Origin of the sequence: Larkinella punicea (genome assembly GCF_003334855.1) — a bacterium.
GTDB classification, from domain to species: domain Bacteria; phylum Bacteroidota; class Bacteroidia; order Cytophagales; family Spirosomataceae; genus Larkinella; species Larkinella punicea.
The window spans coordinates 286,865-338,757 of record NZ_QOWE01000005.1 but is presented as its reverse complement, the minus strand read 5'-3'; the positions used below and the strand labels follow the sequence as shown (position 1 = coordinate 338,757).

Below are 51,893 nucleotides of genomic sequence, written 5' to 3'. Positions count from 1 at the left end.
GTTGCGCCAGAAATTGTGGTTACCGGCCTGTACGCTGGCCATGCGGCTCAAAACCGACACGGTTTTTCAGCGCTTGTACATTCGGTTACGACAGGCGGGTAAATCCTTCAAGGAAGCCATCATTGCCCTCATGCATAAATGGATCCGGGTGGCCTTAGCCGTCTTACAATCGGGGAAGCCGTTTGATTCTCGACTAAACCTGCCAACCGAAGAAAATTTGGTTTCAAACTTGTAAAATTTGACAGTTCATAGGCACGCAACTGCTAAGACTGGTTGCGTGCCTAAAGGCACGCGGGAGGGACCAGGTGATTCCTTTTGCTATCGCACCGGCGACCCGGAAACATCAGTCCGCTACGCGTCCAATAATCTTATAGTACGCGCGCGTTGTTAGTAGTACTTTTAATAACCGCCAATAGTTCATTTATGGCATTCACGGCGTTACAGTTTTCCATTTATCACATTTTTGTGTAATTCCGCCGTAACCTACTTATTTTGCGTATATTCATAGAGCGATTAGTCAATCCAGAAGATGAGCAAACTGAATAAACCCGAAAAAATACTATCAACCGCGTTGAAACTCTTCGTTGTCTACGGTTTTCACGGCACGCCCACGAGCAAAATTGCCAGCGAAGCCGGGGTTTCGAACGGAACGCTTTTCCATTATTTCAAGACGAAAGACGAGCTGGTGGTGGCTTTGTATACGGCCATCAAGGGAGAACTGAATCAGTATTTGGCGGAAAAAGTCAACGAAACCGGTGACGTGAAAGAGAAATTCAGGAACCTGTTTCGGTACTCTCTGGAGTGGGCGTTGGAAAACAGGGATGCTTTTTACTTCATCCAGCAATTTCATTTTTCACCGCATCTGGGCCTGGTTCCGGACGAGGAGATTCGGAAGCAATCCGAAATGCACAGGACGCTTTTTCAGGATGCCCGTGACGGGAAGGTGCTGAAACCGTTGCCTCTGGACCTGCTCATTATACTTTCGGTAAATCAGATTAACGGACTCTTTCAGTACCTGACTGCCCAAACCGTACCCATTGAAAACCAGCAGCAACGGATCAATGACGTTTTTGAACTTACGTGGACGATGATCGCAAACCCCGAAAAACCATGAAAACGAACGGAATTAGAGCCATTATTACCGGTACGACCGGCATGGTAGGAGAGGGCGTTTTGCACGAATGCCTGCTGCGTCCGGAGGTGGAAGCGGTATTGATAATCAACCGAAAACCGTCCGGGCTTTCCCATCCCAAGTTGACGGAAATCATTCATGCTGATTTTTATGACCTCTCGACGATTGAAAACCGTCTGGCTGGTTATAACGCATGTTTTTTCTGTCTGGGCGTCTCATCGGTCGGCATGAGCGAACCGGAGTATTACAAAGTAACCCACACGCTCACGCTGAACGTGGCGACGACCCTGAGCAAACTGAACCCGGACATGACGTTTTGTTACATTTCGGGAGCGGGTACGGACAGCACGGAGAAAGGCCGTTCGATGTGGGCCAGGGTCAAAGGGAAAACCGAGAATGATTTGCTGAAACTGCCTTTTAAACAGGTGTTTAACATTCGTCCGGGTTTTATCAAACCGACCAAAGGACTGAAAAATACACTGAAAATGTACCGGTATATTCTCTGGCTGTTTCCCATTGGCCGGGCGCTCTATCCCGGCGGTTTTTGCACCTTGCAGGAGTTGGGCCTGGCTATGATCCATACGGTCAGCAAAGGCTACGAAAAGCAGATTCTGGAAGGAAAAGATATTATTGAACTGGCAAAACGGTAAGGCGAAGTCAGCTTTCTTTTGACTTCAATCCATTCATTTTCAGGAAGTAAACTGACGAACCAGTTCCAGTTGGAAAACCGTGGGCTGGCCTTCGCCCGAGGTGACGGACACCCGGCCCTGATGGAGCCGGACGATGCGTTCCACCAGCGACAGCCCGACGCCGTTGCCCCTGACTTCGGCAGTTTGACGACTCCGGTAGAAAGGTTCGAAAATATACGGCAAATCATCGGCAGGAATGGGTGTGCCGTTGTTCTGCACGCTGATCACAACGGCGGTTTCGGTGAATCGGACGTGGATCACGGCTTTGCCATCGCTGGAAAACTTGCAGGCATTTTCGGTCAGATTTTTCAGGGCCGTTCGCAGCAGGGCGGTATTGCCCGGCACGGCCAACTGGTTGAAATCGTCCGGTAATTCGTCAAAACGAACCGTTACGTCGTAGTGGGAATGGATGCCGCTGACTTCCTCCCGAATGTCCCAGACCACTTCGTCCAGGCGCACCGAATCCGTTAGCAAGCCGACCGCCGACGCCTGGTTGACCTGCGAAAGCTGCAACAATTCCCGCGTCAGGGTCGACAGGTCGCCCACATCGTCCAGTACCGACCGGATGGTTTCTTCATACACCGCCGATTCCCGGCGGTTGAGCAACGCCACTTCCAGTTGGGAGCTGATCTGGGTCAGCGGATTTTTCAATTCGTGCGAGACATTGGCCACAAACATCCGTTGCAGCCGGAACGATTCGTCGATGCGGTCGAGCAGGCGGTTGATGGTGGTCGACAGGCGGCTGATTTCATCATTGTCCGTGCTGACCGGCAGCCGTTCCTGCAAGGTATTCGGAAAAATGTGGTTCAGTTGTTGTTCCATGCGCTTCATGGGTCGGAGCGCGTCGCCCGCGTAGAGCCAGCCCGAAAAGGCGACAATCCCGACAATGCCGCCGAACAATCCGACCAAAACGACCAGCATCTGGCGCAGAAACTGGTCGCCATAGCGGTTTTCGGCGCTGGCCAGCACCACATACTGGCCCGAGGTGGTGGCGTAGCGAACGCCGGTTACATAAGCCGCTCCCTGCCGGAATTTCTTGTTTTTTTTCGCCCGAATGGCGTCCAGCACCTGGGTCGATACGGCCAGCGGAACCTGCTCATTGGTGATGAAAACCGGACTGTTCCGTCCGTCATATACGGCTATTTTCTGCGCCGGAAGCTGGTCTTTCCGCAGTCGGGTAAACTGAATCAGAAGTTGGGGACCCATCTGCTGCCGAATGAGCAATTCGCCAATGGTGTCGGCTTTTCGGTCGAGCCGCCGGTAGAAATCTGAGGAGATAAAGTACCAGCAAAACGCGTAGAGGCAGGCAAAAGCGAGGGCCAGAATGGCCGAAACCAGGCCCGTAAAACGGAGTGTCAGGCGGGTGCGGATGGTCATAAAACACTACCGCAGTAAGGCTGGAATGTCGACCAGCCAGGCAATCAGCAGCGTCAACACAAACAGGCTCACCATCAGGATCATCAGCCAGTCGGGCTGTCGTGGTTCGCGGTTGTTCGATCCGGAGGGAGGTGAACTGTCTCGGTGTCCCATCAAAGGGCTCGAATCCGTTCCGTAGATGTGGCTGTATCGCAAGTTAGAAGTCATATCGCGTGCTGGGAAAACACTTCTTAACGACAAAACTGGAGCGAAGATCTTAAGCAGGATTAAATAACTGCTTAGAATTTCCTTAGAAAACGGTTCGCCCCCCGCGAACCTATTCTTCTTTTAACACATAACCCATACCAAACTGTGTATGAATGAGTTTTTTAGGAAAATCTTTGTCGATTTTCTTGCGTAAATAATTGATATACACCTCCACGACGTTCGTTCCTGCATCAAAATTCAAATCCCAGACCCGTTCGGCAATATCGACTTTCGACATCACCCGCCCCTGGTTGCGCAACAGGTATTCGAGCAGGGCAAACTCCCGGGCGGTCAGGTCGATCACTTGACCATCGCGACGAACGGTTTTGGCATCCAGGTTCATTTCAATGCCCGAAAACCGGAGCGTCTGGGCCGTCATGGCGACCTGCGTGCTGCGTTTGGTCAGAGATCGGACCCGCGCGAGCAGCTCCGCAAACTGAAACGGTTTGGTCAGATACTGATCCGTTCCGGCATCGAAACCCATCACTTTGTCACTGCTTTCGCCCAGGGCCGTCAGCAGCAGAATGGGGGTCGTAACACCCTGCGCCCGCAACTGCCGAATCAGTTCGAAACCGTTCAAGCCCGGAATGATGACGTCGGTGATGATGACGGCGTACGAATTCTTCAGGGCCAACCGCTTGGCAATCAGGCCGTCGTAGGCAATGTCTACTTCAAACTGCGTTTCCTCCAGACCCTGCCGAATGGCATTCAGGGTTTTGGGCTCATCTTCAACCACTAGAATTTTCATATACAAAAGACCAGGTTCTGACTACCTAACCATCGCTGAATCGGATTGTTATCGTACCCCTTTCATTTCATTGACCGCGCTAGAAGGGAACCGGCATCCGCTTCCGGCTTACTAAGCAGATTCTAAGCAGTTCTTAAACTCGTTCTAAGAACGCACCGGTTATTTTACGGGCAGAGGTCAAAAAAATGACGATACAAACCCGATCCTGTTCGACCTGAATACCGGTTTTATCGTTCAAAGCGTTTTTAGGTTTGTCTATAATTCCCGGATAGCCACTGGAAAGGAGTTCAGTGGCTATTTTTTGTCCGCTTTACTGGAGCAGACACATTACGAGCAGCCAATACTTAAAAAAAGAAATCTGACTTTTAAGCGAGGTCAACGCCTTGTAGAGCAAATTGGCCACGGATTGGCGGTTGATTTCCATCAATTCAGCGATCTGCTCATTTTCCAGGCCTTTGTAAAACTTCAGAAAAACCACTTCCTGCTGCCGTTTTGGAAGGGTATCGATGGCCTGACGAACTTTGCGCTGGTTTTCCGAATCGGCCTCATTTTTCTCAATAGCGGTTTCAATGGTTTCCCAGTCAGACAGTTGGCTGATTTCCTGCAAGGATGGAGCCGAAGCCGCGTTTTTATTGCGCCGGAATTCCTGTAAAAGCTGATTGCGGAGCGATTTGAACAGATAAATCGCCACATACTGAATCGTGAGCGACTGGCGTTTCTCCCAGATCGTAATAAAGATTTCCTGAATCGAATCCTTAATAAACTCGCGATCCTCCGTGAAATTGGCCGCATAACTGAACAATGCCCGGTATTGCGACTCGGCCAATTGGCAAAAAGCCGCCTTGTCTCCGGCCTTCGAACGCTGCCAGAGTTCCAGTAAATAGTCGTTTTCCTCGATTATGCGCTGTCGGTGGTCCAACATACCTTGTGCAATTCAAAGGTAAAATAACAGCATTAATCGTTAATACATAAATAAAAAATGGACGATTTGTGATTTATACAAGTAAAAACCGTTTAAATGAAAGGTTGTCAGAATAAAATTGTGTAACCCTGACAGCGGTCGAAGACCCTGTCAGGGTTACACAATTTTATTCTGACAACCGCTGGCAGGGTTTACTGCTGAAACAAAATACTCGTGAACTTCAGAATCGCGTCGTTGGGTTTGGTGCGTTTGATGGCAAAAAAGTACACATCGTGTTTGCCCGTTACCGGTTTGTTGATCGAACCGGTAACTTCTTTGTTCGTGTTCCAGGCCCCGGTCGGCTGGTAGGCCGTCGTGCTGATCACCGGCCCGGCCTGCGAGTCGATCCGCACCTGAATTTCGCCCGGCTGATCCAGCGACGCATACTCGTAGGTGAACTGTTTAATGTGGGTTAAGTCAATGTTTTTCAGGAGAAGATACGCCTTGTGGCCACCCTGCGACAGATTGACGCCAAACCGGGGGAAGCCCACCTGGGCATCGGTATACACCGCCCGAACTTTCGCATTCCGCAGCGTAACGGCGTCGGTTCCGGTCAGCGGACCAACCACTTGCCCACCCTTATCCGTATACGAAGCCAGCAGCGTGTATTGTCCCCGTAGCTCCTCTTTCTGGTGATCGGCCAATGTCAGTGAACCTTGCAGCGGCACGGTTTTCTGCGCCCTCGGCTTGTCGGTCAGCGAGAAAATATAACGCACCATTTCCTGCGCATCGGTTACCGAAATCTGCGGATGAGCGCTCATGACGTGCACGGTTCCCCAGTTGCCGCCACCGCCGTTGATGATCTTGGTCGCCAGTTGTTCCAATGCTCCGGTTTGGGTTTTATACTTTTGCGCCACCGCCAGCAACGACGGCCCCACCGACACTTTATCAATCGTGTGGCAGGCTTTGCAATCACTGGCATCCATCAGCATTTTGCCCGGCGGGTTGCTCACCAGCACGGAGGTCGGCGATTTGGGCGCATTCGGATCGGCCGTGCTGGGCTGCGGATTATAGGCATATAGCACCTTAACGCGCTTCGGATCGATTTTTCCATCTTCCTGATCCTGCACTTTCACCGTATACGCAAACGGTTTGCCTTCCCAGAAAAAGGATTGGTTGTCGGTGCTGGCAATGGTTACCGCTGGTTTTGAATTACCAACTTTAACGATAACCGTATCCCGGCCCACCAATCCGGCCCGGTCGGTGACTTTCAGAATGGCTTTGTAAATACCCGGTTTGGCGTAGGTGTAGGTCGCATTTGGCGTGGTAGCACCCACTTTTTTGCCATCGAACAGCCATTCGTATGTCACCTCATCATCATCATCCAGATCGCGCGAACCCCGGCTCACGAAGGCCACCCGCAACGGAGCCGCCCCGGCAGCTTCGCGCAGAATCGGGAAATTCCGGCGTTCGGACGTTAGGAAAACCGTGCGGTCGAGGTGGTTTTCCACCGCCGTATCCTGCACGCTCGCCTGGGCCAGCGGAGGGCGGTTTCCGGTGTTGTATTCGATCTTTACCAGACGCGCATCTTCGTTATCAGCCCCGTAAACCGAACCGTATTCCAGCATGTACATCACACCATCCGGCCCGAAATCCAGATCGATGGGGCGTCGGAAATCGCCGTTGGATGCCATAAAGGACTCACTGCGCACGTAGTTTTCGTTTTCATCGAAGCTAAGCGCCAGCACCCAGTTGCGCATCCAGTCGAAAACAAACAGCTTGTCGTCGTAATACGCGGGGAATTTATTGGCAGACTTTGACTTCGTATCGAAGGTGTAAAATTTGCCCGCCATCGCGCTGCGACCGCCGAGGCCCAACTCCGGAAATTCGGTCGAAGCGGCATACGGATACCAGATGATCGGGGGCGTTGCGGGCGGTAGCTGGTTCAACCCGGTATTGTTGGGCGAGTTGTTGATGGGAGCCGCCGGATCGAATTTCGGACCAGCGGTTTTGGTCGCAAAGTCCCACTTGACATACGGATAATTGTTGCCGACAAAATACGGCCAGCCGTAATAACCGGCTTTTTTCGCCTGATTGAATTCGTCGTAGCCGCGCGGTCCCTGCGCACCTTCCTTGCCCGCATCGGGGCCAATTTCGCCCCAGTACAATACCGACGTTTTCGGATTGACCGCAATGCGGTACGGATTTCGGCAGCCCATCGTATAAATCTCCGGTCGGGTTTTAGCGGTTCCTTTCGGGAACAAATTGCCATCCGGAATCGTGTAGCTGCCATCGGGTTGGGGATGAATCCGCAACACCTTTCCCTTCAGATCGTTCGTGTTGGCCGCCGACCGCTGGGCGTCCAGGCTGTAAAATTCCTTGCCGGGCCGTTCGTCCATCGGCGAATAGCCGTCGGACGGAAACGGGCTTGAACTGTCGCCGGTCGATAGATACAGGTTGCCATCTTTGTCCCAGGCCAGCGAGCCGCCGTGGTGCGAACCGCTGTTTTTCTCCACCGGTACCGTCAGCAGAATCTTCTCCGACTTCAGATCAAGGGTATTGTTTGCGTTGACTGTAAAGCGGGAAAGCTGAAAATTGATCGGTTCTTCGGTCTGCCCGGCGGGGGTATAATAGACGTAAATGTGCCCATTTTTGGCAAAATTCGGGTCAACCGTCACCCCGATGAGTCCGGTTCCGCCCACGTAGGTAATCGGAAACTTGTGAACCAGTGCGTTTTTCCGCGTTTTTGGGTCATAAACCGACAGGTTTCCCTGAATTTCGGAGAAAAACACGCGCCCGTCGGGGGCAACCGCCAGTTCCATCGGCGAAGCCAGGTCATTGACCAGAATGGTTTTCACAAAGCGGTTTTGCTCCGGCGTCACCTTGGCGTATGATTTTTTGTAGTCGAGCGGTTTGGCCTCGCCGATGGCGTATTGGATGCCGCCCAACAGGTGTTTGAGAAACAGCGGTTCGGTGTAACTTTCGTCGGTGTGGCCATTTCCGGTATAAAAAGCCCGCCCGCCATCAAATTCATGGTACCAGCTAATCGGATGATTGGCCCCGTTGGTGCCGCCCTCGTACGAGTTTTCATCCAGGTTCGCCAGCACGTTGATGCCCGAATAAAACGAGCGGTAGTTATACCATTCATCGGTGCGATCCCAATGGTCCGGTAAGGTCGTTGTGGAGACATGTTTCTTGTCGGTAACATCGACGGTCGCTTTGCGGACGTTGGAATTGTGGGGGTGGCTGGCAAAATGCGCGCCCATCAGCTTGCCGTACCAGGGCCAGTCGTATTCCGTATCGGCGGCCGCATGAATCCCGACGTAGCCACCACCGGCCTGGATGTAGCGTTCAAAAGCCGCCTGCTGTTCGCCGTTCAGGACGTTGCCCGTGGTGTTGTTGAAGATCACCGTGGCGTATTTTTTCAGATTTTCGTCCGTAAACACGGCGGCATTTTTCGTGGTATCCACGAGAAAATTATGCTCCTTTCCCAGTTTCTGAATGGCTGCAATCCCGAACGGAATGGAGGTGTGTTTCCAGCCTTTGGTTTTGGAAAATACCAGCACATGAACCGGGTCGGCAACCCGGACAGTCAGGCTCGAATGCAGTAAAAAAACGAGGCCGATGATGACAAAGGAACTGATTCTCATTAGTATTGACATAACGCAGGGCTTAGGAGGTTGTTTTTTTCGCGCAAACCCATGCGGCCGGTCTCCTGGGTTTGCAAACTATAAAGCAGATTTGTCGAACAATCTGCTTTATAGTTCTAAAAAATAGTGTTATTATTCCTGCTGCGCATCAAAAATTGCCATGCTACAACTCAACAGCGTTCACCACATCGCCATCATTTGCTCGGATTACGAGCGGTCGAAGCATTTTTATACGGAGATATTGGGACTGGAAATCATCCGGGAAGTGTACCGAGCCGAACGCGATTCGTATAAACTGGATCTGGAACTGAACGGCCAGTACATCATCGAACTGTTCTCGTTTCCGAATCCGCCCGCGCGCCCATCCCGGCCCGAAGCCCTGGGGTTGCGGCATCTGGCCTTTGCGGTGTCGGATGTAGCAGCCGCCAAAAAGGAGTTGGAAACCGCCGGTATCGACGTAGAACCCATCCGGATCGACGCGCATACCGGGCGACGTTTTACGTTTTTCAGTGATCCGGACGGGTTGCCGTTGGAGTTTTATGAAGAAGATTGACTACCCTGTCAGCGGTCGGAGACCCTGACAGGGTGATAACAATGCTCATAGCTCTCGATCAGCCGGTAGCTTTTGTGATCGGTTTTGAGCCAGTTTCGGGCGGGCGTTTGCTGGATCAATTCCTGCATACACGGGTATTTGGCAAAGGCCACTTCCAGATTATGGCGGTTCAGCGACAACACCGGCTCGTCGGGCGTGACGCTGAAAAAATAATGTTCCGTGGCCCCTTCCCCAAAGTCTGACTGGCGGTAGAGCGTCAGTGTCTTTTCCTGCACCACCTCGTAGGTGTTTCCAAGATACAGCCGATACAGGGTTCCGTCCGTCTGCTTATACCCCCAAAGCTGTTCCGTCGCTACGGTTTTTTTCTGACCCGAATCCGTCGTTACCTGCACGTTGTACGGGTGCCAGTGAACCTTCACCGTCCGCAGATCCGGGTTCTGAACCTGATAGCCGCCCCGGTCGTTGCGATACACCAGTTGGTAATGCGTCCGGTGGCGAGTACAACCCTGGACAAACAGCAAAACCGCCCCCAGCAAAATCCAGTATCGCATCATTTGTGAGAAGTGTTTAAGGCCTGACCATCACGAATTTCTTCCGACGCCACCCGGACCACCGGTTCACCGGCTTTGAGACTGCCAAACACTTCAACCAGGCTGTCGAGCGTGTTGCCTTTCTCGACCGAGATCCACTCGGCTTTGTGGTTATTGACGCGAATCACGAACGTTTTTTCGCTGGAACTGACCACGGCGGTTTTCGGCACAAACAGCGTGGGAGCCGTCCGTTCCATCGGCATCTTCACCTCGGCATACATCCCGGATTTCAGTTGGTTGGCTTTGTTGTCAAAGTCAAACTCCGCCAGCATCGACCGGTTGGCTTCCACCAGGCTCTGGGCGCTCCGGGCCAGTTTGGCGTTAAATTGCTGTTCGGGAATGGCGTTGACCGTAAACATAACCGCACTTTTGGCGGCCAACTGATTCGCAAACGTTTCCGGAATCGCTACCGTTAACCGCAACGTCCGGCTGTCTTCCAGCACAAACAACGGTTTGGCATTGCTGTCACCCGCGCCAACCAGTGCTCCGGCACTTACATTCCGTTCAGTGATCACACCGTCGAATGGTGCCGTGATAGTCAGGTACTGCCGCAGTTCTTTCTTGGTCTGGTAATTGGAGCGACCCACCTGAATATTTCCGGTGGCAACGGCCACCGTCGCGCTGTCGGCCAGCATCTTCGCCTGCGCCTGATCGAGTTCGTGCAGCGAAACCGCTCCTTCGACCTTGCTGGTTTGCAGCAAGCGGTTGTAGGTCAGCCGACTGGCGCGGAACCGGGCGGTTTGTTCCTGCAAGGCGGCTTCCTGAGCCTGGAGTTGCGCCTGCGCGGTGCTCAGTTCCGACAACACTTCCGGCGCGTCGAGTACGGCCAGCACCTGACCTTTCCGAACCGGCGAACCGCGATCCACGCGCACATCGCGGATGAATCCTTTCACTTTGGCGTACAGGCTGACGCGGTTCCAGGGTTTCAGTTCACCCGGCAGAGTGATCGCTTTACTGGGACGCATCGTTTGCACATCAGCGATGGCAACCTGTTGTACGTCAGGTGCTTTAACGGTTTTCTTTTCTTCACTGGCAGCCGATGTACAGGCCGCCATTCCGGCAGCAGCGACGACGGGCCAAACAAGTTTTAACAGCGGTTTCATACGATGCTATGCAGGGGTTGATTGTAAAATTTGCTTTCCGGATCTTCCGGATCGAGGGAGACCGACTGGACGGAAGCTTTGGTCTGAAACTGGGTGAAAACACACGGCAGGATCAGCAGAGCCGCCAGCGTGGAGGCAATCAAACCGCCGATGACGGCCTGACCGAGCGGAGCAATCTGGTCACCGCCCTCGCCCATTCCGGACGCCATCGGCACCATTCCGGCAATCATGGCAATGCTGGTCATCAGAATCGGGCGAATCCGGCTGTTGGCCGCCAGCACGACGGCTTTGCGGGTGTCGCCTATTTCCAGCCGTAAATTCTCGGCATTGGTGACCATCAGAATGGCGTTTGCCACCGACACGCCCACGGACATAATCAGGCCCATGTACGATTGCAGGTTGAGCGTGGCTCCGCAGGCCAGCAGCATCAAAAGTGCACCAGCCACCACGGCCGGAATAGCCGCCAGAATCACCAGCGAGAGCTTGAACGACTGATAGTTAGCCGCCAGCAGTAAGAAAATAATGACAATGGCGACCAGCAGCCCGGTTTGTAAACTGCTCAGCGTGTCCGTCAGCAGGCTGGTTTGCCCACCCAGTTCGACCAGGACACCCCGGGGCGGTTCACCCGCATCTTTGATGGCTTTTTCAACGGCTTTTTGCGCTGAACCGAGGTCTTTGTTTTGCAAATTGGCCGTGATCGTCACCAGGCGGTTGGGTCCGGCGCGGTCGTATTCGCCGGGTGCGGTTCCTTCCGAAAACGTCGCGACGTCCGACAGCAGCGGGTGCATTTCGCCACTTTTCAGCGGAATGTTTCCGATGTCGCTGGCGCTGCTCATTTTGTATTCCGGAATCTGCACCTGCACCTGGTAGGCCAGTCCTTTCGACTCATCGAGCCAGAGGTTTTTGTCCGTGAAGCGGCTGGACGAGGTGGCCGCGACCATCGACCGGGCGACTTGCGTGGACGTCACGCCCAGTTGACCGGCCCGTTCGCGGTTCAGCGTCACGTTCAAAACCGGGTAGGCGAGGGGTTGCGCAATCTGCACATCGCGCAAAAAGTCTATTTTCGTCATTTCCGCCCGAATCTTGTTGGCAAACCGCCCGGCTTCGCTCAGGTCCTTGGCCGCGACGGTCACCTCAATCGGAGTCGATGCGCCCTGACTCATGATTTTTTCGGTCAACTCAATCGGCTCGAAGGAAATGTTGGCCGTCGGCAAGGCTTTGGCGATGCGCTCCCGAAGTTCTTCCTTCAGGTTATCCATCTTCACGGGATGTTCTTCCTTCAACGACACTTGCAAAACCGCTTCGTGGGGACCGCTGTTGAATACGAAAATGTTGGAAGTGCCGTAACTCGACGGAACTGTGCCGACGTAGGCCGACGAAATTTCAACATTGTCCTGCCCGACGGCTTCTTTAATAATATCCAGCACTTTCAGCGTAGCGGTTTCGGTGCGTTCCACCCGCGTTCCGTCGGGAATTCGCAGGCGCATCTGAAACTGGTGGCTGTTGCCGTGTGGCAGAATATCGGTTCCGATCACCATAAAACACACGACGATAATGGCCAGACTACCCACCAGATAACCGCCTACCACCAGGCCCCGGCGGTTCAGGATTTTTTCGAGCCAGGTCGAATACCGTTGTTTGAATTTGTCGAAACCGGTGGCATTTTTGACCGGATGCGCAGCTTCATCCAGTATCGTGTGCCGCTCGTCGGCATCGAGTGCCAGTGTGGCCCTTTCGTGTTTGGCCCTTTCGTGGGCCGGATGGCTTTTCAGCAACCAGTTGGCCAGAACCGGTACGAACGTTTGCGACAATAAAAACGAGGCAATCATGGCAAAACCGACCGACAACGACAGCGGCAAAAACATGGAACGCGGAACGCCACTCATCACAAAAGCCGGGGCAAAAACCGCCAGAATCGCCAGCAGAATCAGGAATTCCGGGAAAACGATTTCTTTACAGGCATCCCAGATCGCAACGGCTTTGGGCCGACCCATTTCGAGATGCTGGTGAATGTTTTCAATCGTTACGGTGGCCTGGTCGACCAGAATCCCGATGGCCAGCGCCAGCCCTGAGAGCGTCATGATGTTGATGGTTTGCCCGCAGAGATTCAGCATGATCACCGCCGACAGAATGGAGATCGGGATCGTGACCACCACGATGATCACACTGCGCCAGTCGCGGAGGAAAAGCAACACCATCAAACCGGTCAAAACCGCCCCCAGAATCCCTTCCGTCACCAGACTTTTCAGGGCGTTGGTGACATAAACCGACTGGTCAAATTCGTAGGAAATCTTCACATCTTCCGGCACAGCGGCCCGCAGTTCCGGCAGAGCCTTCCGAATGTTGTTCACGACGTCGAGCGTGGAGGCATCCGATTTTTTCACCACCGGAATATACACCGCCCGGCGACCGTTGACCAGCGCGTAACTCACCGTCACGTCGGCCCCATCTTCCACCGTGGCGATGTCGCGCACAAAAACCGTCGGTCCCGAACCCACCCGGATCGGAATATTGAGAAAATCCTCCGGCTTTTTGACCAGTGAGTTAACCGGCGTCATCAGCGTTTTTTCGCCAATGCGAATGTTCCCGGCTGGAGACGGCTGGTTGTTCGTCACAATCGATTTGATCACTTCCTCCGGCGTGAGCTGATAACTCCGCACGAGGGCCGGATTCACCTTCACGATCACCGTCCGCTGGTTTCCCCCGAAGGGCGGAGGACTGGAAACGCCCGGAATCCGCGAGAACATCGGTCGCACCCGCGACGACGCATAATCCTGAATTTCGTTGAGCGAGCGGCTCGGGCTTTCAAAAACCAGTTGCCCCACCGGTACCGAACTGGCGTCGAACCGCACCACCTGGGGCGGCACGGTTCCTTCCGGCATGTAGGCTTTGGCGCGCGACACGTTGTTGGCCACCTCGGCAGCCGCCTGGGCCATGTCGGTGCCCGGATAAAACGACAATTTGATCAGCGACAGACCCTGAATGGTTTTTACGTCGATGTCGCGAATCCCGGATACGTACAGAAAGTGATCCTGATAACGGGTGGCAATAAAACCGTCCATCTGGTCGGGGGCCATTCCGCCGTAGGGCTGCACCACATAAATCGTCGGCAGATCCAGATTCGGGAAAATATCGACGGGGATGGTAAACAGCGACATCACCGAAAAAAACAGGAGGCCGAGCACCAGCACCACCACCGAAATGGGTTTCCGCAACGCGGAACGAATGAGTTGATACATGGGAAATGGGTTTAAGGTTTAAAGTTTGAGGTTTAACGTTAGCTCCCTGAATACCAAATTGTTCGTGGTTGTTTTGGCCTTAAACGTTAAACTTCAAACCTTAAACCTATTACTTCAATTGATTCATAAACAGCGAGATGTCTCCTTCGGCCGCGGCTTTCAGGAGCAGGTAGCGCCAGACGTTGCTGGTGGCGATGTAGCCATCGGTTTCGGCCCGGTTGAGGGTTACGAAGCTTTGCAGGAGCGTGGGCAAATCGGCCAGTCCGTTCTGGTAGCGGGCTTTGGCCTGGTTATAGGCTTGTTGGGCGGCACGCAATTGGACGGGGGCCTGACGTGCCTGTTCCAGTCCGAGCGTCAGTTGCGTTTCGGCTTCCCGGTTTTGCCGGGTGATGCGCAGTTGCTGGTCGTTGTAGAGTTGCCGGAAGCGTTCGACCTGAAATTGTTCACTGCGGGCATCGTGTTTGAGCCGCAACGTGTTGGTGAGATTCCAGCGGGCCACCACGCCGACCAGGTAGTTGGAAGCCTGATAACCCAGTCCCCGGTTGAAATCCATGGCGAACGTTTCATCGGCATTGGAGAATCCTGAACCCCGCGCCCAACCGGCCCCGACGAGCGAGATCGACGGCAGCATGGAACGCTGGAGCGCCACGGTTCGCGCGGACGAAAAGTTGATTTGGGACTGAAAAAACCGCAAAACCGGGTTTTTCGGAGAAATGGAATCCGATTGAAACGTGGTTTGTGGCAGGGTGGTATAAAACCGCATGCTGTCGATGCGAAGACCGGTCTGTACCTGACCGATGAGTTCCGACAACCGCAGCCGTTGCACCTGTTCGCGTTGCTGACTTTCCAGCAGGATTAGCCGCGCCCGAACCGCTTCGGCGGTGGCCAGCGAACTATCGACGCCAGCCCGCATCCCCGAACGAACGCCCGCATCGACCACGTTTTTGAAGGTTTCCGCCCGCTCGACGTTGCTGCGCTGGACATCGACCAGCTTCTGATTGACCAGGAGCGTGAGATACGCGTCGATAATCCGGATCTGGTGCTGAAACAGCTCGTTGTCGTAATCGGTTTGCGAACGGTTGAGATCGGCTTCGGCGGCTTTCACGCTGGCTTTTACGCGACCGAAGTTGACAATCCGCCAGTCGATGACGGCGCTGACAAAGCTGCCGGTGGTGCCCCGGTAAATGTTGTCGGGCCGAATACCGCCGGAAGTCGAAATGGACGTGCCTTCGTTGGGGAAAAACGAACCATTCAGCGCGTTGCTGGTCGCATACGTATACTGATCCTGCACGATGACGCTGGGCACAAAGTCCGTTCGGCTGGCCTGAACCCGCTTTTCGGCGCTTTGGATTTCGGCCTGTTTGGATTTGAGAAACGGGTAGGCCTGCGTTCCATGCTCCAGGGCCTGCGACAGCGTCAGGGTTTGTGCCTGAACCATACTTTGGCTAAACAGGAACGTTGCGGTTGTAGCCGTTAGTAAACAGATGCGCGATCGGCGGAACCTAAAATTTGCGTGTTTCATTGGCAACTCATTTTCCGGCCTTGGTGACAAAACCGTGGTAAGTGCCTGCAAAACAAAGGGGCAATTCTGGAAACATTTGGGAAGTTGGAGCGTAGAGAAAAGTTGTTTCGCAGAGTTTAGCGGAGGAAATCAGAGTTGATCAGAGAAATCCTCTGCGTAACTCTGATTTCCTCCGCTAAACTCTGCGTAATAACTTCTTCCCTCCAGAATGTTTCCAACATTGCCCGCTACTTTTGGTGTTTAGGTATTGGATGAACCCGGAGAAGGATGAAAGTATTGGTGGTAGAAGATGAAAAAGGCCTGGCCGAAAGCATCACCGACTATATGAACAAAGAGGGGTATCTTTGCGAAACGGCGGGGACTTTCCGGGAAGCCGACGAGCGGATTTATCTGTATCAGTACGATTGTGTGATCGTGGATCTGACGCTGCCCGACGGCGACGGTTTTCAACTGATTCAGACGTTGAAAAAACTGCTGGCCACCACCGGCGTGATCATCATTTCGGCCCGCAACGCGCTGGAAGACAAGATTCGGGGGCTGGAAATTGGCTCGGATGACTACCTGACCAAACCGTTCCATCTGTCGGAACTGAACGCCCGGGTGAAGTCGCTGATTCGCCGGCGGAATTTTGGCGGACACACCGAAATCCGCTTCCGGGAAATTCGGGTGAATCCGTCGTCGCGGAAGGTGTATGTGAACGGCCAATTGGCGGTTTTGTCCCGGAAAGAATACGATCTGCTGCTGTATTTTTTGTCGAACATCGACGTTGTGCTGACCAAAGTTTCCATCGCCGAGCATTTGTGGGGCGACAACATCGACTCCGCCGATTCACTGGATATGGTATATTCTCACATCAAAAACCTGCGTCGGAAACTGCTCGAAAAAGGCGGTTCGGATTATGTCAGTTCGGTTTACGGGATCGGCTACAAATTTGGGGAACCGTGAAACTGCTCGCTAAAACCAACCGCATTTACCTGGCTTTCTCGCTGGCCATTTATCTTTTCGCCGGACTGGCCTTCTATCAGGTCGTCCGGATTCTGATTTACAACGAGGTCGAAACCCGGCTGAAGGTTGAAAAGCGGGATTTTGAAGCCTATCTGAAACAGCACAAAGCCTGGTCGGATACAACCTATTTTGTTGAAAACAAGATCGATGTCGTTCCGGTTGGGCGGCAAACCCGGCTTTCGGAAACGTTTATCGACACGCTGATCCAAAACCGCTACGACCAGGAGCTGATGCCGTTCCGGCAACTTACGTTTTACGTGCCGATCAAGGGCGTGATGCACCGGGTCTCGATTCGAAAATCGCTGATTCAATCCTACCAGCTCATTGAAGTCATCACGGTGACGATGGCGGCCTGTCTGGGATTGCTGCTGCTCGGCACGTTCTGGTTTCAGGGGAAACTGTCGGGGCGGCTCTGGCTGCCGTTCTACGAAAGTTTGTCCCGCATCAAACGCTTCAATCTGGCGAGTGCAACGCCCCTGCAACTCGACAAACCAGAGATCAATGAGTTTCGGGAATTGAACGAGGTGCTGCGCAAGATGGGCGACAAAATGCAGCAGGATTACCGCAGCCTGAAGGAATTTACCGAAAATGCCTCCCACGAAATCCAGACGCCCCTCGCGCTGATCAACGCCAAAGTGGAGCAACTCATCCAGTCGGAAAAACTAACGGAAACGCAAACCCGCTGGATCGAGGAAATTTACCAGGCCTCCCGGCGCATGGCCCGGCTGAACCAGGGATTGCTCTTGCTGGCAAAAATTGATAATCAGCAGTTTACCGACAATCAGGCCGTTGATCTGGCGGCTTTGCTGGCCGAAAAGCTGGGCGCAATGGACGAAGTGTTGCACCACAAACGGATTGCGGTCAAGATCGGGAATTTGGTGCCGTTTGCGATTCAACTGCCCCCGGCGCTGGCCGACAGTCTGGTGACGAATCTGGTCAACAATGCCATCAAGCACAACCACGCAGAAGGGCGCGTTGAACTGCGGTCCGACGGAAAAAATCTGTCGCTGGGCAATACCGGCCATGCGCTGGTTTCGAATCCCGAACGCTTGTTCGAACGCTTCAAAAAAGAAGGCTCCGGCCCGGATTCCGTGGGGTTAGGGCTGGCCATCATCAAAGAAATCTGCGATACGTACGGTTTGGAGGTGCAATATGACGAAAACAACGGCTGGCACCGGTTTGGCATTTCCCGGAAAGTGAACGAAGAGTAACCCTGACAGCGGTTTCGGTTTATGCAGAAGGGTTATGCATTGCCTGACTCTTCAATTCTATTCACATCCCAAAAACCGTTGATACCGTACTTTGGCATCCGACAAGGCCTGTTGCTGCGCGTCGGTCAGGGTGGTGAACAGGCTGGTTTCGATCAAAACCGCATCTTTCTTCAACGTCCGTTTCCAGGTGCCGACCACCCGCCCGTCGATCACGATAACCGGACTGAAAATACCGTTGCCGGCTTTGGCGATCTGCGCCGGGTCCAAACCGCCGAGCGGGGCGCTTCGGTCTTTGTAGGCGACGAGATATTCGTCGTAAACCGGTAACAGACAGGCGTTTGTGGTGTGTTCATGGAGAGCAGGCAGAGACGCGAGCATCCAGTACGTTTGACCAGCCACCACCTCGGACACAAAACCGGATTTGATCAGATCCATCCCGGCTCTGGCGTCGGTCAGCGTCAGGCCCGACCACCAGCTAAAATCCGCCAGGGTCGCCGGGCCGTGGCTGGTAAAATACCGCCGGGTCCATTCCGCCAGCGCTTCATCGCGCAGCCGAGGTTTCGTGGGCGGCACCCAGTCGTCCAGCAGCGTGAACGTAAACTCCTTGCCGCGCCGGATGCCGTGGCAAAGCAGCCGGTCGTAGGACGCCCGCGCCAGCAGCATACTCAGGCGGTTTTCATGAGCCGGAATGCCCGCCTGTTCCAGGGCGGTTTTTAATTCGGGGCGCGTCAGTTGTTGGCCGCCCGACAACGCTTTCGTGAAAACCGTTTTACTCTTTGCAATAACCGGTTCGCTGAGTTCAAGCTGGCGGAAATGACTGGCGTAGAGGGTTTGCAAACGGGGCTGGTTCAGTTCCAGAATCCAGCGAATATCGGCAGCCGCTACCCAATGCAGGGTGCCCCGCATTGGCCAGGTGCGCAGGATGATCCGGTCGGCAATCGCCTGCTCGATGTCGGCGTCGGTGCTGCCGGGCAGGCGGTTGCCAAGGCCCCATTTGCCGGCCGCATAATCCTGTCCCTGAACGGCCCCAAACCAGGCTACCAGGTCGCCTGGGGTTGTCAGCGATGGTTGCATGAGGTGCTGCTGAGAAAGGCGGTATTGAACGATGTCCGAATGGGTCATGGCATGAAGATGAAAGAAAATGATGGCATTTGCCTTGATTGGGTTGGGTGACGCACCGATCAAAAGTACAACCGACGGGTGACAGCCCTGTGTCAGCAGCAAAAATCGGGCGTTTGCATTTTTGAAAAATTTCCCCGCTTATTTTTTCACAGGTGTTGATAACTTTGCACTTATGCCATCCCAACTCATTCAGCAACAAGAACCCGCGTCAGCCCTGTCGGGAATCGATCTCGACGCTTACTTTCAGCGCATCGGCTACACCGGCGACCGCACGCCCACGCTCGAAACGCTGCGGACTATCCAACGTCTGCACACCGAAACCATTCCGTTCGAAAACCTCAATCCGTTGCTGGGTCTGCCGGTTTTGCTGGACAGCGATTCGCTTCAGCAAAAAATGGTGCAGCGTGGGCGGGGCGGGTATTGTTTTGAACAAAACCGGCTGTTAAGCTTTGTTTTGCAAGCGCTGGGTTTTCGGGTTCGGGGGTTGGCCGCGCGCGTTCTCTGGAACGTTCCGGAAGGTGAAGTCAAAGCCATCACGCACATGCTGCTGCAGGTGGAGGTGGGGCCGGAATCATACCTGGTAGATGTGGGCTTTGGCGGTTTGTCGCCCACCGGCCCCGTGCAACTCGTGCTGAATACCGTGCAGGCGACCCCTCATGAACCGTTCCGATTGATCGAGTCAACTGGTGAACTGGAAGTACAGGCGGAAGTCCGGAACGAGTGGCGGTCGTTGTATCGCTTTACGTTGCGGGAATTTCTGTTGCCCGATTATGAAATGTTTAGCTTTTACCTGTGTACGCATCCCAACTCGTATTTTCTCCGCAGCCTGGCCGTTGCCCGAACGACGGCCGACCGGCGGTATGGCCTGCGCGATACGGTTTTGACGACGCATCGTTTGGGGGGCGAATCGGAGCAGCGGCAACTCCGCAGCGTGGCCGAATTCCGCACTGTACTCGAAGAAATTTTTTGGCTGACGCTGCCCAATACGCCAAACCTTGACGCAACTTTGCAGCGAATTATCGACGCATCATCTGCGGATAAATAACTATTTTGTGGTTACCCGGTTTCGTATTGTAAAGGGGGAGCGGCTGTCACTTTTCAGAACAGACTGCCCGGTTTGATTTTTGATAGAACGAAATAAATTGCCGAGATTGGGCGCTTACTTTATCATCCTATCCCATGAATATTAGCAGCGTATTTCAAAACAACGAAAAGTGGATCGCCGAGAAACTGGCCGGCGACGAAGATTATTTCACCAAGTTGTCGCAGGGGCAACAGCCGGAATTTCTCTACATTGGCTGTTCCGACAGCCGGGTTACTGCCGAAGACCTGATGGGGGTTAAGCCGGGGGAAGTGTTCGTTCACCGAAACATTGCGAACCTGGTCAATAACGTCGATTTGAATGTCATGTCGGTACTGAATTATGCCGTCCGGCATTTAAAAGTCAACCATGTGGTCGTGTGTGGACACTACAATTGCGGGGGCGTGAAAGCGGCCATGGAACCGGTCGATTTGGGAATTTTGAACCCGTGGTTGCGCAACATCCGCGATGTATACCGCTACCACAAGGACGAACTGAATGCCATTGAGGACGTTAAAGCCCGTTACGACCGGCTCGTGGAACTGAATGTGGAAGAACAGTGTGTCAACCTGATCAAAACCGCGGCCATTCAGGAAGCCTTCCGCGAACGGGGCGTTAAGGTACACGGCTGGGTGTTCGATGTTCGCACCGGAAAATTAATCGATCTGAAGATTAATTTTGAAGAAAAAATGAGAAGCATCATGGAGATTTATAACCTCTATGAGCCGGTTTCACTGGTGAAATAAGTCGTTAACCGAGCCGCCTGATGGATGATTACGTGTCGATCGGGCGGCTCAGTTGCTATATAGAGTATTTATTCCGGCGATCCGTGGGGAATCAGCCGGAAGCGATACCGGAGCGCAAGGTGTTCCAGGGCACCATCGGGCAAAGGATCTTCCTGTTTTTCGGACGGAATCAGCCAGGCCGACCAATCCGTCGATGCCTGCGGTCGTTTGGGCAGATTAAGCGGAAAATCGACCGGCGTATTGTGAACGAATACCCGCATGTGCCATTTTTTTAGACTGATCGGGGTGGTTTCCCACGGTAAAATCACAAAATTTTCCTCTTGCCGTATCCGGTCGGGATGCGGGTTGTCCAGGTCCTGCCCGATGAATTGAGGAATCAGAATCGAGTCAATGGCCGCGCCCTTGAGAAAAGATTGCGTGGCACGCAGTTCCACCTCCACCACCGCCCGGTGATCGGGGTATTCCAGCCGGTATTCCTGCTGATCCGACCAGTTCAGGTACAATACGAACCAGCCGATGAGCGCAATACCGTCGAAGACCTGGAGATACCGGATGTAATTTTCGGCCAGGAAATACCGCGCCAGAAACCACACTACGAAGAAGCCGACGAATGCCGCCAGAAAACCGCCCCAGGTTGCCAGGTAGGCTACTCCCAGCCGGGCATCCGGGCCGACAGCATCGCTGTTGAGGGCCACGGTCACTTCGGAAAACAAAAAATAAAACAAGGGAGCCGCACACAGGCTGGCGACGAACAAGGTAAAAAATCGTTCCATGATGGATCGAAATAACGAACCGATAACGCACTATTTAAGCGATAATTGACACTGAGCGGGGTTTGGTGAATAGGGCAACATGAAAAATCAATAGATAACAGAACTGTTTTCTGCGAATACAATTTCACGCACGGTTTTTGATGGAATAGTACAATTGTCAGACATGGTTATAATTTGTTGAGAAATAGTTATTTTACAAAAAAATAACGCAGCGGGCTTTGTATGAAAGTAATATGTGCTGTTCTGTTGCTATTCCTCTTGCAGGTTCAGCCATTTAACGCCCGGGCCGTTCCGATACGGTTCAAACACCTTACCACCAACGAAGGGTTATCTCAGAACAATGTAACCTGTATTTTACAAGACAAGCGCGGTTTTATGTGGTTTGGCACGCAGGACGGTCTAAACCGGTTTGATGGCTATACCTTCACCGTATATCGGAATGACCCCAAAAAAGCGAACAGCCTGAGTCATAATTTTATCCGGGCACTCTACGAAGACCACAAAGGCCGCCTGTGGGTCGGCACGGAAGACGGCGGTTTGAATCTCTTTAACCGCGAAACCGACAACTTTGTCAGCTTTCAGCGGACGGCCGACAAGCTCAACAGCCTGAGTCACAATCAGGTGATCTCGATTGCGGAAGACCGTCAGGGAATGCTATGGGTCGGCACCTACGGTGGCGGTTTGAACCGTTTCGACCCTACCCGGCAATCCTTCACCCATTTCACCCACGATGCTGCCAAACCACGGAGTCTGCGGAATGATTTTATCTACGATATGCTGGTCGATGCGAAAGGACGGCTCTGGGCGGCAACCGGCGGGGGAGGACTGGACCTGTTCGATGCGACGACGCAAACTTTCCGGCACTTCGTCAACAACCCCGCCGATTCGGGTTCGCTGAGCAACGATAACGTCACCGCCCTCCTGCAGGATTCGCAAAACCGGATCTGGGTGGCCACCGAAGGCGGTGGCTTGAACCTGCTGAATGCCGATCAGCACACGTTTACCCGGTTTCAAAACAGCAAAACCGATGTCAACACCATTGGCCATAACGACGTCATTTCGCTGGAAGAAGGTAATACGGGGAGTCTGTGGATAGGCACCCGGAACGGCGGCATTAGCATTCTGAGCAAAGATCTCGCTACGGTTACCCGCCATCCCTTCAGCGAAACCAACAGCGAAGGCTTGAACAACGGCTCGATTTATGCCATCTGCCGGGATCGAAAAGGGGATATGTGGATCGGTACCTACAGCGGAGGAATCAATTTTTACGACCGTGAACCCCGAAAATTTGAACGCTATGAAAAAGACCGCTACAACCCCAATAGTCTGAGTAACAACAATGTGTTGTCTGTTCTGGAAGATGCCGAAGGGAACCTCTGGATGGGGACGGACGGTGGGGGGCTGAATCGCCTGAACCGCAAAACGAATCAGTTTTCCCGGTTTATGCACCGCCCCGATCGTCCGCGCAGCATCGGCAGCAACTTCGTGATGTGCGTTTTTGAAGACCGTGAACACAGGATTTGGGCGGGTAGTTACAAGGGCGGACTGAGCCGGTGGGAAAAGGAACCGGGTGAGTTTGTCAATTTTCCGAGGAGTGACGGCCCGGACGGCATCAGCCACGAAAGTATCTGCGCTATTACCGAAGACCATGAAGGCAATCTGTGGCTCGGGACGCTCGGCGCCGGAGTGAGTCGTTACGATAAGAAAACCGGTTTATTTACGCACTACCGGCCTGATCCGGCCCAACCCGGCACCCTGAGCCATGCGGTTATTCGGGCGTTGTATTGCGACCGGGGCGGTACGGTCTGGGTCGGCACGGAAGGTGGTGGGCTAAACCGGTTCGATCGCCGGAGCAACACCTTTACGAATTACCGGTATAACCGAAATGTGCCCGGAAGTCTGAGCAATAATCTGGTCAACAGCATCTACGAAGATGCGGGCGGCACGGTATGGGTGGGCACCGACAGCGGGCTCAATAAATTCAATGCCAAAACCCAAACGTTTACGGTATACCGTCAGCCGGAGGGGTTGCCGAATGATGTGATCCAGGGGCTGGCAGAAGACCGTCGGAAAAACCTCTGGATCAGCACCAATCAGGGGCTTACCCGGTTTAATCCACAGACCGGCACCTTCCGGAATTACGGCATCAGCGATGGCTTGCAGGGCAACTCGTTCAACCGGAGGGCGGTTTTTAAGGGGCGGCTGGGTGAGCTTTTCTTTGGCGGAACCAACGGTCTGAACGCGTTTGATCCCGATAGCTTGCGCGACAATTCGGCGATTCCACCGGTTTTTATCACCCATTTCCAGCTTTTTAATCAACCCGTTGCCATTGGGGCTCCGGATTCGCTGCTTCGAAAAAGCATCGATGAAAACACCCTCATTACGCTGGCCTACTGGCAGTCGATGTTTTCAGTGACCTTTGCGGCTTTGAATTACAGCCTGCCCGAAAAAAACCAGTATGCGTATCAACTGGAAGGATTTGACCGGGGCTGGATTTACGCCGGTCATGCCCGGATGGCAACCTACACCAACCTGGACCCCGGCGATTACGTTTTCCGGGTGAGGGCGTCCAACAACGACGGCGTCTGGAATGAGCGGGGAACCTCGCTCCGGATCGTCATTACCCCGCCCTACTGGGAAACCTGGTGGTTTCGAACCGGCCTGGTGCTGGCCTTGCTGCTGGGTGCCTATGGCTTGTATCGGTATCGGGTAAATGCCATTGAAAACCAGAAAAACGAGCTGGAAAAAGAAGTGGGCGAACGAACCGCCGAAGTGTTGTACCAATCGGAAGAAATCCAGACCCAATCAGAACATTTGCAGGTTCTTGTCGAAGAAATCCACGAACAACGGTTGCAGGAAAAACACGCGCGGGAAGAAGCCGAAAAAGCCAACCAGGCCAAGAGCGTCTTTCTGGCCACGATGAGCCACGAAATCCGGACGCCCATGAACGGCGTGCTGGGAATGACCTATTTATTGCAGGAAACGGAATTGTCGGAAGAGCAGCACGAATACGTCGACACCATTCACCAGTGCGGAACCAACCTGCTGGGCGTGATCAACGACATTCTTGATTTTTCCAAGATCGAATCCGGGAGTCTGGAACTGGAACTCCAGGACGTCGATTTGCGGCATTGTGTGGAAGACGTCCTCGATCTGTTTGCCAGCAAAGCCGCCGAACTGGAACTGGATCTGGTGTATGAAATCGACCATCCGGTTCCGAACCAGATCATTGGCGACAGCCTGCGCCTGCGTCAGATTCTGATCAACCTCGTGGGCAACGCCATCAAATTCACCGAGCGGGGCGAAGTGTTTGTCAGCATTGGTTTGCAACGGCGGATTAGCGATGAAGAACTGGAACTGGTTTTTCGGGTTCGGGATACGGGTATCGGCATTCCGGAAGACAAACTGCAACGGCTGTTCAAAGCCTTTTCGCAAGTCGATTCGTCCATGACCCGGCGGTATGGCGGCACGGGCCTCGGGCTGGCCATCAGCGAGCGGCTGGTCAAACTCATGGGCGGGGAAATTACGGTCGACAGTAAGATCGGGATGGGAACGACGTTCACGTTCACGATTCAATGTCAGATCAGCCAGCAGGCCCAGCGGCAATATATTTTCTTCAATACCGGCGAAAACGATGGGAAACGGGTTTTGCTCGTCGATGACAACCCCACGAATCTGACCATTCTGAAGGCCCACCTTGAGCAGTGGAAAATCGTGGTGGTAGCGGCTTCGTCGGGCAAGCAGGCCCTGGCAATCATGAACCAGGAAGCGCCTTTTCAACTGGTTATTACGGATATGCAAATGCCGGAAATGAACGGGGTACAACTGGCGCGGGCCATTCGCGGGCGAAACCTGACCCTGCCGATCATTCTGCTGAGTTCCATTGGTGAAGAAAGCCGCAAATCGTATCCGGAGCTTTTTTCGGCGGTTTTGACCAAGCCCGTTAAGCAGCAGCAGCTTTTTGATGTGGTTCAGAAGCAACTCAAGCAATCGGTAGAACCCCGGGCGGTTGCCGCCAAAGCCGTCCACCACGCGCTGTCGGATCAGTTTTCCAAAGACTATCCCCTGCAGATTCTGGTCGCGGAAGATTACCCGGCCAATCAGAAACTGGCACTCAACATTCTGAGTAAACTGGGCTATCAGGCACATTTGGCCCAAAACGGTGCCGAAGTGCTGGATCTGGTGAAACGGCGGTTTTACGACGTCATTCTGATGGATGTGCAGATGCCGGAAGTAAACGGCCTGGAAGCCACCATCCGCATCCGCCAGCAGCCAGGCCGCCAACCGACCATCATTGCGATGACGGCCAACGCCATGGCCGACGACCGTGAAGCGTGTTTGCACGCGGGGATGGACGATTACATCGCCAAACCGATTGTGATTGAAGAACTGAAAAATGCCCTCCAACAAGCCGCGATTCTGCGGCAAACCGAACCCTGACAGCGGTTTTACGTCTTCCGCTTCTTCTTCTTGGCGGATGGAAACAGCACGTTGTTCAGAATCAGGCGGTAACCGGGCGAATTGGGGTGTAAGTTCAGGTCGGTAGCCATTCGCCAGCCTCCGCCCCGCGTGCCTTCGGGGTCGTGGCCCCCGTAAAACGTCCATTGGCCGATGCCGACTTCGCCGTAGATGTAGCGGTCGGAGGAAGGGCTGGTGCCCATCACCAGCACATTGGGCTTGACGGTGCTTTTGCGAAAAGCCGTGGTCTGGCCGTGGAATTCCTTGATGTTCGATTCGTGGTTCTGAACGAGCATGGCGGGAATCATGTCCCATTTCGCCGAGAAATTGAACAGGTTGAAATAGCCCGATGGCTGATCCCAGCCACCGCCAAACCGCCCCGCCGAGCTGTTGATATCGGAGAACGCCATGCCGCCGTAGCCGTTGTCGAGTTCGAGGGTGAAGTTCTGGAAGGCGACGGTTTTTTCAAAATCCAGTTTCGACTGCGCTTTGGGGTCAATGCCGTCGCCGTCGTAGGTGCTGCTCACAATGTCGACGCCCTCGGCCGCCAGCGCAATGTCGAACGTTTCGGCGCCCGAACACATGGCAAACATATAGCCGCCCCCGGCGCAGAAATCGCGGATTTTCTTGGCAACGGCCAGTTTCATCTGGGACACTTTCGGGTAATTGAATTTCCTGGCAATGTCTTCCTGCGCCTTGACATCTTCTGCCGACATCCGGCGCGTGTTGCGGCCATACTGACCCGTAAAATCTTCGTGGTGCAGGTGAATCCAGTCGTATTTGGCCAGATCGCCCTTCAGAATTTCTTCGTCATACACCACTTCAAACGGAATTTCGGCGTATTTGAGCACCAGTAAAACCGCATCCGTATTTTCAAATTCGGACGGGCTGACCTTGATCGGCGAATAGACCACGATCCGGGCGGCCGACACCAGCTTGACCGACGCCATGTTCAGGTCCGGGTTGGAAATTTGTTGTTGAATGGTGTTGGCATCGGCATCTGATATGATCTCGAAAGAAATGCCCCGAACCCGGCACTCGGTTTCGACGGTCGGGCTGTGTTTGATCATAAAACTCCCGCCCCGGTAGTTCAGCAGCCAGTCGACTTCCAGCCCGGCTTTCAGAACAAAGTAGGCAATCCCGTATGACTTTAAGTGGTTTTTCTGGCGATCGTCCATCGGAATCAGGATGGAATTGGCGCGGCTGGCAATCGACAGCATGACCAGCAGGAGTGTGAGATATCGTTTCATAACGGAATTCGGTCCATGAAAATAGTAAACACAAAAAACTCCCTGTAATTCAGTTACCTAAGTTACTTTAAGTTTGTTCAAAAACGGTGGTTGGACTAAAATTTATGACGGAAATCTATCGAGTGAAACCCCGGTGGTCAAGGCAGCCGTTGGATACCGGCGTTACTTATTAACCCAAACCAACTCAGTGTTGATTTTCGATGGCGTTCGCCGGTTGGTATTCCCATCTTCGGGGCATGAAAATCATTACCACGACCAACTGGATTTTTATCGGCATCTACGGAGCACTGGTCATTTTTACTCTGATGACTGTAAACCGCTCGGGCAATGATGCTGCCGGGCGGGGCATGGAATCGGGCCTGGCAATTTTTGCCACGCTGGTGCTGGCCGGTCTCATCGTTCTCAATCTGTTGCCGTATCGTTTTGCGAAGATCACCGCGCTGATCGTTCTGTCATTGCCTGCGGTTTTCGGCCTGTACAACGGCATTAGTAATTATTTTGAATTACAAAAACAGCGTAGAAATGCCGTGGCTGTGGAAAACGGCTCGTTCTACTTTCCGGATGTGGAGCGGCAGCAAATTGCGGCTGCCGTGGCGGTTGGTGATGTGGAGCAACTGAAAACGCTGTTGCAAAAGACCCCACGCCAGATCAATCAAAGCGGCTACCAATCCACGACGCTGCTCGATTTTGCGGCCATGACGGCGGTCAGGAGCCAGAACCCGCAACGGATCCTGCAATGCATGGAACTGCTGATGGAACACGGTGCCACTCTTCAGGGGCCAGACTCGTTGCATCTGCCCACCCAGTTTCTCGTTTGCGAAACCGGTTCACCCGCTCTTCTGGAGTGGTTTCTCGCCAAAGGGGCTGATCCCAACGAAAGGCCGCACGACGGAAGTCCGCTTCTTTTTAAAGTGATGGATCTGGATGTCGAGCGACTGGAGAAAGTAAAGGTATTGCTCGATCACGGAGCCGATCCGAATGCGCCCGCCGGTAGCAATGAATACACGATCAGGCCGTTTACGTCGCCCCTGATGTATGCCGCGCAGCGACAGTCCTGGGCCATTTGCCAGCTTCTGCTGGAACGCGGAGCCGACCCGGATTACCGTACTCCGGAAGACGAAGATCTGAAAACCGTGCTGGCTAAGTTCGAAGAACCGTATACAGATCGGAAAAGTCTGCCGGCAGACTACCAGGCTTTCAAGACGTTCCTGACCATAAAGGCGGCCAAAAAATCTTAATGAAGGGTGTATGAAAGTCATTGCCATACTGAACTGGATTCTGATCGGTTTATACGGGAGTTGGGTATTGTATATGCTGCTGAACCCGAGCCGATCGGGAGGGGATGCGGCCACCCGGGGGCTGGACACGGCATTGGCCTATGTCGTCGCTTTCGTCCTGGTGGTATTTTTTGGGCTTAACCTCCTGCCGTATACGATCCCGAAGGTCATCATACTCATTCTTATGCTGGCACCGGGACTCCTCCTTTTGTCCCGTTTAGCCAACCAATACCTCGATTCACGGACACAGGGCCAGGTTGAAGTGGCCCGGGCCAACGGTTCAATCTTCTTCAACGACAAACCCCGCCGGGACGTTGCGGCCGCCATCGGTGCCGCCGACACCACCCGGCTTCGGCAGTTGCTGCAACAGCCGGTTCCGCACCTGGACGAACCCGGTCATTACGGGACAACCCTCCTTGATTTTGCGGGCGAGAGAGCCGCCACCAGCCAGAACATCACGCAAATGATGGCGTGTTTGAAGCTGTTGATCGACCACGGGGCCACCATCCAGGGGGCTGATCCGCAGCACGTACCGACGCATTTCAGAGTCTGTAAACACGGCCCGGCGGTTTTGCTCAAGTGGTTTTTGAACAAAGGTGCCGATCCCAACTTTCGGCCTGCGGGCGGTAATCCGATATTGATTGAAGTGATGCGGTATGGCGACGACCCACTGGAAAAAGTCAGGCTCCTGCTCGACCGGGGTGCCGATCCCAACGCGGTGATGGCGGATGATGAAACGACGTACGACGCGAATTATTCACCCCTGATGTATGCGGCCCGGGAGCAGATGTGGGACATTTGCCAACTGTTGCTGAAGCAGGGGGCCAACCCGGCTTATCGGACACCGAAGGGCGATGATTTGAAGAAAATAATGGCCCAACACGCGGAATTGTACGCCGATGTGGACGATACCCCGCCAGCGTATACGGTTTTTAAAAAGCTGCTGGAAAGTCATACGCAACCCAGACCAGAGTGAAGAATATCAACCCATTATCCACCCGAAAGTCATGATAAAAGGACTGATTCTGAGCGTTCTCGTGGTGCTGGCAGTAGCCGGTTATCGCGTTGATACGATGCCCGAAAAAAATGGTTATCAATCCGTTGCGGTTTCGGCGGTTGCCAGCGATTCGGCTGCGGCCGCAAGGGCGGTCGTGAAATTGCTGGACTGGTATAAAAACCACATCGACTCGGTGAGCCGCATTATTTTGGTCGATCAGAAACCGGGGAAACCGTATGCAGTCAATTTTAAAAACGGTGAGAAATACCTGGCTTACCTCCAAAGCAGCCACCTGCTGACGAATACGTTTCTGAACGAATGGCGGATTTATTTTCGGCAACGGCAACAGGGGTTTCAGTTAACCCAACAAACCGAAGGCCCGCCGACCGGTTTTGAATACGATCTGGTGCTGCTCAGTCAGGAGGTAGATCTGCAATTGAAATCCCTGAATAAACTGAAAATCACCAACGTGACCGTCCGGAAAGACCGCGCCAGTGTGGCGTTCGACCTGCTGGCCAGTTATGAATGCAAACTGGTGCGCACCAACGGCGTCTGGCTGATTAACGAGATTTTGAATTTGAGTGCGGAGTAAACGGCCCTTCACAGGAACGGGTTGAAAACAAAAAAGCGGACGTGGAGGTCCGCTTTTTTTATAAGCACAGGTACGGGTTATCGGGTCTGGTGATGCGGATCGGGGTGCGCTGTCAGATACCGCTCGCCTTTCGGCATAATGATCCACAAAACGATGTAGATCAGGACGGTGGGGACGGGGTTGGGGATGACCACCATCAGGACGAAGAAAATACGTACTAAAACTTTATCGATTCCGAAATAATCAGCGAGTCCGGCGGATACACCACCCAGCATGGATTCGGAAGGAATGCGGTGCAACTGTTTCGTATTCATGGTTTTATTAGTCTGGTTGTTTACTTTTTTGTGTTCTTTTTTTGTTACTGTTGATTCAAAGGTACTGTGCAATGCCAAGTAGCAAAAGAACTTTCTTACCAACGGATTCGGGGCTATATGACAGGTGAAAAACCGGGATGTTCAGGTCAGAATGGCATCGGTGAGTTTGCCGATGTCGTGGCTCACTTTCTGAATAAACTCCAGTTGTTCTTTCAGGGAGCGGTCTTCCGTTACAACGGTTTCCGGTTTTTCCGGCAACACCGGCTCAGGAGCGGAGGATTCTGCTGCAGCTTGGGGCGGGGTTGGGTCGAGTTTTTTCAAACTTTCGTTCAAGACCGTCAGCGAACGCCGGACGGGACGCAGGATGTCGGGCGAACAGGCCGACGGATGCTCGGCGTTCAGCCGGGCGGAGGTGATGGTGGCGATGTTGGAGGATAGAATGTGGTTCAACACCACAAATTGGTGGATTTCGTTCTTATGCCATTGCTTGCTCTGCGGCTCGGACGTCATGCGCTGAAAAGCCGCCGACAGGTTGGCCGAACTAACGTAGACTTCCTTGCGGACCAGTTTGTATTCCAGTAGTGTCAGCGGTTTTCCCGACAGGCTTTCGGCCAGTTTGCGCAGATATGCGCGGTTGGCTACCAGCACATCGCGCAGCAGATTCTTGAGTTGCTGCGATTCCCAATGCGGAAAAAGGTAACTGGCCGCAAAGGCAATCACGCAGCCCATCAGCGTATCGACCACGCGTTCTTCGGCCACGCTGAGGCCTCCTAAACCCAGAAACCGAAACAGAATGAGGATGTAAGGCGTCATCAGGATGACCATCACGATGTAGTTGGTGCGCTGGAAACTGTAGGCACCGATCATCAGAAACAGCATCACCCAGAACAAACCGGTGGTGTTTGGAATCAGCAGCAGCAGCCCCACGCCAATCAATCCGCCGATGACCGTGCCGATGATCCGTTCGTAATTGCGCTGTTTGGTCAGACTGAACGCCGGTTTTAGAATCAGTGAAGTGGTCAACAGGATCCAGTAGCCGTGGTTGCCATACGCAATTAGTTTAGCGGCCACAAAACCGACCAGACAGGCAATCGTGACCCGGAGCGAATGTCGGAAAATCGAGGAGCTGAGTGTCAGGCTGTTGACTGCCAGTTTCGGGTCGATTTCCTGATGCGAAACAAAGCGGGAATACTCGGTCGCTCTGCTTTTTTGCGGTTTTTCGCTCAAAACCGTCGGCGAATACGTATGGATGTCGTTCAGCCGCTGGTTCAGGTTGCGGAGGGTGATCAGAATTTTTTTCAACACCAGGTTGCTGCCTTCGGTGTCCTGTTTGCCAATGTCGTCGATCTTCGTTTTGAGTCGTTCCAGGTGCCGCATGAGATCCTTGCGGCTCTTGTAGGGGCGGTTCGACTGGATGGCCAGGCCGATGTAGTCCATTTCGATGGCCAGTTGGCGAATGAGCCGGGCAATGTCGTCCAGAATCCCGGTTTTGGCGAACCGTTCCCGAATGGACGGATAATCGTAATACATCGCCGTAATCTGCTCGTACAAATCCAGAATGTCGCTGAACGTCAGCACCAGCAGGCGGCCTGTCCAGGTCGTTTCTTTTACGATCACGCGGGTTTTGAACAGGATTTCCCGGACGGCATCCTGTTTTTCGCTGACAATGGCCTGTTGCGCCATCAGTTTGCGGTAATCTTCCTGTAAATCCGTCCGGATGCTGTAAAAATCGGCCTTGATCATCAGGAATTTCGAAATTTCGTGGATGCATTCGCCCAGAGCCTGTTGAGCGGCCCGGTAGGGGCGGAGTTGAGAAAACGTCAGGCTGATGGCCGTATACCAGAGTCCTCCCGCGCAAACGAGTGCGCCATACTGCCAGACAGCCGCCGGTTCCAGTTCCCGGTCCATGGTCAGAATCATCGCCAGTAAACCGGCTGTGCCGACGGCAGTGGCCCGGTTGCCGTAGAGGGCAAACATTGAGAAGAAAAAACTAAAGAGCAGGATTTCAACGCCCAGGAGCCAGACGTTCATGCGGGCAAAACCGGTGATGAGCGAAACCAGCACCACTACCAGCAGGCCGTATAACATGCCGTTCCGCCGGTGTACGACCGGGCCGGGCGCATCCGTAATGCTGACCCAGAAGGCACCCAGCGAAATGATCAGACCGGTTTCGAATTGCTCAAACCGGTAAAGAATGACGGAAGGAATCAGGATGGCCAGCGTAATACGCAGGCCATCCGAAAAATGCTGACCGAATAGAAAATACCGGACTTCCCGGATCTGCCTTTTCATAATGGCAAGGTAGGCGGTATTGCCCGTGTAACCAACTCCGAAAAGCGATATTCCCGTTGGTTATTAGCGAACCGCGACCGGATACCCGGCTTTTTCCAGTTGCCGCGTCCATTGGGGAGGCACGACGCAGAACCGCCGTTTGTCCAGACGCAGAATGCTGTGGAGTTCGCCGGTGCGTTTGTCGATGCACTGCCGACGATAAAGCGCGTCGGAAAGGCAGTCGAACTGTGGAAATGTTTTCAGAAAATCAGAGGATTCAGCTTGCTGCTGGGTCAACGGTAACGACATACACACGTAAACTTAAAGGGGCGAATAGTATAACACGGATCAAAAAGACGCTTCAAAAAGTGTTACGGTGGGGTAAAAGAGACGGTTGGAAAACCGAATGGTGTGGCGTTTTCGAGCAAGTACCCGATCACTTAAACACAGTTACAAAAGTAGAAGATTTATTGAATAAATACAACTAGTAGGAGATGTAAATATCCTTGTATTGATATGATTTTACGAATATTTTTTACCGATCAATCACTTATTATTATAATAATAGCGAGGTTGTCTCTAATCGGATTCTAATGTCAGGCTTACCTTTGCGACTAGAAATTTACTATTTTTTGATTGGTTTGTCAGACACGGGGTAGGTATATTTACTAGGTCACGATTTCAATATATCTTGTAAAAATCAGAATAGCTTTTGCTTTTCCTGATCGGTATTGTGTAACAATTTTCCACCAATCCCGTTAAAAGGTGATTCAACCAGTCCGAAAACGTGCAGAAAGGAGTGAGGTGACCGGGGAGATACACACAACTTACGTAAACGTCACCTACCATGTCTTCGGTTACTCCCCCGCCGTTTTACCACCGGCTTTCTCACACGCTTCTGGCTTTGGGTCTGATTATGACCGCGTTTTACCTCGGTCAAGACATCATTGTGCCGTTTGCCATGGCTGGTTTGCTGGCGGTTTTGCTGCGCCCCGTCGAAGCCTGGCTCGTTCGGCGCGGTTTACCGAGAGTCGTGGCCATTAGTCTGGCATTGTTTCTGGCCATCGGAGCGATCGTAGGGCTAACCATGCTGATTTCGATGCAGATCGCGCACTTTGCCGACGACTGGCCTAAGTTGCAAAAAAACCTCAGCGACTTCTACAACGATGCCCGGCGCTGGATTCGGCAGGAATACAATGTGAGTTACAGCAAACAGGATCAATACCTCAAAAAAGCCCAGGATCAAACGATGGACACGCTGCAGGGCTCCGGAACCCTCGGCGTCATCACCGGGCCGCTGGGAACATTGCTGATTCTGCCGATTTATATTTTTTTGTTGCTGTATTACCGGGCCATGCTGATTCAGTTCATCATCCGGCTGTTTACCAGCCAGCATACGGAACGCGTTCGTGAAGTACTGGGCGAAATCCGGAGCGTCATTCAGAGTTACGTGGTGGGGCTGGTGACCGAAACCGTCTGTGTGGCCGTGCTGAATTCCGTCGGTTTGCTGGTTCTGGGGGTTCAATATGCGGTTCTAATGGGCGTGATTGCGGCCATTCTGAATTTAATTCCCTACATCGGCGGGCTGGTGGCTACGGGTCTGGCGGTGGCGGTAACCTTTGTCAACCATCCCGAACCGTCGATGCTGCTGGGTGTCGTGGCGGTATTTCTGGTGGTGCAGTTCATCGACAACAACTTCTTGGTACCGGTCATCATCGGTTCCAAAGTGCGGATCAACGCGCTGGTTTCCATCGTGGGTGTACTGGTCGGCGGGGCGCTGTCGGGTGTTTCCGGAATGTTTTTGTCAATTCCGATCATCGCCATTCTGAAAGTGATTTTCGACCGGGTCGAAGGCATGGAGCCCTGGGGCATTTTGCTGGGTGACCAAACCTCGGAGGAAGACATCAATAAAATGCTGCGATTGCGACGGCGGAAGAAGAAAATTCCGTCGAGCCAGCCGAGCTAGCCAAACCGGCGCATCGCCGACGTGTTGGAAAAGACCGCTTCTCTGCCTATTTTCCGGTATGAAAACCGCCTTCCGCGTACTGCTGACAGCCCTGCTCTTCACCGGTTGCTATACCATGCACGCTCAATCGACCAAACGCCCCCGCGACTACGGCATTCGCTTCGGCGTCATGCCCACCGGCTCTCTCAATGCCATCACCGATGTGCCAGGCGTGCGGGTCGGGCAGGTAACCTTGCAGGAAGGTCAGCGGGTGCGGACGGGCGTAACGGCCATTCTGCCCCATGGCGGCAATCTGTTTCAGGAGAAATGCCCGGCGGCTATCTACATCGGCAACGGTTTTGGCAAACTGGCGGGCTACACGCAGGTCGAGGAACTCGGCACCCTCGAAACCCCTATTGTGCTGACCAATACGCTCGGCGTTCCGACGGCCGCCGATGCCGTGATCGATTACACGCTCGCACAACCCGGTAATGAACAGGTGCGCTCGTTAAATCCGGTGGTCGGCGAAACCAACGACGGTGGTCTGAACGACATCCGCAGCCGCCCCGTTACGAAACAGCACGTTCTGGATGCCATCAAACAGGCCAAAACCGGTGCGGTGGACGAAGGTAATGTCGGTGCCGGAACCGGTACGGTTTGCTTCGGTTTCAAAGGCGGAATCGGCACAGCTTCCCGAAAGCTGCCGGTTTCGCTCGGCGGCTATACGGTTGGGGTGCTGGTGCAGACCAACTTCGGGGGCGTTTTGCAAATTGCGGGCGTACCCGTCGGCGTTGAACTGGGCAAATTTTCGTTTAAAGAAAAACTCGACGGTTCGTGCATGATGGTGGTGCTGACCGACGCCCCGCTGGATGCCCGGAACCTGAAACGACTGGCCAAGCGGGCGTTCATGGGCCTGGCCCGCACGGGCGGCATCGCTTCCAATGGCAGTGGCGATTACGTCATCGCCGTCTCGACCGCCAACCGCATTCCCAATGCCTCGAAAAGCACCTTCGATGAGGTGAAGCTCCTTCGCAATGACGAGACTTCGCCCTGCTTTATGGCCGCCATCGAAGCCACCGAAGAAGCGATCATCAACTCGCTTTTTGCCGCCCGGTCGATGACCACCAGCAACGGGTATCAGGTTGAGCAACTGCCGGTTGAGAAAGTGGTCGACCTCCTGAAAAAAGCCGGACAGGTGAAGTAACGTCTTATCGTTTCCGCGCCCAGATCAGCCCGTAATCCATCTGCGTTGGAAGGTTCTCGTCGGTGGGTTCCAGTCCGGCTTTGGCAAACCAGTCGCGGTATTCCCGACGGCTGTAGCAGCGGCCTTTGGTGCCCCAGAACAATTGGGCGGAATAGTCGGTAACGGCCAGCGGGCCATCCAGCGCATCGTTCAGAAACGCATCATGCACCCACAATTCCCCACCGGGTCGAATGGCGGCAGCAAACCGGTCGGCCAGGAGCTGGCAGGTTTCCGTCGGCCAGTCGTGAAACAAGCTGGCAGCCAGTAAAATATCCGTCTGCGGGATGTCATCGGTCAGCATGTCGCCGGGCTGGAACGTCACCCGGTTTTTAACGGTTTCGGCGCCAGGACGACCACTTTGGGCAAACGCATCGAGTAGTTCTTCGGCCACGGCCAAAACTGCCGGGCGATCCAGAATCGTGGCCGTGGCCGACGGATTGAGCAACAGCCATTCGTAGGTATAAAAACCAGTGCCACCCGCCACATCGAGCAAATGACCCTCGCTTTTCGAAAGTTTCTCCGCGACAATCGGCGAAAGAGCGCGGGCGCGTCCGGCCAGCCCGAGTGTGAACATCCGGCTCAGGTCGGCATCGTCCATTGGCGATGGATCGTCACCTTCTTTTACGTACGAAATACCGCCCGTTGTATCCAAAGGTCCATCGTTCCGCAGCCGAACCGCCATTTCCACGGCCCCCGGATCGTCCTTTTCCAAACCAACGTACCCGATCAGATTCGGGATTTGGTTTTGGGTGAGAAACCGCCCTAATTCCGTGACTTGAAGCGCACCGGTTTCGTTGACTTCCAGCATGTCCATCGCGCAAAGTGCCGGAAAAAGGACGCTGGCCGGGCGGTTTTTCAGCCCAATCCGCTGACTGAGTTCGGCGATTGACAGCGGCCCGTTGCTGAGTTCTTCAAAAACCGCCAGATGGTGAACGGCGGCAATCAGCAGCCGGGAGCCAAACATGGCCCGCAGATGTCGGGTAATGGGAGCGAGGTCGGGTTGGGGTGTTGGTTGCATTCGTATGAAGTAAAAGGAATAGTAAGTCGCCGTTGATTAAATTTCGCCCAGGTTTACTGAACCCGCTTCTATTTCGACTCTATTTTCTTGTAGAAAATATTTTTGTATTGGACGATAAAAGGAGGCCCGGCGTGCATCTGAAACCCTAACAACCCCTCCGGAACAAAGTTTTTAGAGTCTTCATCGATCGATATACTCATTACCTGATTGTTAATGATATGGATCATGATGGGGCCGCGGGCAATAATATGGTAGGCGTTCCAACCATTCGTATTGACTACCCCCCGCAACAGAACCGGGTCTGCAATTTTTGCCACGGATTTAAAGGTGGGTCCGTCGACCACCCGCGTTACTTCCCCGCGTCTTGCTAAGACCACATGCCCGGTTCTTCCCCGTTCTTCATGAACATTTCCGGTAAATAAATTAGTGAAATCCAGATCGGCCTGGTAGCCTTTCAGAATCCATTTTCCAACTTCCGGCAATTCGGCACTTCGATACTGCATCCCACTGTTGGTTCCGTTTATTTTAAAATCAAATTTGATTTCAAAATCTTTCACTTTTCCTCCGCGCCAGATGAGAAAATTATTGACCTTAACGACTTTTTCGGGTGTTGTTTCGCCGATGAGAATGCCATTTTCAGCACGCCAAAAGGTGGCATCGCCATCCCACCCATTCAATGTTTTTCCATCAAAAATAGAGACAAAGCCCAGGCTATCATCCTTTACGGTTGCGGGAAATAACCGCCCCACTCCACCTCCTGGTCTATTGGCTGAATTAGCAGCAGGGACGGTTTGAGCCTCAACGACAGAACTGGTTAATAATGAGAAGAAGAATAAGCATCCTCCAAACGTAGAAAGACGTATACGATCGGTCCAGGTATTTTTCATTTTCGTTTCGATTTAAATGTTGAATTTTTTATTTTAAAATGGCCGTTAAATGGTTATACATTGTACGGCAATTTGTTTAATACCGTACCTGAAAATGGGGGATGTTTTACTGTATTAATTTAGAATTTACCCGCACATTGTTGAGCACAAACCCCTTGACGACGGTTTTGTCAATGGCCGCGTTTTTACTTTCCACGAGGAAGTTCTCAAAGGTAAAATGGGTGAGTTTGTCGCGTTCTGAAACCGCTACGTCGAAGAACGTATCACACACCAGTTCAATGTTTTTCAGCGTCACGTGATTCGCGAATGAAAGCGGCTGGTCCTTGCGGCCCTGTAAGTCATAAAACTGGGTCCAGGGTTTGGCATACAGCAGGCTGTGGGCCTGACCTTTGATGTTTTCGACGGTAATGTATTCGTACAGTTGGGGCGTATCCGGCCGCATCTTCAGCCACAACACCCGGCTGGCTTCGCTGACATGGCAGTTGCGCATCAGAATGTTCCGGTTATGAATGGCTTCACTGCCGCAGGTCAGCGCCGAATGGCAAAAGCCAAATTCACAATCTTCGATGATGATATTGGTGTTGGCTCCGTTGCTGGGGACCCGGTCGGCCCAGGGGCCCTTGCCGCCTTTGAGAGCAATCGCGTCGTCATTGACCGACAGATAACAGCCTTTGATCAATACGTTGGTACAGACATCAAGGTCGATGGCATCCGTACTGGGGGCTTTCACGGGTTTGTAGGGCGAATAAATGTGTACATTCAGCACTTTTACGTTCCGGCACTGGTAATAGTGGCTGGTCCAGAAACCCGCATTGTGCAGGTTTACGTCCTGCACCTGCACATCGTTGCATTTCCAGATAAAGACCAGCCGGGGTCGGGAAACCTCCAGGTTCGTGCAATTCGGATTTTCTTTCCGCCGGGCCCAGAAGGCCTCCCAGAAACGCAGCCCGTTGCCATCAATCGTTCCTTTTCCCGAAATCGTAAAACCGTCGACTTGATAGGCATTCACCAGTGCCGCAAAGTAATCCAGACTCAACCCTTCCATTCGCGACGGCAGTTTTGGGTAGTCGGCGATGTTATCGGAGCCTTTCAACGTGGCTCCTTCTGTCAGGTGCAAATGGGTTTTGGTCTTGAAAAATAAAGCCCCGCTCCTAAAGGTTCCTTTCGGAATCACGATGACGCCCCCGCCTTTCCGGGCTGCGGCATCGATGACCTGCTGAATGGCATCGGTTTGGACGAGGGTACTGTCTGTTTTTACGCCAAAGTCCGTAATTACATACCGCTTTCCGAGTTGAACCGGGTCTACTTTCCGGTTTGTCGTAAACCAGCTACTAATCGGACTGCCGTCCGGGAAAGAGGCTTTCACCGCGTTTTGCGCCAAAAGGGGGACGCTTAGTGCTACCCAACACACCAGGGCAACGATCCTTGTTTTCATACTGACTCCGTTTTGCTCAACAGGGTTTGTCTGGTAAGCAAACAGGATGTCTACTTCTACTGATTGATCTTTCTTCGCTTTCCCCTATTTTAGCGAAAGTCTTGAGCCCAATCGTTTAACCTGTTGATACCATGCAAAACCGGATGACCCTGAAGATGCGATTTACCCTGCTGCTAGCCCTCTGCCTGAGTGCTGTCTGTACGTTTGCCCAAGTGCCAAACTCGCCTTTGCGCATCATCGTTATTGGCGCCCATCCGGACGATTGCGACCTGGGAGCGGGCGGAATTGCCGCCATTTATTCCGCCATGGGTCACAAGGTGAAATTTGTATCGATGACCAATGGTGACGCCGGGCATCAGGACATGGGCGGGGGCGAACTGGCCCAAAGAAGGTACCGGGAAACCCAGGAAGTGGCCAAACGGCTGGGCATCACCTACGACGTGCTCGACAATCACGACGGGGAACTGATGCCCACCCTGGAAAACCGGCTGGTAGTCATTCGCAAAATCCGGGAATGGAAAGCGGATCTGGTGATTGCGCCACGAACCAATGATTATCACCCGGATCACCGAAATACGGGCGTTATCGTGCAGGATGCGGCTTATCTGGTCATCGTGCCCAACGTGCTGAGCAGTGTGCCCCCGTTGACTAAAAATCCGGTTTTTCTCTATTTTCGCGACGGTTTTCAGCGCCCCAATCCGTTCCGGCCCGACATTGCCATCGATATTACCGAAACATTGGCTAAGAAAGTAGACGGTCTCGATGCACACACCTCCCAATTCTATGAGTGGCTGCCCTGGACCCGACAGGATCTGGCTAGCGTACCCAAAGACCCCGTGGAGCGAAAAAAATGGTTGCTGGCTGCCATGGAAAAGCGGTCTTCCCTGACGCCGGAAATTAAGGCTTCCGTCGAAAAATGGTATGGTCCGGAAAAGGCGGCAAAGATCAAATCGGTTGAAGTCTTCGAAATTTGCGAATACGGAAGACAGCCTAACCCGGAAGAAATCAAGCGTCTTTTTCCCATGCTGCCGCGCTGACATTGGCAAAGCAACTGGCAACGCTTTCCGGACGTTTCGATAAACCGGATTTTAGACCCTCATCCGTTCATACACCGGATTGCCGGCCACCGGGTCGATGCCAAACAGTTCGACGTACAGCACCTTCGGCATCAGGCCCGAACCGGATTCGAGTTGCACGAAGACTTTTTGCAGACACGCTTTTCGCCCGTTAATGGTGGTCAGGGCCATCGGTTTTCCCTGTTGCATATCCACCCAGATGGTGCGCTTTTTGAAGGCATTCAGGTAAATTTCGAAACTGTTGTTATTCGCCGTCTTGTGTTTGTAGCCGTACGCCAGTTTCCACTGAATCATCGACAACGATTCGCGTTGCCCCTGCTCGGCGTACCGAATCCAGTACACGCTGACCGGATCGCTCGCATCCAGCCGCCGACCGGCTGTTAGATTCGCTTCATAAATAACGGTGTTGGTGTTATTGCTCCGCTGAATGTAAAACAGCCGGTTGGGGGCAGATGGCGGCACTGGAAACTCGCGGACACCAGCCAAAACCGGGATGAATGCGCTGGTCCATTCCAGCAAAAACAGAAAAAAGAAGGTGTGGAGGCTCTTCATGATCATGATTCAGTAGTTTGTCGTTTACGACCCTAAGACCGCTATCGTTGATGTTACCCCTACGCCGGTTTTGAAAAATTTAGCGGATCATGCAGCGTGCGGCCCGTCATTTTTTCTTCTACTTTCGCACAACTTAACTGCTTTCAGCGTTTTACGCAGGTATGAAGTCATTCCTTTTTCGATTCGGTGTTGTTCTGGCCGTCCTGGTACTTGTCAACTTGCTGTCGTCGTTTTTGTTTTTTCGGGTCGATCTGACACAGGATGGACGCTATACGCTGTCGGAAGCCACCGAAAACCTGCTGGCCAACCTCGATGACGACATCCACGTCAACGTCTACCTGACGGGCAAGCTGCCGCCTGGTTTCAAACGGCTGGAAACCAGCATTCGGGAAACACTGAACGAGTTTCAGGCCCGGGCCGGACAAGACCTGACGTTCCGGTTTATCGATCCCACCGCCAATCCGGACGCCAAACAACGCGCCGAACAACAGACGCAATTGATCCAGAAAGGACTGGCTCCCACCAGCCTGAATTTTACGGCGGAAGGCAACCAGCGCACCGAACAACTGATTTTTCCGTGGGCGATTGTTTCTTACAAAGGCCGCGAACAGCCGGTTTTGCTGCTGCGCGGAAACCGCTCCAATTCGTCGGAAGAACAGTTGAACCAGTCGATTGAAAACGTAGAATACGAGCTGGCGTCGGCCATCCGTCGGCTGACCATCAAGGAGAAAAAAGTGCTGGGGGTGGCGGTTTCGTACACGAATGTCGAACCGCTCCGGCTTTCCGATCTGCTGGCGACACTCAATGAATTTTACGACATCAAGCTGATCAATTTGCAGGAATCCCGCGATCTGGTGGGGCTCGATGGACTGATTGTTCCCAAACCCGACCGCGCCTTTTCGGAAGCCGATAAATACAAAATTGACCAGTTTGTGGTCAACGGCGGCAAGGCCCTGTTTTTTGTCGATGGCCTGAAAATCGACAGCGTCGGGCGGGAGGGCACCTTTGCCCAGCCACTCGACCTGAACCTGAACGATCTGTTTTTTCGCTGGGGGATCCGGGTTAACAACGACATTATCAAGGATTTGAGCTGCGCTATGATTCCGCTGAACGTCGGCGATATGGGCGACAAACCCAATGTTCAGATGTTGCCGTGGCGGTTTTTTCCATTAATCAACACCTTCGGTAAGAGTCCGATTGTCCGCAATCTGGATGCGATTTACACCCGGTTTACGAGCACACTCGATACGGTGCAGGCTGTGGGCATTGCAAAAACGCCCTTGCTGATGACCTCACAATACACCAAAATTCTGAAAGCCCCGGCGTTGGTGAGCTACAACGAAGCCCGGCAGCAACCCGATCCGCGCACCTATAACAATGGCGTTCAGATGATTGCGTGTTTGCTGGAAGGCCGGTTTCAGTCGCTCTATGCCAACCGCATTTTGCCCGGCGACCCGCGCGCTGCGACTTTTAAAGCGCAGGGAGAATCCACCAAAATCCTGGTTTGCTCCGACGGCGATCTGCTCATCAACGACATCAATTACCGCACCAACGCGCCCTATCCGCTCGGCTACGAACGGTTCTCGAAAAATACCTTCGCCAACAAGGACTTTGTGGTCAACGCGGTCAATTATTTGCTGGACGACAACGGGATCATTGCGGCCCGCACCAAGCAGGTGACGTTGAGGCCGTTGGATAAAGTCCGAATGAAAGAAGATCGTTTACCGTGGCAGCTTTTGAACCTCCTCGGGCCGGTGGTTTTGGTCGCTTTCGTGGGCGTCATCTGGCAATTTGCTCGCCGGAGGAAGTACGCGTAAAAGTTTAAAAGTTGTTTCGCAGACGGGGCCGCCCGGCGGTTTAGCGGAGAAAATTAGAGCTAAGCAGAGTTCTTAAAAAACTTTCTCCGCTAAACTCTTTTTTTCTCTGCTAAACTCTGCGAAACAACCCCTGAAAATTCGACTATTTTTCCTACTTTTGTTCTCATTGGACTTTTGGCCCCAAACAATTTGCATATGAAATTCATCGTTTCCTCCTCCGTATTACTCAAGCAACTTTCGGCCATCAACGGTGTGGTGGCAACGAATCCGATTGTGCCGATTCTGGAAAACTTTCTGTTCAAACTGGAAGATGACATCCTGACGGTGACGGCTTCTGATCTGCAAACGACCATGATCACCAACATTGCCGTGGAGTCGTCGGAGAAGGGAGCCATTGCCATTCCGGCCAAACTGCTGCTTGATACGCTGCGCGGTTTGCCCGAACAACCGATCACGTTCAACGTCAATACGGAGACGTTCGGAACCGAAATTCTGACGGATAACGGTCGCTATAAACTCTCGGGCGAAAATCCGATCGACTTCCCGAAAATTCCGACGGTCAACCGCAGCCTGACGGTCGAACTGTCGTCAGATGCTTTACTGAGCGCCATCAACAATACGGTTTTTGCCACCAGCACCGACGACCTGCGCCCGGCCATGACGGGGGTGTATCTGCAACTGACCGCCGAGAGCGCGACGTTTGTGGCTACCGACGGACACCGGCTGATTCGCTACCGCCGGACGGACATCAGTTCGCCCAGCGATTCTTCGATGATCATTCCACGGAAAGCCCTGACGCTGTTGAAAGCCTCTTTGCCCGAAGCCGCGCCGGTGAAAGCCGAGTTCAGTCAGTCGAACGCGTCGTTTACCTTTGCCGGATCGCCCGCCGGATCGACGCAGATGATCTGCCGGTTGATCGACGAGCGGTTTCCGGACTTCGAAAACGCCATTCCGACCAACAACCCGAACATCATGACCATTGGCCGGACGGACATTCTGAATTCGCTGAAACGGATCATGATTTACGCCAACCGGACAACGCACCAGATCCGGCTTTCGCTCAAAACCAACTCCCTGACCATCTCCGCCGAAGATCTGGATTACAGCAACGAAGCCAACGAAAAGCTGCTCTGTGACTACGACGGCGATCCGCTGGAAATCGGCTTCAACGCTAAATTTCTGACCGAAATGCTCAATAACCTGAGCGCCAAAATGCTCTCGTTCGAGATGTCGGCTCCCAACCGCGCCGGTCTGATCATTCCGGCCGACAAGGAGGAAGACGAAGATATTCTGATGCTGGTGATGCCGGTGATGCTGAATACGTACGCGTAGGTATACGTTACTGCAATCGCTTGTTGCCCCTAAATCCCCTAAAGGGGACTTGGACGCGGCTTAATCCGGATGCAAGAAGTCCCCTTTAGGGGATTTAGGGCCAATAAGCGATTGTAGTAACATTCATCATTCTTTCAGAGTTACTCCACGCTCCACTTCACATCTGCCCATTTGACGTCCTGCGGCAGCCGGTTGGACTGAACGGCCAGCGCGGCCACGCGACCGGCGGCTTGCCCCATAATGGCGGCATTGCCCGTGACGCGGTAGCTGGAATGGGCGATAAAATCACCACTGATGCACCGCCCGGCCATCATCAATCCCTGCACATCTTTGGCAATCAACGCCCGAACCGGGATGTCATACGGTTTGCTGGGCGTTCCCCGCTTGTAGTTGGTCGTGGCTTCGTCGTCTTTTTTGACGGAGTGAACATCCACGCCAAACGTAACGCGGCAAACCGCGTCTGCATGGCGGATTCCGGTCATCAGATCCTGGCGGGAAACCGTATACAGACCGTGAATCCGGCGGCTTTCCCGAACGCCAATCTGCTCGCCCGTGGCCACCAGCCGCAGGTTGCTCCAGACGCCCTTGAGCGACCGCAGACTCCCGATGATTTTGTGTACTTCGGCCCGGCCTTTCAACGTAGCCTGCGAAACCTGATTGGCGTCGGTGCCTTTAAAACCGTATTCGTGATTAGCCATCAGCATGTGCAAATCCTCGCGGATGGGGTGGATACTGGGGTGCGTATACGAGGGCGAATGACCCCCGCGACGGATGGCTTCTTCCAGTCGTTTTTTGGAAGGAGAACCACCTTTGCTGTCGGCTGCGTCGCGAACATATTCTTTGATGTCCGCGTAGTTGACGCCGGTTATCAGACAGAGTAAGCTCATCGGCTGGCCCTGCCCTGAACTGTCGCCGTAGTCGAAACCGCAACCGGCTTGAGCCGCCAGATCGCCGTCGCCCGAGCAGTCGATGAACACTTTGCCCGACCAGGCTTCCCGCCCCGATTTCGATTCCGTGACGACGTGTGTGAGTCGCCCGGCTTTCTGGGCCGTTGCCACCACCCGCGTGAATAGCCGCACCGTGACGTTCGCTTTCAGGCAATATTCCTCCAGCAACAGTTTCATGCCTTCGGCGTCGAAAGAAAATGTGCCGCCCGTCGGCACCGTCGCGCTGTCTCCGCGTTTTTGCAGTTCGGTTTTGATTTCCTGGACCAAACCGGCTTTGTTGGTGTTGTCGAGAATCCACGTTAGGCAACCCGAGGTCCAAACCCCCCCCAGACAACCGTGGACTTCGAGCAGGAGCGTTTTGGCCCCGCTGCGCCCGGCTTCGATGGCGGCTGCGACCCCGGCAGGGCCGGAACCGCAGACAATGACGTCGTAGTCGCCGACCACCGGCACGTCGCGGGCGGCTTCGGCCAGCGTGTTGGCGTCGGGGCGGATGGTGGAATAGGCCGTGGCCGACTGGGAGACGGCGGCTCCTGCGAGGGCGGTGGTTAAAAAATCTCGGCGTTGCATGATTGTCAGGGGTTAATAACCGGTATTTTGTTGAAGCTCCCGGTTGGTGTCTAGTTCGCGTTGCGGAATCGGATACAGATTGTGCTTGGGTACGGTGGTCGTAATCGCTACTTTTTGCATCGCTTCCCGAAGTTTATTCATTCGAATCAGGTCATACCGGCGGTGGCCTTCGAAGCACAATTCCCAGCCGCGTTCCTGCAAAACCGCATCCCGAAACTGCTCTTTGGTCAGTCCGGTGGGCAGGGCTTTGAGTTTGGAGCGGCTGCGAACCTGATTGATCGGCGCATAGGCATCGGGCGTGGGGCCAGCCACCTCATTCCGGGCTTCGGCCAGGATCAGCAGCAGGTCGGCATACCGGATGACGGGCCAGTTGGTGTCCGTATTGCTGGGCGTGGTGCCGTTGGGATTGAAGTATTTCCAGACGTGGGGTTGAAACGTGGCTTTGCTGCTGTCCGAGAACGTGTAGGAGTCCTTGATGCTGATGTCTTTGCGAAGGTCGCCCGTTTCGAAACTGCTGATAAAACTCTTCTTGACAAAAGCGCCACTACCGCCCGTAATGGGTGTTTTTCCGCCCCGCACGCCAAACGTTTCGTTAAAACCGCTACCGACGACCCCGGCTTTGTACTGAACCGAGAAAATATGCTCCGGCCCGTTTTCCTTCTCGGCCGGCCACAGATCCGCGTAGTTAGGAACCAGACTGTACGTATTGGACTGAACCACTTCCTGCGCTTTTTGGGCCGCAGCCGCGAAATCCCGGTTGAACAGGTACACCTTGGCGAGTAAAGACTGAGCCGCTCCTTTTGTGACCCGGCCCAGATCGGCAGCCGCGTAGCTAGCTGGCAAGCCTTTCTCGGCTTCCTGCAAATCCTGAATAATCTGGGTGTAAATTTCGGCGGCTGGCCGGCGAACCACCGACAGCGCATTCAGGCTCGTGGTTTCTTCCAAAACGAGTGGAACATCGCCGAATGCTTTCACCAGATCGAAGTAAAACAAGGCCCGCAAAAACCGCACTTCGGCCACCAGCCGCGCCTTCCGGGTGGCATCCATCGTCGTTCCCGGTACACGCCCAATGGCCGCATTGGCCTGATTGACCGCAACATACAATCGCTGCCAGAAATCAGCGAGAACGGCATTGGTCGAGGCAACCGTGTACGTATTCAATTCCAGCGTTTCGGTGCGCGACACCGCGCCGTCATCCAGCAGGTCGGACGCCAGATCGCCCATCCGCCAGGCTCCCCCGCCGTAATACGCCCCCGTCGACAGGTGGCTGTAAACCGCATTGACGGCGGCTATGGCATCGGCTTCGGTTTTGTAAAAATTGGCCGGTGCCAGAAAATCCTGCGGGTTTTCGTCCAGAAACTGGCAACTGCTGCCGAGCCATACGCTCAGCACAAGAACAGGTAAGGTAGATAGTTTCTTTTTCATGGAAGTCGGGTGTTAAAGGCCCAGGTTGACACCGATCATAACCGTTTTGGCGCGCGGATACGCCCCGTAATCAATGCCCTGATTGATCGGATTTTGCCCATGCGAATTGACCTCCGGATCGTAGCCGGTATACTTGGTCCAGGTCAGGATGTTCTGGCCGCTCACGTAAATTTTGGCGGAACGCGCCCATTTGACCAGCTTGCCCGGCAGGTTATAGGACAACACCACGTTCCGCACCCGCAGGTACGAACCGTCTTCCAGCGCCCGGGTGCTGATGAATTGCTCCTGACCGCGGTAATCGGCTTTGGGCATGTAGGCATTCGGATTCTGGGGTGTCCAGCGGTCCAGCGCCCGGATGTGGTTGTTGTGGGTGCCGCGCATGGATTCGAGTTCGTAGACCCGCAGCAGGTTCAGAATGTTGTTCCCATAAACACCCTGCATCAAAACCGTCAGGTCGAAGTTGCCGTAGGTGAAGGTGTTGTTCAGGCCGTAAATGAACTTGGGCTGGGCGTTGCCGATGATGGTTCGGTCGGCGGGGGAGAGCGTGCCGTTTCCGTCCACGTCCTTAAACCGCAGGTCGCCCGGTTCCATGTAGCGGTGAACCGGACCGCTGGCGATTTCTTCCTGCGTGCGGAACAAACCGTCGCCGATATAGCCAAAGAAGGAATTGACCGGCTGGCCTTTCCGGATCAGGATGGCCGGGCCGGGAGAATAGAAACTGGAACCCGATTCGGGACCAAAAAACTCGTTTACACCGCCCAGACTCAGTACTTTGTTGCGGTTTTGGGAGTAATTGGCGTCCACGTTCCACTTGAATTTGCCGTTGATCGGTGTGGCACTGACCGAAAATTCAAACCCTTTGTTCTCGGTGCTGCCCACATTCTGGAGCGACGTATTGTAGCCCGACGTCCAGGGAACACTCACTTCCAGCAGCAGGTCTTTGGTTCGTTTGTAGTAATAATCAGCCGTGAACCGCACCCGGTTATTCAGAACGCCGAAATCAATGCCGACGTCAAATTGCGCCGTTCGTTCCCATTTCAGGTTCGGGTTGGCAACCCGCGATGGGGCAATCCCGATGGCGAGGTTGTTGCCAAGAATGGAGGACGTATTGCTCAGTGAACTCTGGGAGCGATAGAGTGGTATTTCCTGAAAACCAGTGACGCCGTAGCTGGTACGAAATTTCAAATCGGAAACGACCCGCTGGGCCTGCATGAACGGTTCTTCCGACACCCGCCAGGCCAGCGCCCCGGAAGGGAAATAGCCCCATTTGTTGCTGGCTCCAAACCGCGACGACCCATCGGCCCGCAGCGAAACCGTCAGCAGATACCGTTCCCGAAACCCGTAGTTAATCCGGCCGAGGTACGACATCAGCGACCATTGGTTGGCCCCCGAAGCGGCTGGCTGCACGAGCCCGGCGGCCTCCAGGTTGTTGTACGTCAGAATGTCGTTGACAAAATTCTGCCCTTTCGCTTCCACCTCTTCGCTGATTTCCCGCTGAACCGTAAAACCGCCCAGCACATTGAGATGGTGAACACCCACGGTTTTGTCGTACGTCAAGGTGTTTTCATTCAGCCAGTTATACGATTGCTGGTCGCTCACGTTGGCAATGCCGTTTTGAAAATAGGCTCGGTAGGTGGTGCGGGGAATGTAGAGGTTGTTTTTCGAAAACGTGGCGTCGGCCCCCAAACTGACGCGGGCGGTCAGCCCTTTCACGACTTCGTATTGCAGAAACATGTTGCCCAGAATGCGGGCGGTGCGCGTCAGGTTGGTGGTTTCATTGGCCAGCGAAACCGCATTATCCCGCCGGACGGAAGGACCGATTTGCTGCCAGTCGACAAAATAATTGCCGTCCTGGTCGTAAATCGGCAAGTTCGGGCCGCTCGTTAAAGCCGTGTGAACCACGCCATTGCTGCCGGTACCACCGCTGTTGACCAGAACCGCATGGTTGTTGACGTAGCTCAGTTGCAGGTTGTTGCCAAACTTCAGTTTCGCGTTGATTTTGGTTTCCATGTTGAACCGCAGCGACAACCGTTTGAAATTGGAGTTGCTGATAATTCCGTCCTGATCGAAGTAGTTGCCACTGACCATAAACCGGGTTTTCTCCAGTCCCTGCGAAAACGTGAGCTGGTAGTTTCGGATGGGTGCGGTTCGGTAAATAGCGTCCTGCCAGTCGGTGCCTTCGCCCAGCGCCTTCGGATCGGCAAACGGCAACGCCCGGTTTCGGAAGGCAGCGGCTTCGTTGGCGAGTTCGGCAAACTGCGTTCCGTTCAGCAGCGGAATTTTGTAGATCAGCTTCTGAAAACCGGTGTAATATTCGGCGTCGAAGCGCGACTGACCCGCCTTGGCCTGTTTGGTCGTAATCAGCACGACGCCGTTGGAACCCCGCGAACCGTAGATGGCCGTTGCCGAGGCATCTTTCAGAATTTCAATCGATTCGATGTCCGATGGATTCAGGCTTTTGAGGGCCGTCACCGGAAAACCGTCCACGACGTACAACGGCTCGTTGTTGTTGGTGATCGAATTGCCGCCCCGAATCCGGATCGAAACCGTGCCGCCGGGAGCCGCGTCGGTTTGCGTTACCTGCACCCCGGCGGCACGGCCCTGCAATCCCTGATCGAGCGTTGCCATCGGCAATTTGTGAAATTCACTGCCCGAAACCGACGAAACCGAACCCGTCAAATCGCTTTTTTTAACGGTTCCATACCCGACTACCACCACTTCTTCCAGCGAACGCTCACTCGGTTTCAGGATCACGCTCAGCGTTTGCCGCCTGCCCACCGTCACTTCCTGGGCTTCGTAGCCGATGGACGAAAACACGAGCACCGCCTGTTCGTCGCGCACCCGGAGCGTAAACGAGCCATTGGCGTCGGTGGTCGTACCGGTTGTCGTTCCTTTCACCTGCACATTCACGCCCGGAAGTCCTTCGTCCGACCCGCTGGCGGTCACGCGCCCCTGAACGGCCACGTCGGTGGGCTGCGTTGCGGTTTCAGTCGGCCCGGTTCGGGTGGCAGCGTTGTCGTTGGCCCCGGAATGTTCGGGCTGCGTCATCGTTGTCGGCGCTTCGGACCGGTTGGGCGATGCGGTTCGCGCCGGTCGCAGTCGGGCTGCGTTCGACACGATCAGATACGTTCCGTTGGACAGTCGTTTCACCTGAAAATCCGTGGTCCGCAGCAAGCCTTCCAGGTTTTTCTCCATCGACCATTTGGGGTGAAACCAGCCGGTGGGAACGCTGACGCCCTGAAGCTGCTGTTCTTCAAAGGCCAGATCGACCTTGTAGCGACTGCGAAGTTCCAGCAGGGCGTCCCGCAGTTGAACCGTAGAACCGGGAGACGACTGGATGACTGACCGGGTCGGCTGAACCGACGCCAGGGTTTGCGCCTGAACGGCCACCGAGAGCAGACAACCCGCCGTCGGCAGCAGGATTCTTAAAAATGGCACCATACGTTTTAAGGGTTTAGGGGGGAAAGGGGAATCATCACTTTGCCCGAATCGGTTTCGACAACCTGCGTGCGGGTCAGCGTGGTCAGCAAATCGAGCAGAACCGGGGCGGTTTCGGCGCGAAACGTGCCGGTAATCTGCCGGTGAACCAGTTCGGAGTCAGCCAGTTGTACGGTTTCGCCAAAATGTTCTTCCAATGTCGTCAGCACCTGCGATAAGGGCGTCCGGTCGAATAGAAACCGGTGTTCTTTCCAGACCCGGTAGCGTTCGACCGACTGGTGGGATTGCATCTGAACCTGACCGCCCGGTCTGACGGTGGCCACGTCACCCGGTTTCATCACCACCGGCGCGGGCGACGAGCCTTGCAACGACCGGAAAGCCACTTTCCCGCTGTTCAGCACAATGCGCGAACCTTGCCGATGGGTCGAAACCACGAATTCAGTGCCCAATACGACCACTTCCAGCTCATCGGGCGTCCGGACAATAAACCGCTGGTGGGTAGGCAGGTGCCGGACCGAAAACTCGGCTTCGCCCATGAGCCAGACTTCCCGGCTGGTTCGGCCAAACGTCCAGCGCGACAACCGCAGGCTGGAGTGCGCATTCAGCGTCACCCGGCTGCCGTCGGGCAAACCAACGGTTTTCAGTTCGCCGTACTGCGTTGAATAGGTGCGGTAGAGCCAAAGGTCGCGCTGCCAGACGGCCAGCAGCGTGAGCAACGCCAGTGAAGCGGCAACGAGCCACGCCCGGCGGACGGAGGGCGTCTCCAGCGGCAAAACCGGTGTTTCGGGGATTGATTCGAGTTGCTGAATCCGTTCCCTGAACTGGTGGAAGGCAGTTTCCGGGTCGGCTTCGTATTGCAGCCGCTGATTTTCCCATTCTTCCAGACAGGCGAAAAACCGCTCCCGGTTTTCGGGTTTCTGTCGCCATCGCTGAATCCGCTGGGTCTGGATCGGCGTGGTAGTCCCTTCAAAATAGGCAAAGAGCAGTGCCTTGGATAGTTCCGATTGCATGTTGTTGTCGAAAATGAGGAGAGATACTTACCAGGTCAGCAGCAGGAGTAACACCAGCCAATAGTCGTGGAGGGCCTGTCTTAACCGGCTCAGGGCTTTGGTGAGGTGACCTTCTACGGTTTTGACCGAGATGTGCAGATCAGCCCCGATTTCGCTGTTTTTCCGACCTTCAAACCGGCTCAGCACAAACACGTTGCGGCACTGGGGCGGCAGGGCGTCCAGGGCCCGGTGGATCCGGGTTGTGAGTTCTTCAAAAGCCAGATCAGTATCGGATTCGGTGCTGTCTGCCGGGTCTGTCAACTCGTTGTCTTCGGTAGGTTCGGTCCGGTTAAATTCCCAGCGGAGGTAGTTGAT

The 51,893-nt window shown here is 53.9% G+C and carries 40 protein-coding genes and 1 pseudogene (1 of these 41 cut by a window edge); 17 read left to right on the top strand and 24 right to left on the bottom strand.

Going from position 1 to position 51,893, the window contains the following annotated elements; all coding sequences use genetic code 11:
- The 3 genes and pseudogenes from DUE52_RS32630 to DUE52_RS08310 all read left to right on the top strand — a co-directional run.
- Positions 1-235, top strand: a pseudogene (locus DUE52_RS32630) (hypothetical protein); the annotation flags it as partial.
- Positions 236-529: 294 nt separating this feature from the next.
- Complete coding sequence (locus tag DUE52_RS08315; protein ID WP_114405520.1) at positions 530-1,114, top strand: TetR/AcrR family transcriptional regulator; 585 nt, start codon at positions 530-532, stop codon at positions 1,112-1,114.
- A complete protein-coding gene (locus tag DUE52_RS08310; protein WP_114405519.1) occupies positions 1,111-1,782 on the top strand; it encodes an NAD-dependent epimerase/dehydratase family protein in 672 nt (223 codons plus the stop codon). Before DUE52_RS08315 ends, DUE52_RS08310 begins: the two co-directional genes overlap by 4 nt.
- 39 nt (positions 1,783-1,821) lie before the next feature.
- Here the strand turns inward: DUE52_RS08310 and DUE52_RS08305 are convergent, their stop codons facing one another.
- The 5 genes from DUE52_RS08305 to DUE52_RS08290 form a co-directional block, all read right to left on the bottom strand.
- A complete protein-coding gene (locus DUE52_RS08305) occupies positions 1,822-3,198 on the bottom strand; it encodes a sensor histidine kinase (RefSeq protein WP_114405518.1) in 1,377 nt (458 codons plus the stop codon).
- A gap of 6 nt (positions 3,199-3,204) precedes the next feature.
- Positions 3,205-3,405, bottom strand: coding sequence for a hypothetical protein (locus DUE52_RS32065; RefSeq protein ID WP_133299790.1), 201 nt, complete (start codon positions 3,403-3,405; stop codon positions 3,205-3,207).
- A gap of 109 nt (positions 3,406-3,514) precedes the next feature.
- The gene (locus tag DUE52_RS08300; RefSeq protein ID WP_114405517.1) at positions 3,515-4,192 is read right to left on the bottom strand and encodes a response regulator; all 678 of its coding nucleotides are present in this window, start codon (positions 4,190-4,192) and stop codon (positions 3,515-3,517) included.
- Between the two features lie 310 nt (positions 4,193-4,502).
- Positions 4,503-5,114, bottom strand: coding sequence for an RNA polymerase sigma factor (locus tag DUE52_RS08295; protein ID WP_229312104.1), 612 nt, complete (start codon positions 5,112-5,114; stop codon positions 4,503-4,505).
- Between the two features lie 191 nt (positions 5,115-5,305).
- A complete protein-coding gene (locus DUE52_RS08290; protein WP_229312103.1) occupies positions 5,306-8,743 on the bottom strand; it encodes a ThuA domain-containing protein in 3,438 nt (1,145 codons plus the stop codon).
- Between the two features lie 160 nt (positions 8,744-8,903).
- On the opposite strand from DUE52_RS08290, the gene gloA2 reads away from it, so the two are divergent.
- Positions 8,904-9,296: an SMU1112c/YaeR family gloxylase I-like metalloprotein gene (gene gloA2 / locus DUE52_RS08285; RefSeq protein ID WP_114405515.1), complete on the top strand. Its 393-nt coding sequence runs from the start codon at positions 8,904-8,906 to the stop codon at positions 9,294-9,296.
- Positions 9,297-9,304: 8 nt separating this feature from the next.
- Here gloA2 and DUE52_RS08280 read toward each other — a convergent pair whose 3' ends face one another.
- From DUE52_RS08280 to DUE52_RS08265, 4 genes are all read right to left on the bottom strand, one after another.
- Positions 9,305-9,850, bottom strand: coding sequence for a hypothetical protein (locus DUE52_RS08280; protein ID WP_114405514.1), 546 nt, complete (start codon positions 9,848-9,850; stop codon positions 9,305-9,307).
- Positions 9,847-10,989, bottom strand: coding sequence for an efflux RND transporter periplasmic adaptor subunit (locus DUE52_RS08275; RefSeq protein ID WP_114405513.1), 1,143 nt, complete (start codon positions 10,987-10,989; stop codon positions 9,847-9,849). The genes DUE52_RS08280 and DUE52_RS08275 overlap by 4 nt, the downstream gene beginning before the upstream one ends.
- Positions 10,986-14,228: an efflux RND transporter permease subunit gene (locus DUE52_RS08270; RefSeq protein WP_114405512.1), complete on the bottom strand. Its 3,243-nt coding sequence runs from the start codon at positions 14,226-14,228 to the stop codon at positions 10,986-10,988. The genes DUE52_RS08275 and DUE52_RS08270 overlap by 4 nt, the downstream gene beginning before the upstream one ends.
- Positions 14,229-14,337: 109 nt before the next feature.
- The gene (locus DUE52_RS08265; protein ID WP_114405511.1) at positions 14,338-15,666 is read right to left on the bottom strand and encodes a TolC family protein; all 1,329 of its coding nucleotides are present in this window, start codon (positions 15,664-15,666) and stop codon (positions 14,338-14,340) included.
- 351 nt (positions 15,667-16,017) lie between these two features.
- On the opposite strand from DUE52_RS08265, the gene DUE52_RS08260 reads away from it, so the two are divergent.
- Positions 16,018-16,695 (top strand): response regulator transcription factor, encoded by a 678-nt coding sequence (locus tag DUE52_RS08260; protein WP_114405510.1) that lies wholly within the window; start codon positions 16,018-16,020, stop codon positions 16,693-16,695.
- Positions 16,692-17,966 (top strand): sensor histidine kinase, encoded by a 1,275-nt coding sequence (locus DUE52_RS08255; protein WP_114405509.1) that lies wholly within the window; start codon positions 16,692-16,694, stop codon positions 17,964-17,966. Before DUE52_RS08260 ends, DUE52_RS08255 begins: the two co-directional genes overlap by 4 nt.
- 57 nt (positions 17,967-18,023) lie before the next feature.
- On the opposite strand, the gene DUE52_RS08250 is transcribed toward DUE52_RS08255, so the two are convergent.
- Complete coding sequence (locus tag DUE52_RS08250; protein ID WP_133299789.1) at positions 18,024-19,088, bottom strand: winged helix DNA-binding domain-containing protein; 1,065 nt, start codon at positions 19,086-19,088, stop codon at positions 18,024-18,026.
- A gap of 172 nt (positions 19,089-19,260) precedes the next feature.
- Between DUE52_RS08250 and DUE52_RS08245 the strand changes: the two genes are divergently transcribed.
- The gene (locus DUE52_RS08245; protein ID WP_114405538.1) at positions 19,261-20,133 is read left to right on the top strand and encodes an arylamine N-acetyltransferase family protein; all 873 of its coding nucleotides are present in this window, start codon (positions 19,261-19,263) and stop codon (positions 20,131-20,133) included.
- A 134-nt stretch (positions 20,134-20,267) separates the two neighbouring features.
- Entirely contained in the window at positions 20,268-20,915 is a 648-nt protein-coding gene (locus DUE52_RS08240; RefSeq protein ID WP_114405507.1) for a carbonic anhydrase, read from the top strand.
- A 68-nt stretch (positions 20,916-20,983) separates the two neighbouring features.
- Here the strand turns inward: DUE52_RS08240 and DUE52_RS08235 are convergent, their stop codons facing one another.
- On the bottom strand, positions 20,984-21,688 hold the full coding sequence (locus tag DUE52_RS08235) for a hypothetical protein (RefSeq protein WP_114405506.1): 705 nt from the start codon (positions 21,686-21,688) through the stop codon (positions 20,984-20,986).
- 222 nt (positions 21,689-21,910) lie between these two features.
- Here DUE52_RS08235 and DUE52_RS08230 point away from each other — a divergent pair, with 222 nt between their 5' ends.
- Positions 21,911-26,128, top strand: coding sequence for a hybrid sensor histidine kinase/response regulator (locus tag DUE52_RS08230; RefSeq protein WP_114405505.1), 4,218 nt, complete (start codon positions 21,911-21,913; stop codon positions 26,126-26,128).
- An 8-nt stretch (positions 26,129-26,136) separates the two neighbouring features.
- Here the strand turns inward: DUE52_RS08230 and DUE52_RS08225 are convergent, their stop codons facing one another.
- Positions 26,137-27,396: an asparagine synthetase B gene (locus tag DUE52_RS08225; protein ID WP_114405504.1), complete on the bottom strand. Its 1,260-nt coding sequence runs from the start codon at positions 27,394-27,396 to the stop codon at positions 26,137-26,139.
- 236 nt (positions 27,397-27,632) lie between these two features.
- Here DUE52_RS08225 and DUE52_RS08220 point away from each other — a divergent pair, with 236 nt between their 5' ends.
- From DUE52_RS08220 to DUE52_RS08210, 3 genes are read left to right on the top strand one after another with little or no spacing between them, the layout of a single operon-like run.
- Positions 27,633-28,634 carry an ankyrin repeat domain-containing protein gene (locus tag DUE52_RS08220; RefSeq protein WP_165840894.1) on the top strand — a complete coding sequence of 334 codons (1,002 nt, stop codon included), beginning with the start codon at positions 27,633-27,635 and terminating at the stop codon, positions 28,632-28,634.
- A gap of 10 nt (positions 28,635-28,644) precedes the next feature.
- Positions 28,645-29,649, top strand: a complete 1,005-nt coding sequence (locus tag DUE52_RS08215) for an ankyrin repeat domain-containing protein (protein WP_114405502.1) — start codon at positions 28,645-28,647, stop codon at positions 29,647-29,649.
- A gap of 31 nt (positions 29,650-29,680) precedes the next feature.
- On the top strand, positions 29,681-30,262 hold the full coding sequence (locus tag DUE52_RS08210; protein ID WP_229312102.1) for a hypothetical protein: 582 nt from the start codon (positions 29,681-29,683) through the stop codon (positions 30,260-30,262).
- A gap of 77 nt (positions 30,263-30,339) precedes the next feature.
- On the opposite strand, the gene DUE52_RS08205 is transcribed toward DUE52_RS08210, so the two are convergent.
- The 3 genes from DUE52_RS08205 to DUE52_RS08195 all read right to left on the bottom strand — a co-directional run bounded on the left by DUE52_RS08205 (position 30,340) and on the right by DUE52_RS08195 (position 33,156).
- Positions 30,340-30,576 (bottom strand): PspC domain-containing protein, encoded by a 237-nt coding sequence (locus DUE52_RS08205; RefSeq protein ID WP_114405536.1) that lies wholly within the window; start codon positions 30,574-30,576, stop codon positions 30,340-30,342.
- A 141-nt stretch (positions 30,577-30,717) separates the two neighbouring features.
- A complete protein-coding gene (locus tag DUE52_RS08200) occupies positions 30,718-32,868 on the bottom strand; it encodes an FUSC family membrane protein (RefSeq protein WP_114405501.1) in 2,151 nt (716 codons plus the stop codon).
- Between the two features lie 63 nt (positions 32,869-32,931).
- Complete coding sequence (locus DUE52_RS08195; protein ID WP_114405500.1) at positions 32,932-33,156, bottom strand: hypothetical protein; 225 nt, start codon at positions 33,154-33,156, stop codon at positions 32,932-32,934.
- A 538-nt stretch (positions 33,157-33,694) separates the two neighbouring features.
- On the opposite strand from DUE52_RS08195, the gene DUE52_RS08190 reads away from it, so the two are divergent.
- Together DUE52_RS08190 and DUE52_RS08185 are read left to right on the top strand one after the other, a co-directional pair.
- Positions 33,695-34,813 (top strand): AI-2E family transporter, encoded by a 1,119-nt coding sequence (locus DUE52_RS08190; RefSeq protein WP_114405499.1) that lies wholly within the window; start codon positions 33,695-33,697, stop codon positions 34,811-34,813.
- Between the two features lie 58 nt (positions 34,814-34,871).
- Positions 34,872-35,996: a DmpA family aminopeptidase gene (locus DUE52_RS08185; RefSeq protein WP_114405498.1), complete on the top strand. Its 1,125-nt coding sequence runs from the start codon at positions 34,872-34,874 to the stop codon at positions 35,994-35,996.
- Positions 35,997-36,000: 4 nt separating this feature from the next.
- Here the strand turns inward: DUE52_RS08185 and DUE52_RS08180 are convergent, their stop codons facing one another.
- The 3 genes from DUE52_RS08180 to DUE52_RS08170 form a co-directional block, all read right to left on the bottom strand.
- A complete protein-coding gene (locus DUE52_RS08180; RefSeq protein ID WP_114405497.1) occupies positions 36,001-37,053 on the bottom strand; it encodes a methyltransferase in 1,053 nt (350 codons plus the stop codon).
- A gap of 68 nt (positions 37,054-37,121) precedes the next feature.
- Complete coding sequence (locus DUE52_RS08175) at positions 37,122-37,940, bottom strand: 3-keto-disaccharide hydrolase (protein ID WP_114405496.1); 819 nt, start codon at positions 37,938-37,940, stop codon at positions 37,122-37,124.
- Between the two features lie 106 nt (positions 37,941-38,046).
- The gene (locus DUE52_RS08170; protein WP_114405495.1) at positions 38,047-39,375 is read right to left on the bottom strand and encodes a rhamnogalacturonidase; all 1,329 of its coding nucleotides are present in this window, start codon (positions 39,373-39,375) and stop codon (positions 38,047-38,049) included.
- Positions 39,376-39,506: 131 nt separating this feature from the next.
- On the opposite strand from DUE52_RS08170, the gene DUE52_RS08165 reads away from it, so the two are divergent.
- A complete protein-coding gene (locus tag DUE52_RS08165) occupies positions 39,507-40,412 on the top strand; it encodes a PIG-L deacetylase family protein (RefSeq protein ID WP_114405494.1) in 906 nt (301 codons plus the stop codon).
- A 51-nt stretch (positions 40,413-40,463) separates the two neighbouring features.
- On the opposite strand, the gene DUE52_RS08160 is transcribed toward DUE52_RS08165, so the two are convergent.
- Complete coding sequence (locus DUE52_RS08160) at positions 40,464-41,003, bottom strand: DUF4833 domain-containing protein (protein ID WP_165840893.1); 540 nt, start codon at positions 41,001-41,003, stop codon at positions 40,464-40,466.
- Between the two features lie 161 nt (positions 41,004-41,164).
- Between DUE52_RS08160 and gldG the strand changes: the two genes are divergently transcribed.
- Together gldG and dnaN are read left to right on the top strand one after the other, a co-directional pair.
- Positions 41,165-42,820 (top strand): gliding motility-associated ABC transporter substrate-binding protein GldG, encoded by a 1,656-nt coding sequence (gene gldG, locus DUE52_RS08155; RefSeq protein WP_114405492.1) that lies wholly within the window; start codon positions 41,165-41,167, stop codon positions 42,818-42,820.
- Positions 42,821-43,015: 195 nt separating this feature from the next.
- Entirely contained in the window at positions 43,016-44,152 is a 1,137-nt protein-coding gene (gene dnaN, locus DUE52_RS08150; RefSeq protein ID WP_114405491.1) for a DNA polymerase III subunit beta, read from the top strand.
- Between the two features lie 140 nt (positions 44,153-44,292).
- Here dnaN and DUE52_RS08145 read toward each other — a convergent pair whose 3' ends face one another.
- The 5 genes in view from DUE52_RS08145 to DUE52_RS08125 are tightly spaced (at most 27 nt apart) and all read right to left on the bottom strand, a layout consistent with a single transcriptional unit that may run on beyond the window.
- Positions 44,293-45,666 (bottom strand): FAD-dependent oxidoreductase, encoded by a 1,374-nt coding sequence (locus DUE52_RS08145; RefSeq protein WP_114405490.1) that lies wholly within the window; start codon positions 45,664-45,666, stop codon positions 44,293-44,295.
- 12 nt (positions 45,667-45,678) lie between these two features.
- Positions 45,679-47,091 carry a RagB/SusD family nutrient uptake outer membrane protein gene (locus DUE52_RS08140; protein ID WP_114405489.1) on the bottom strand — a complete coding sequence of 471 codons (1,413 nt, stop codon included), beginning with the start codon at positions 47,089-47,091 and terminating at the stop codon, positions 45,679-45,681.
- Between the two features lie 12 nt (positions 47,092-47,103).
- Complete coding sequence (locus tag DUE52_RS08135) at positions 47,104-50,532, bottom strand: SusC/RagA family TonB-linked outer membrane protein (protein WP_114405488.1); 3,429 nt, start codon at positions 50,530-50,532, stop codon at positions 47,104-47,106.
- Positions 50,533-50,537: 5 nt separating this feature from the next.
- Positions 50,538-51,539, bottom strand: coding sequence for a FecR family protein (locus DUE52_RS08130; protein ID WP_114405487.1), 1,002 nt, complete (start codon positions 51,537-51,539; stop codon positions 50,538-50,540).
- Positions 51,540-51,566: 27 nt separating this feature from the next.
- Positions 51,567-51,893, bottom strand: the end of a protein-coding gene (locus DUE52_RS08125; protein WP_114405486.1) for an RNA polymerase sigma-70 factor. It continues 333 nt past the right edge of the window; 327 of the gene's 660 nt are visible here — the last part of the coding sequence; the start codon falls outside the window, past its right edge — the gene reads right to left on this strand; it ends in the stop codon at positions 51,567-51,569.

Coding starts and splice junctions, on each gene's coding strand:
- DUE52_RS08140 (WP_114405489.1), bottom strand. CDS start 47,091: ATGAAAAAGAAACTATCTACCTTACCTGTTCTTGTGCTGAGCGTATGG.
- dnaN (WP_114405491.1), top strand. CDS start 43,016: ATGAAATTCATCGTTTCCTCCTCCGTATTACTCAAGCAACTTTCGGCC.
- DUE52_RS08265 (WP_114405511.1), bottom strand. CDS start 15,666: ATGGTTCAGGCACAAACCCTGACGCTGTCGCAGGCCCTGGAGCATGGA.
- gloA2 (WP_114405515.1), top strand. CDS start 8,904: ATGCTACAACTCAACAGCGTTCACCACATCGCCATCATTTGCTCGGAT.
- DUE52_RS08220 (WP_165840894.1), top strand. CDS start 27,633: ATGAAAATCATTACCACGACCAACTGGATTTTTATCGGCATCTACGGA.
- DUE52_RS08245 (WP_114405538.1), top strand. CDS start 19,261: ATGCCATCCCAACTCATTCAGCAACAAGAACCCGCGTCAGCCCTGTCG.
- DUE52_RS08200 (WP_114405501.1), bottom strand. CDS start 32,868: ATGAAAAGGCAGATCCGGGAAGTCCGGTATTTTCTATTCGGTCAGCAT.
- DUE52_RS08295 (WP_229312104.1), bottom strand. CDS start 5,114: ATGTTGGACCACCGACAGCGCATAATCGAGGAAAACGACTATTTACTG.
- DUE52_RS08145 (WP_114405490.1), bottom strand. CDS start 45,666: ATGCAACGCCGAGATTTTTTAACCACCGCCCTCGCAGGAGCCGCCGTC.
- DUE52_RS08240 (WP_114405507.1), top strand. CDS start 20,268: ATGAATATTAGCAGCGTATTTCAAAACAACGAAAAGTGGATCGCCGAG.
- DUE52_RS08180 (WP_114405497.1), bottom strand. CDS start 37,053: ATGCAACCAACACCCCAACCCGACCTCGCTCCCATTACCCGACATCTG.
- DUE52_RS08130 (WP_114405487.1), bottom strand. CDS start 51,539: ATGCAATCGGAACTATCCAAGGCACTGCTCTTTGCCTATTTTGAAGGG.
- DUE52_RS08190 (WP_114405499.1), top strand. CDS start 33,695: ATGTCTTCGGTTACTCCCCCGCCGTTTTACCACCGGCTTTCTCACACG.
- DUE52_RS08175 (WP_114405496.1), bottom strand. CDS start 37,940: ATGAAAAATACCTGGACCGATCGTATACGTCTTTCTACGTTTGGAGGA.
- DUE52_RS08310 (WP_114405519.1), top strand. CDS start 1,111: ATGAAAACGAACGGAATTAGAGCCATTATTACCGGTACGACCGGCATG.
- DUE52_RS08210 (WP_229312102.1), top strand. CDS start 29,681: ATGATAAAAGGACTGATTCTGAGCGTTCTCGTGGTGCTGGCAGTAGCC.
- DUE52_RS32065 (WP_133299790.1), bottom strand. CDS start 3,405: ATGACTTCTAACTTGCGATACAGCCACATCTACGGAACGGATTCGAGC.
- DUE52_RS08195 (WP_114405500.1), bottom strand. CDS start 33,156: ATGTCGTTACCGTTGACCCAGCAGCAAGCTGAATCCTCTGATTTTCTG.
- DUE52_RS08135 (WP_114405488.1), bottom strand. CDS start 50,532: ATGGTGCCATTTTTAAGAATCCTGCTGCCGACGGCGGGTTGTCTGCTC.
- DUE52_RS08275 (WP_114405513.1), bottom strand. CDS start 10,989: ATGAAACCGCTGTTAAAACTTGTTTGGCCCGTCGTCGCTGCTGCCGGA.
- DUE52_RS08230 (WP_114405505.1), top strand. CDS start 21,911: ATGAAAGTAATATGTGCTGTTCTGTTGCTATTCCTCTTGCAGGTTCAG.
- DUE52_RS08250 (WP_133299789.1), bottom strand. CDS start 19,088: ATGACCCATTCGGACATCGTTCAATACCGCCTTTCTCAGCAGCACCTC.
- DUE52_RS08185 (WP_114405498.1), top strand. CDS start 34,872: ATGAAAACCGCCTTCCGCGTACTGCTGACAGCCCTGCTCTTCACCGGT.
- DUE52_RS08280 (WP_114405514.1), bottom strand. CDS start 9,850: ATGATGCGATACTGGATTTTGCTGGGGGCGGTTTTGCTGTTTGTCCAG.
- DUE52_RS08270 (WP_114405512.1), bottom strand. CDS start 14,228: ATGTATCAACTCATTCGTTCCGCGTTGCGGAAACCCATTTCGGTGGTG.
- gldG (WP_114405492.1), top strand. CDS start 41,165: ATGAAGTCATTCCTTTTTCGATTCGGTGTTGTTCTGGCCGTCCTGGTA.
- DUE52_RS08315 (WP_114405520.1), top strand. CDS start 530: ATGAGCAAACTGAATAAACCCGAAAAAATACTATCAACCGCGTTGAAA.
- DUE52_RS08305 (WP_114405518.1), bottom strand. CDS start 3,198: ATGACCATCCGCACCCGCCTGACACTCCGTTTTACGGGCCTGGTTTCG.
- DUE52_RS08165 (WP_114405494.1), top strand. CDS start 39,507: ATGCAAAACCGGATGACCCTGAAGATGCGATTTACCCTGCTGCTAGCC.
- DUE52_RS08170 (WP_114405495.1), bottom strand. CDS start 39,375: ATGAAAACAAGGATCGTTGCCCTGGTGTGTTGGGTAGCACTAAGCGTC.
- DUE52_RS08260 (WP_114405510.1), top strand. CDS start 16,018: ATGAAAGTATTGGTGGTAGAAGATGAAAAAGGCCTGGCCGAAAGCATC.
- DUE52_RS08290 (WP_229312103.1), bottom strand. CDS start 8,743: ATGAGAATCAGTTCCTTTGTCATCATCGGCCTCGTTTTTTTACTGCAT.
- DUE52_RS08235 (WP_114405506.1), bottom strand. CDS start 21,688: ATGGAACGATTTTTTACCTTGTTCGTCGCCAGCCTGTGTGCGGCTCCC.
- DUE52_RS08205 (WP_114405536.1), bottom strand. CDS start 30,576: ATGAATACGAAACAGTTGCACCGCATTCCTTCCGAATCCATGCTGGGT.
- DUE52_RS08300 (WP_114405517.1), bottom strand. CDS start 4,192: ATGAAAATTCTAGTGGTTGAAGATGAGCCCAAAACCCTGAATGCCATT.
- DUE52_RS08225 (WP_114405504.1), bottom strand. CDS start 27,396: ATGAAACGATATCTCACACTCCTGCTGGTCATGCTGTCGATTGCCAGC.
- DUE52_RS08215 (WP_114405502.1), top strand. CDS start 28,645: ATGAAAGTCATTGCCATACTGAACTGGATTCTGATCGGTTTATACGGG.
- DUE52_RS08160 (WP_165840893.1), bottom strand. CDS start 41,003: ATGAAGAGCCTCCACACCTTCTTTTTTCTGTTTTTGCTGGAATGGACC.